The sequence below is a fragment of the Myxococcaceae bacterium JPH2 genome (assembly GCA_016458225.1).
Lineage (GTDB): Bacteria > Myxococcota > Myxococcia > Myxococcales > Myxococcaceae > Citreicoccus.
This window is the reverse complement of record JAEMGR010000009.1, coordinates 1-56932: the sequence shown is the minus strand read 5'-3', so window position 1 is coordinate 56932 and position 56932 is coordinate 1. Positions and strand designations below refer to the sequence as shown.

At 70.1% G+C, this 56932-nt stretch carries 50 protein-coding genes (1 of these 50 cut by a window edge); 34 read left to right on the top strand and 16 right to left on the bottom strand.

Translation table 11 applies throughout. The features are described 5' to 3' along the window. Positions 1–163, top strand: the 3' end of a protein-coding gene (locus JGU66_15545) for a hypothetical protein (protein MBJ6762187.1). The gene continues 671 nt to the left of window position 1, outside the view; the window shows 163 of its 834 coding nt (coding positions 672–834); the start codon falls outside the window, past its left edge; its stop codon occupies positions 161–163. 1 nt (position 164) lies between these two features. Here the strand turns inward: JGU66_15545 and JGU66_15540 are convergent, their stop codons facing one another. From JGU66_15540 to JGU66_15530, 3 genes are all read right to left on the bottom strand, one after another. After that, positions 165–1412 (bottom strand): anion transporter, encoded by a 1248-nt coding sequence (locus JGU66_15540; protein MBJ6762186.1) that lies wholly within the window; start codon positions 1410–1412, stop codon positions 165–167. Positions 1413–1453: 41 nt separating this feature from the next. After that, positions 1454–3265 (bottom strand): DUF4339 domain-containing protein, encoded by a 1812-nt coding sequence (locus JGU66_15535; GenBank protein MBJ6762185.1) that lies wholly within the window; start codon positions 3263–3265, stop codon positions 1454–1456. Between the two features lie 86 nt (positions 3266–3351). After that, complete coding sequence (locus JGU66_15530; GenBank protein ID MBJ6762184.1) at positions 3352–3795, bottom strand: nuclear transport factor 2 family protein; 444 nt, start codon at positions 3793–3795, stop codon at positions 3352–3354. 190 nt (positions 3796–3985) lie between these two features. Between JGU66_15530 and JGU66_15525 the strand changes: the two genes are divergently transcribed. After that, complete coding sequence (locus JGU66_15525; protein MBJ6762183.1) at positions 3986–6403, top strand: DEAD/DEAH box helicase; 2418 nt, start codon at positions 3986–3988, stop codon at positions 6401–6403. A gap of 15 nt (positions 6404–6418) precedes the next feature. After that, complete coding sequence (locus JGU66_15520) at positions 6419–7840, top strand: ribonuclease H-like domain-containing protein (GenBank protein ID MBJ6762182.1); 1422 nt, start codon at positions 6419–6421, stop codon at positions 7838–7840. On the opposite strand, the gene JGU66_15515 is transcribed toward JGU66_15520, so the two are convergent. From JGU66_15515 to JGU66_15505, 3 genes are all read right to left on the bottom strand, one after another. Continuing rightward, positions 7824–8606 (bottom strand): SDR family oxidoreductase, encoded by a 783-nt coding sequence (locus JGU66_15515; GenBank protein MBJ6762181.1) that lies wholly within the window; start codon positions 8604–8606, stop codon positions 7824–7826. The two genes, JGU66_15520 and JGU66_15515, sit on opposite strands and share 17 nt — an antisense overlap. 29 nt (positions 8607–8635) lie before the next feature. Continuing rightward, positions 8636–10210 carry a hypothetical protein gene (locus JGU66_15510; protein ID MBJ6762180.1) on the bottom strand — a complete coding sequence of 525 codons (1575 nt, stop codon included), beginning with the start codon at positions 10208–10210 and terminating at the stop codon, positions 8636–8638. Positions 10211–10306: 96 nt separating this feature from the next. Next, positions 10307–10990: an HlyD family efflux transporter periplasmic adaptor subunit gene (locus JGU66_15505; GenBank protein MBJ6762179.1), complete on the bottom strand. Its 684-nt coding sequence runs from the start codon at positions 10988–10990 to the stop codon at positions 10307–10309. A gap of 146 nt (positions 10991–11136) precedes the next feature. Between JGU66_15505 and JGU66_15500 the strand changes: the two genes are divergently transcribed. Then, positions 11137–12435: an OmpA family protein gene (locus JGU66_15500; GenBank protein ID MBJ6762178.1), complete on the top strand. Its 1299-nt coding sequence runs from the start codon at positions 11137–11139 to the stop codon at positions 12433–12435. Here the strand turns inward: JGU66_15500 and JGU66_15495 are convergent. Then, positions 12398–13318: a cyclic nucleotide-binding domain-containing protein gene (locus JGU66_15495; protein ID MBJ6762177.1), complete on the bottom strand. Its 921-nt coding sequence runs from the start codon at positions 13316–13318 to the stop codon at positions 12398–12400. The two genes, JGU66_15500 and JGU66_15495, sit on opposite strands and share 38 nt — an antisense overlap. A gap of 161 nt (positions 13319–13479) precedes the next feature. Between JGU66_15495 and JGU66_15490 the strand changes: the two genes are divergently transcribed. After that, positions 13480–16407, top strand: a complete 2928-nt coding sequence (locus JGU66_15490) for a PAS domain-containing protein (GenBank protein MBJ6762176.1) — start codon at positions 13480–13482, stop codon at positions 16405–16407. Here the strand turns inward: JGU66_15490 and JGU66_15485 are convergent. The 6 genes from JGU66_15485 to JGU66_15460 all read right to left on the bottom strand — a co-directional run bounded on the left by JGU66_15485 (position 16399) and on the right by JGU66_15460 (position 23058). Next, on the bottom strand, positions 16399–17862 hold the full coding sequence (locus JGU66_15485) for a hypothetical protein (protein MBJ6762175.1): 1464 nt from the start codon (positions 17860–17862) through the stop codon (positions 16399–16401). The two genes, JGU66_15490 and JGU66_15485, sit on opposite strands and share 9 nt — an antisense overlap. A 154-nt stretch (positions 17863–18016) precedes the next feature. Further along, entirely contained in the window at positions 18017–19153 is a 1137-nt protein-coding gene (locus JGU66_15480) for an ABC transporter permease (GenBank protein MBJ6762174.1), read from the bottom strand. 12 nt (positions 19154–19165) lie between these two features. Then, positions 19166–20302 (bottom strand): ABC transporter permease, encoded by a 1137-nt coding sequence (locus JGU66_15475; GenBank protein ID MBJ6762173.1) that lies wholly within the window; start codon positions 20300–20302, stop codon positions 19166–19168. Between the two features lie 4 nt (positions 20303–20306). Further along, positions 20307–21242 (bottom strand): ABC transporter ATP-binding protein, encoded by a 936-nt coding sequence (locus JGU66_15470; protein ID MBJ6762172.1) that lies wholly within the window; start codon positions 21240–21242, stop codon positions 20307–20309. Beyond that, entirely contained in the window at positions 21239–21997 is a 759-nt protein-coding gene (locus tag JGU66_15465) for an ABC transporter ATP-binding protein (GenBank protein MBJ6762171.1), read from the bottom strand. The genes JGU66_15470 and JGU66_15465 overlap by 4 nt, the downstream gene beginning before the upstream one ends. Then, complete coding sequence (locus JGU66_15460; GenBank protein MBJ6762170.1) at positions 21994–23058, bottom strand: HlyD family efflux transporter periplasmic adaptor subunit; 1065 nt, start codon at positions 23056–23058, stop codon at positions 21994–21996. Before JGU66_15460 ends, JGU66_15465 begins: the two co-directional genes overlap by 4 nt. Positions 23059–23307: 249 nt before the next feature. Between JGU66_15460 and JGU66_15455 the strand changes: the two genes are divergently transcribed. From JGU66_15455 to JGU66_15445, 3 genes are read left to right on the top strand one after another with little or no spacing between them, the layout of a single operon-like run. Beyond that, entirely contained in the window at positions 23308–23496 is a 189-nt protein-coding gene (locus tag JGU66_15455) for a hypothetical protein (protein MBJ6762169.1), read from the top strand. Between the two features lie 15 nt (positions 23497–23511). Beyond that, positions 23512–24849, top strand: a complete 1338-nt coding sequence (locus tag JGU66_15450; GenBank protein ID MBJ6762168.1) for a HAMP domain-containing histidine kinase — start codon at positions 23512–23514, stop codon at positions 24847–24849. Beyond that, positions 24842–26263: a sigma-54-dependent Fis family transcriptional regulator gene (locus JGU66_15445; GenBank protein MBJ6762167.1), complete on the top strand. Its 1422-nt coding sequence runs from the start codon at positions 24842–24844 to the stop codon at positions 26261–26263. The genes JGU66_15450 and JGU66_15445 overlap by 8 nt, the downstream gene beginning before the upstream one ends. Before the next feature lie 19 nt (positions 26264–26282). Here JGU66_15445 and JGU66_15440 read toward each other — a convergent pair whose 3' ends face one another. Continuing rightward, on the bottom strand, positions 26283–26774 hold the full coding sequence (locus JGU66_15440; GenBank protein ID MBJ6762166.1) for a peroxiredoxin: 492 nt from the start codon (positions 26772–26774) through the stop codon (positions 26283–26285). A 166-nt stretch (positions 26775–26940) separates the two neighbouring features. Here JGU66_15440 and JGU66_15435 point away from each other — a divergent pair, with 166 nt between their 5' ends. The 3 genes from JGU66_15435 to JGU66_15425 all read left to right on the top strand — a co-directional run bounded on the left by JGU66_15435 (position 26941) and on the right by JGU66_15425 (position 32858). Continuing rightward, the gene (locus JGU66_15435) at positions 26941–29682 is read left to right on the top strand and encodes an insulinase family protein (GenBank protein ID MBJ6762165.1); all 2742 of its coding nucleotides are present in this window, start codon (positions 26941–26943) and stop codon (positions 29680–29682) included. Between the two features lie 76 nt (positions 29683–29758). After that, the gene (locus tag JGU66_15430; protein ID MBJ6762164.1) at positions 29759–31702 is read left to right on the top strand and encodes a CocE/NonD family hydrolase; all 1944 of its coding nucleotides are present in this window, start codon (positions 29759–29761) and stop codon (positions 31700–31702) included. Positions 31703–31781: 79 nt separating this feature from the next. Then, positions 31782–32858: an RNA 3'-phosphate cyclase gene (locus tag JGU66_15425; protein ID MBJ6762163.1), complete on the top strand. Its 1077-nt coding sequence runs from the start codon at positions 31782–31784 to the stop codon at positions 32856–32858. 15 nt (positions 32859–32873) lie between these two features. On the opposite strand, the gene JGU66_15420 is transcribed toward JGU66_15425, so the two are convergent. After that, positions 32874–33233: a hypothetical protein gene (locus JGU66_15420; GenBank protein MBJ6762162.1), complete on the bottom strand. Its 360-nt coding sequence runs from the start codon at positions 33231–33233 to the stop codon at positions 32874–32876. Positions 33234–33312: 79 nt separating this feature from the next. Here JGU66_15420 and sppA point away from each other — a divergent pair, with 79 nt between their 5' ends. The 23 genes from sppA (at position 33313) to JGU66_15305 (ending at position 55667) form a co-directional block, all read left to right on the top strand. Beyond that, the gene (sppA, locus tag JGU66_15415) at positions 33313–35052 is read left to right on the top strand and encodes a signal peptide peptidase SppA (protein MBJ6762161.1); all 1740 of its coding nucleotides are present in this window, start codon (positions 33313–33315) and stop codon (positions 35050–35052) included. A 46-nt stretch (positions 35053–35098) separates the two neighbouring features. Continuing rightward, entirely contained in the window at positions 35099–35701 is a 603-nt protein-coding gene (locus JGU66_15410; GenBank protein ID MBJ6762160.1) for a hypothetical protein, read from the top strand. Between the two features lie 136 nt (positions 35702–35837). After that, positions 35838–36920 (top strand): iron-sulfur cluster carrier protein ApbC, encoded by a 1083-nt coding sequence (gene apbC, locus JGU66_15405; GenBank protein ID MBJ6762159.1) that lies wholly within the window; start codon positions 35838–35840, stop codon positions 36918–36920. A gap of 18 nt (positions 36921–36938) precedes the next feature. Further along, the gene (locus JGU66_15400) at positions 36939–37457 is read left to right on the top strand and encodes a hypothetical protein (protein MBJ6762158.1); all 519 of its coding nucleotides are present in this window, start codon (positions 36939–36941) and stop codon (positions 37455–37457) included. Between the two features lie 73 nt (positions 37458–37530). Further along, positions 37531–37896, top strand: a complete 366-nt coding sequence (locus tag JGU66_15395; GenBank protein MBJ6762157.1) for a hypothetical protein — start codon at positions 37531–37533, stop codon at positions 37894–37896. Between the two features lie 68 nt (positions 37897–37964). Then, positions 37965–38813, top strand: a complete 849-nt coding sequence (locus JGU66_15390; GenBank protein ID MBJ6762156.1) for a 3-hydroxybutyryl-CoA dehydrogenase — start codon at positions 37965–37967, stop codon at positions 38811–38813. 30 nt (positions 38814–38843) lie between these two features. Further along, positions 38844–39620 carry an enoyl-CoA hydratase/isomerase family protein gene (locus JGU66_15385; GenBank protein ID MBJ6762155.1) on the top strand — a complete coding sequence of 259 codons (777 nt, stop codon included), beginning with the start codon at positions 38844–38846 and terminating at the stop codon, positions 39618–39620. A 131-nt stretch (positions 39621–39751) separates the two neighbouring features. After that, positions 39752–40894: an acyl-CoA dehydrogenase gene (locus tag JGU66_15380; protein MBJ6762154.1), complete on the top strand. Its 1143-nt coding sequence runs from the start codon at positions 39752–39754 to the stop codon at positions 40892–40894. A 5-nt stretch (positions 40895–40899) separates the two neighbouring features. Continuing rightward, on the top strand, positions 40900–41343 hold the full coding sequence (locus tag JGU66_15375) for an energy transducer TonB (GenBank protein MBJ6762153.1): 444 nt from the start codon (positions 40900–40902) through the stop codon (positions 41341–41343). A 15-nt stretch (positions 41344–41358) separates the two neighbouring features. After that, positions 41359–42504, top strand: a complete 1146-nt coding sequence (locus tag JGU66_15370; protein ID MBJ6762152.1) for an acyl-CoA dehydrogenase family protein — start codon at positions 41359–41361, stop codon at positions 42502–42504. Between the two features lie 524 nt (positions 42505–43028). Continuing rightward, the gene (locus tag JGU66_15365) at positions 43029–44744 is read left to right on the top strand and encodes a 30S ribosomal protein S1 (protein MBJ6762151.1); all 1716 of its coding nucleotides are present in this window, start codon (positions 43029–43031) and stop codon (positions 44742–44744) included. 147 nt (positions 44745–44891) lie between these two features. Then, positions 44892–46073 carry an acetyl-CoA C-acetyltransferase gene (locus tag JGU66_15360; GenBank protein MBJ6762150.1) on the top strand — a complete coding sequence of 394 codons (1182 nt, stop codon included), beginning with the start codon at positions 44892–44894 and terminating at the stop codon, positions 46071–46073. Positions 46074–46151: 78 nt separating this feature from the next. Next, positions 46152–46850, top strand: coding sequence for a CoA transferase subunit A (locus tag JGU66_15355; GenBank protein MBJ6762149.1), 699 nt, complete (start codon positions 46152–46154; stop codon positions 46848–46850). 7 nt (positions 46851–46857) lie between these two features. Beyond that, the gene (locus tag JGU66_15350) at positions 46858–47514 is read left to right on the top strand and encodes a CoA transferase subunit B (GenBank protein ID MBJ6762148.1); all 657 of its coding nucleotides are present in this window, start codon (positions 46858–46860) and stop codon (positions 47512–47514) included. 53 nt (positions 47515–47567) lie between these two features. Next, the gene (locus JGU66_15345; protein MBJ6762147.1) at positions 47568–47957 is read left to right on the top strand and encodes a TIGR02266 family protein; all 390 of its coding nucleotides are present in this window, start codon (positions 47568–47570) and stop codon (positions 47955–47957) included. 37 nt (positions 47958–47994) lie between these two features. Further along, the gene (locus JGU66_15340; protein MBJ6762146.1) at positions 47995–49284 is read left to right on the top strand and encodes a class I SAM-dependent RNA methyltransferase; all 1290 of its coding nucleotides are present in this window, start codon (positions 47995–47997) and stop codon (positions 49282–49284) included. Positions 49285–49309: 25 nt separating this feature from the next. Next, positions 49310–50707: a VWA domain-containing protein gene (locus tag JGU66_15335; GenBank protein ID MBJ6762145.1), complete on the top strand. Its 1398-nt coding sequence runs from the start codon at positions 49310–49312 to the stop codon at positions 50705–50707. A 32-nt stretch (positions 50708–50739) separates the two neighbouring features. After that, positions 50740–51264, top strand: a complete 525-nt coding sequence (locus JGU66_15330) for a hypothetical protein (protein MBJ6762144.1) — start codon at positions 50740–50742, stop codon at positions 51262–51264. A gap of 88 nt (positions 51265–51352) precedes the next feature. Then, positions 51353–52738: a tRNA (N6-isopentenyl adenosine(37)-C2)-methylthiotransferase MiaB gene (miaB, locus tag JGU66_15325; protein MBJ6762143.1), complete on the top strand. Its 1386-nt coding sequence runs from the start codon at positions 51353–51355 to the stop codon at positions 52736–52738. A 39-nt stretch (positions 52739–52777) separates the two neighbouring features. Beyond that, positions 52778–53293 carry a gamma carbonic anhydrase family protein gene (locus JGU66_15320; protein ID MBJ6762142.1) on the top strand — a complete coding sequence of 172 codons (516 nt, stop codon included), beginning with the start codon at positions 52778–52780 and terminating at the stop codon, positions 53291–53293. Positions 53294–53325: 32 nt separating this feature from the next. Then, complete coding sequence (locus JGU66_15315) at positions 53326–53796, top strand: cyclic nucleotide-binding domain-containing protein (protein ID MBJ6762141.1); 471 nt, start codon at positions 53326–53328, stop codon at positions 53794–53796. 67 nt (positions 53797–53863) lie between these two features. Next, complete coding sequence (locus JGU66_15310) at positions 53864–54847, top strand: hypothetical protein (GenBank protein ID MBJ6762140.1); 984 nt, start codon at positions 53864–53866, stop codon at positions 54845–54847. Between the two features lie 16 nt (positions 54848–54863). Further along, positions 54864–55667: a DedA family protein gene (locus tag JGU66_15305; protein MBJ6762139.1), complete on the top strand. Its 804-nt coding sequence runs from the start codon at positions 54864–54866 to the stop codon at positions 55665–55667. Between the two features lie 19 nt (positions 55668–55686). Here the strand turns inward: JGU66_15305 and JGU66_15300 are convergent, their stop codons facing one another. Continuing rightward, positions 55687–56892, bottom strand: a complete 1206-nt coding sequence (locus JGU66_15300; GenBank protein MBJ6762138.1) for an alpha/beta fold hydrolase — start codon at positions 56890–56892, stop codon at positions 55687–55689. Between the last annotated feature and the right edge of the window lie 40 nt (positions 56893–56932).

The following is a 56932-nucleotide window of genomic DNA, read 5'->3' as shown; positions in this document are numbered from 1 at the left end:
GGACCTCACGCCGAAGGACCGGCACGCGAGCGCCAAGGCGCCGCCCACGCGGCTGGAAGGGAGCGGGCCGGACAGCGTGCACGTGACGGGGCGTCAGGTCGCGCCGCCCAAGCCCGCGGAGCCGGAGCTTCCCGCGGGCGAGCTGCCCGCGCCGGATCCCTGACTCAGAACAGCGCGTGCTCGGCCAGCAGCACGGCCAGACCGATGACGAAGCTGAGCAGTGTCACGGGGAGGCCCACGCGCAGGTAGCGCATGAAGCTCATGTGCACCTTGCCGCGCGCGGCCTCGAACACGATGAGGTTCGCCACGCTGCCCACCAGCGTGAGGTTGCCCGCCAGCGTGGAGCCGAGCGCGAGCACGTGCCAGCCCAGCTCGGGGTTCTGCAGGCCGGGCACCCACGAGCGCGCCAGCATCACGAAGGGCACGTTGCTGAAGATGTTGGAGCCCACCAAGGTCAATGTGGCGAAGCCGAGCGTCTCGCGCCACGGAGGCCCCGCCATCAGCGGTGAGAACAGCCCGCGAATGGCCTCCGCCCAGCCGCCCTGATTCACCCCGTACACGACGACGAACAGGCTGGCGAAGAACAGCAACAGCACCCAGTCAACGCGCTCCAGGTGATGCCTCGGCTCCAGTCCGCTGAGCGTCATCACGGCGACGCCACCGGCCAGCGCGCTCCAGCTCATGGGCAGGCCCATGAAGAACGCGATCACGACGCCGAGCAGCGAGCCCAGCGCGAGCCACATCAGCCGGCGGTTCACGTCGGTCGGGGGAGGGTGGGGATCGAAGCGGCGATCGGGCAGATCGTAGCGGAAGAGGAACACGAGCGCCGCGGCGACGAGGGCGGTCGAGAGCAGCGCGGGCAGCGCCATGTAGGCCGCGAAGCTCGCATAGGACAGCCCCGAGGCCCCCTGGATGAGCATGTTCTGCGGGTTGCCCGTGAAGGTGGCCACCGAGCCGCTGTTGCTGCCCATGCAGGTGGCGAGCAGGTACGGCGCGGGCGGCAGGTCGACCTCTTCGACCACCGCCAGCACGAGCGGGGTCAGCATCAGGCACACGGTGTCGTTGACGAGGAACGCGGAGAGGCCCGCGCTCACGAACGTCACCGCCACCAGGAGCCGGCGCGGCGTGTGCGCCACTCGGACCGCTTGGGCTCCCGCGAGCCGGAAGACGTTCGCGACCGACAGGTACTCGGCCAGCAGCATCATCCCGAGCAGCAGGAGGATGGTGTCGCCGTCGATGGCGCGCCCGCTCGGCAGCGAGCTGTGGCCCATGACCTGGGCGGGCGTGACGATGCCGAAGACGACCATGAGCAGGGCGCCCAGCAGCGCTCCACCCGCGCGGTCCAGCTTGAGCCCGGGCAGCTTCGCCCCGGCGATGAAGACATACGTGAAGAGGAAGATCGCGAGCGCCACGGTGGCGGCACACTAACCGAACCGAGGCGCTTCGCTGGTGCTCAGAACACGAACGGAAAGCGGACGGGCTCGCCCTGCTCTCGATGGGGCGTGAATGTCCACGCCCGGACCTTTCCCTCGATGCATCGAGCCATGGGCGTGCCGCGCAGCCGACCGTTCTCCAACAACACGTCCGTCACGCGACCATTGGGCAGGATGCTCCAGCGAACGATGACCCGCTTTCCCTCGTTGGAGGTCGCGCCAGGCAAGGCCGCGCAGGTCGCCAACTCCGACTGATTCGCGAGGACGACGGTGAAGATGTCCTCCTGCGCCAGCGTCGCCGGCATCGCCTTCACCGAGGGATCCGGAGGAATCCACACAGACGGCTTCGGTGGAGGGGGGCGGGCCGGCGGGTGCTCCAACTCGTGGGCGTAGGCCTCGTCTGGCCCCAGCTCCTCGCCGGGCTCCTTGGGCGGCGCCGGCGGGGGCGGAGCGGCGTCGTGGGGCGGAGGCGGGGTGACCTCGGGCTGGACTCGAGCGCGGCCGGACAGGGGCGCCACGGCCGAGGCGCGCACGTGGACCTCCGGCGCGAGCGGAGGCAGCGGCGTCCCTTCGTCCGCTTCGGTCTCCTGCGAGGCGCCCTTCCTGGACGGGGGCGGCTCGTCCTCCGAGTCGTCGTCATCGGGAGCCGCGGTCACGGGCGCTCGCAGCGCGGCGATGGGCGCGCCAGCCGTGGGCGCCGGAGTGGAAGCCACGGGTGAGGCTGCGTGCACGGCGTCGGTCGCGACGGATGGCGTGCTCGCGATGGGCGCCGTGGGGGCGGCGAGCGCCGGGTCCTGTGTCGGCGGGGGCGCGGGCGGGGGAACGGTTGTCTCAGGCAGGGGGGCCTGCGCTTGGGGCGCGGGCGCTGCTTCGTGAGTCACGAGCGGAGGGCTCGCGCCCCGGTTCCCCACGTAGACGAGAACCGCCGCCACGGCCGCGCCTCCGAGGAGGCCACCGCCCAGCAGCGGCAGGAGCCCGGAGAGCCAGCGTCGCTTTCGCGTCGCGCCCTGAGCCTCCGAAGAAGGCTCGTGGCCACTCGGCGCTGAGTCTCCGGCGAGCATGGGCACGAGGAGCGTCGGGTCTCCCGAGATGTCGCGGGGCGCTGCGACGATGTGCAGGGGCTCCGGATTCGCCTGTGGCGTGGGCCCGCTGGAATCCACGGGGGCTGCGTCCACTGTCGTCGCCCGAGCCTCGGCGCCCCACGACGTCTGCGGCGACGGTGCTGGCTGCGCGGGAGCGGTGGGCTGCGACACGGGAGCCCGGCCCGCTTGCGCCTGGGTCGCCTGCGCGGGCGCGGCCGGATGGACTGGGCCCACCTGTCCCATCGTCTGCGCTGGCTGCACCTGGCCGACCTGCGCCGGCGTTGCTCCGGGCGAGGTCGCGGCGGCGGCCGCGAGCACTTCACGAAGCTCTGTCAGTTGATGAATGGGCTGCCAGGCCGCGAGTCCTTCGCGCCAGCAGAGTGAGTCGGCGTGAAGCTCTCCCCGCTGCCAATGGCCCCGCAGGGCGGCGACGTCGTAGGGCCCGGTGATTCTTCCACCCATGACCGCGTACCACGCGTGACTCGGCGGGCTCTCTTCCTTCGGCGGCTCAGGGGGACCCTCGAGCGGGCTCGCGCGCTGCGAGTACCGCGTGCCTCGGTGCAAGCGCTCCGAGCCCACATCCCAGCGCGAGCGTGGCGCCGGCGCGCGGGGGACCACGGCGTTGCGCGCGGTGCGAAGCTGGCCGACGAACGCATCCAGCTCCGACTCCGACACCTCACCCAAGACGGAGGACCGGTCTGCCGCAGGAGTGGCCGGGGGTTTTCCACCGTCCTCAGGGTTGCTGCCCATGCTGCTGCTCCTTCATCGCTCGCCAGGGCCGGGCCAGAAGGGCCCCGGTGACTTTGGACCCTGACGCGCCGCTCCCGCGCGAGAGCCTACTCAACCTTGCTGACGTGTGACGCCACCGCAAGCCAATGTCCGTCCCGCAAGACAAAGACGTTCGTGTAGCGAAAGGTGATGGCCAGTGGGCGATCGTTCCAGAGCCCCCGAAGCTGGGCCCGGCCGGTGGTGACGGCGCTGTCGCCATACACGCGCGCCTGTCGATCATCGAGCGCGAGCGGCTCCAGGCTGCGCTCGGGCATGGCCACGGTCTGGAGGTAGCGCTCACGGCACTCGACAGACGGGTCGAGCCCGCTCAGCACGAAGTCGTCCGCCAGGAACTTCTCCAGTCGGGCCGAGTCCTTCGCGACCAGGGCCGCGTACCACGCCTGCTCGGTCTCCAGGACCGCGGCCTCCGTCACACCCGATGCCGCGCTGCCTCGCGTCGAGGCGCAGCCCATGATTCCGAGGGCGAGCAGCATGGGCGTGATGCGGCGCATGGGGGCTCCGTCAAAAGGGGGGACGCGAGGGTACCGGAAGCGCCCGACCACTGCTCCCTATTCGTGGAGCGCTCCCTCGTCCGCTGTCTCAGTAGGACTCCCCGTTATCCTTGATGAGCACTTGGAGGCTGTGCGAACGCCGAGTTCGCGCGTTGTCTCGCTCGGTGCACGTCTGTACAGTGCCCGGCCCATGAAGTCCGTGAAGGAACCCGAGGCGTTCTCCGGGGCTCGCCGCACGCCGTGGTCGGGTCCTCGCGGGCTCGACGCCGTCCTCCAGGGGTGGCAGCGCGATCGCCAGCTCTGGTCCAACTTTGCCCTCGACGAGGTGACTCCCGCGCGGACCGGCTCCTTCGCGCCCGTGCCCGAGGATGTCGCGCCCCAGGTCCGCGAAGCGCTCCGGCGCCGAGGCGTCGAGCAGCTCTTCTCGCATCAGGCCGAGGCATACCAGCGCGCACGCGAGGGCCAGGATCTGGTCATCGCCACCCCCACGGCCTCCGGCAAGAGCCTTTGTTACAACCTGCCGTTGCTCGACCGCTTCGCGCGCGAACCCCAGGCGCGAGCGCTCTATCTGTTTCCCACCAAGGCCCTGTCGCGCGATCAGGAAGAGTCGCTGCGCGCGTTCATGCGCGAGGCGGGGCTGGAGCACGGCGCCATCACCTTCGACGGCGATACGCCCGGAGACGCGCGGCGCGTGGCCCGTGAGCGCAGCGGTGTGGTGCTCACCAACCCGGACATGCTCCACACGGGGATTCTTCCGCACCACGCGGGCTGGGCTCGGCTGTTCGCGAACCTGCGCTACGTCGTCATCGACGAGCTGCACACGTACCGTGGCGTGTTCGGCTCGCATCTGGCCAACGTGCTCCGGCGGCTCCAGCGCGTCGCGCGGTTCCATGGCTCATCGCCCACGTTCATCCTGGCCTCGGCCACCATCGGCAATCCGAAGGCGCACGCGGAGCGGATGCTCGGGCGGAAGGTGGCGCTGGTGTCGGAGAGCGGGGCGCCCTCGGGCGAGCGCCGCGTGCTCGTCTACAACCCACCGGTGGTGAACGCCGAGCTGGGCATCCGCGCCAGCTACCTCAAGAGCGCGGTGCGGCTCACGGCGGACCTGGTGCGCTCGGGCGTGTCCACGCTGTTGTTCGGCCAGTCTCGCAACAACATCGAGGTGATGCTCAAGTACCTGCGCGATCGCTTCGTCGAGGAGAAGCTGGACCCTTCGCTCATCCAGGGCTATCGCGGCGGCTACCTGCCTGGGACGCGACGCTCCACCGAAGCGGCCATGCGCGCGGGCGAGGTGCGCTGCGTGGTGGCCACGAACGCGCTGGAGCTGGGCATCGACATCGGCTCGTTGGACGCGGTGGTGTGCGCGGGCTATCCCGGCTCGGTGGCCGCGCTATGGCAGCGCTTCGGTCGAGCCGGGCGCCGAGGCGCGGGCAGCCTCGCGTTGCTCGTCACCTCCAGCGCGCCGTTGGATCAATACCTCGCGGGAGATCCTCGCGCGCTCACGGGCGCTCCTGTTGAGCACGCGCGCATCGATCCCGACAACGTCGAGATCCTCGTCCAGCATCTCAAGTGCGCCGCGTTCGAGCTGCCCTTCGAGGAGGGCGACTCCTTTGGCGACGTGCCGGTGGAGAATACCACCGAGGCGCTCGGGTTCCTGGCGCAGCATCAGGTGGTGCATCCCTCGGCGGGCGAGGGCGGACGGCGGGTGTTCCACTGGTCGTCGGATGCGTACCCGGCCAACCATGTGTCGCTGCGCAGCGTGGGCTGGGACAACGTGGTCATCATCGAGCTGGGCTCGGATCGCACGCTCGCGGAGATGGACTTCCGCTCGGCGCACACGATGCTGCACGAGCAGGCCATCTATCAGCACGAGGGCGAGCAGTATCAGGTCGAGCGCCTGGACCTGGAGAACCACAAGGCCTTCGTGCGCAAGGTGGCGCCGGACTACTTCACCGACGCGATGACCTACGTCCGCGTGAACGTCATCCAGGAGGACCAGGGCGCGCCGCTCGGGCCCGCGCTCCAGGTGGGAATGGGCGAGGTGTCCGTCATCGAGAAGGTGGTGGGCTACAAGAAGATCAAGTTCCACACGCACGAGAACGTGGGCTACGGCGACGTGCGCCTCCCTGAGATGCAGATGCACACCACGGCGCTGTGGCTGACGGTGCCGGAGTCGGTGGTGCGCTCGCTCGATGCGCCCCGGCCCGCGGTCATCGACTCGCTGCGAGGGCTGGCGACCGCGCTGCGCACCGTGGCGTGCGTGGGGCTGATGATCGACCCACGCGATCTGGGCAAGACGCTGGGCAATCGCGACGAGGCGGACGGTCCGCCGCGCAAGGACGGGAGCGTGGGCTTCGACCCCACCATCTTCCTCTACGACAACATCCCCGGTGGCGTGGGGTTGGCGGCGCGGTTGTTTGATCAGCGTGACGAGCTGCTGCTTCGCGCGCGCAAGTTGCTGGAGACGTGCGCGTGTGAAGAGGGCTGCCCCGCGTGCATCGGTCCGGCGGCGGGGAACATGCCGGGTGTGGCGCCGGTGGATCCGCATCCGCGCAAGCGCCTGGGGCTCGATGTGCTGGCGGCGCTGGGCATCGCGGGCGTGCAGTAGTCGGGGGGCGCGGGCATGGACCTGAAGCGCAAGCTGTCGCGGCTCACCAGTGCGGGGCCAGGAGGCCGGCCCATCGCCAAGGCCGCGGAGCCTCCTGTTGCGCTGGAGCCCTCCGCTCCGGAGTCAGTGCCTTCCGCCGCGGAGCCCGTGGCCGAACCGTCCGTGCCGCAGTCCACGGATCCGCGCGTGGAGTCCCTGCGGCGCTTGCTGACAGGGTGGGCCGAGCGACAGGGGACCGCTTCGGCCCGTCGAGCCGTGGGGCCTGTGCTGCCTCCGACTCCGCTGCCCGTGGAGGCTCGCGAGACCCCTCATGGCACGGTGCACGTGCATGAGCGGCTGCACCCTCCTGGGCACCGGCACGGCAGTGCCCCGCTGGACGGCGCGCTGGACGCGGACGCCGCGCTGGTGGCCAGCCTCGCGCTGCACCCCGAGCTGGCTGGCGTGGATCTCCAGCGCATGCTGCTGCTCGACACCGAGACCACGGGGCTCGCGGGCGGAACGGGCACCGTGCCGTTCCTCGTGGGCATGGCGTGGTTCGAGGGCCGGGCGCTGCGCGTGCAACAGCTCTTCCTGCGTCGCCTGGGCGAAGAAGGCCCGATGCTGCGCATGCTCGCCGAGCGCATGGCGGAGTCGTCGTGCCTGGTGACGTACAACGGCAAGAGCTTCGACTGGCCGTTGCTGCGCACGCGCTTCGTGCTGAACCGCGTGCCCACGCCACCTGTGCCGCTGCATCTGGACCTGCTGCACTGCGCGCGGCGCGTGTTCAAGCATCGCGGTGGTGGCGCGCGGCTGGTGCACCTGGAGGAACAGTGGCTCGGCCACCGGCGGGTGGGGGACGTGGATGGCTCGCTGATCCCCGAGCTGTACTTCCGCTTCCTGCGCGGCACGGATGGGTCGGAGCTCACGGGCGTGCTGGAGCACAACGTGAACGACTTGCTCCTCCTGGCCGCGCTGCTGGGGGAGATGGTCCGGCGCTTCCGTGGCGTCGGAGGCGCGGGGGAGGACCCAAGAGACCTCCTGGGCTTCGCGGGCGTGGCCGAGCGCGCGGGGGACGCCGAGCGTGCCCGGGCCTTCGCGCAAGCCGCTGCCGACGGCGGCCGAGGCGATGTCGGCATGGAGGCCCTGGTGCTGGCGTCACGCGTGTCGCGCCGCGCGGGGGACAACGAGGCCGCGGTGACCTATCTCCACCGAGCCCTGGCCACCGCGCGAGGCTCGCAGGCGGCCGAGCTGCACCTGTCCCTGTCCAAGCTGTATGAGCACGCGCTCAAGCGACTGCCGCGTGCACTGGAACATGCGCGGCTCGCGGGGGCAGCGGAGGTGCCCGAGGCGCATCGGAGCCGCGTCGAGCGGTTGGAGCGCAGGGTGTCTCGCGGAGCGCGAGAGCTGTCTCTCGCGCTCGAGGTCGAGCCCCGCGGGAGCGTCAGGACTTCTGGTTGAGCCCCGCGGCGATGGAACGCACCAGCGCGCGCGGGCTGAAGCGCACCATCTCCATGCCGAACCAGTTGGCCAGGCCGTGCACGGACAGCACCCGGCCCTTCATCATCGCCCGGTATGCATCCGAGGCGACGTCCGAGGCCTGGGCGACGCCGGGCCGCTGGAACAGGCGGGACTTCTCCGTGCCTGCCCGCGACGCGAACTCGGTGCGCGTCGCACCCGGGCATGCGCACGTCACCGTCACGGCGGAGTCCTTCAGCTCGTACGCCAGCGCCTCCGAGAACGACACCACGAAGGCCTTGGTCGCGTAGTACGTGGCCATGTACGGACCCGGCTGGAAGCCCGCGGTGGACGCGATGTTCAGCACGCGCCCGCTGCCTCGCTCGCGCATGGGGCGAACGAAGAGGTGCGTGAGCTTGAGGAGCGCCGTGCAGTTGACCTCCACCATCTCCGCCTCCCGAGCCAGGTCCAACTCGAGGAAGGCACCCGCGGAGCCGAAGCCCGCGTTGTTGACGAGGAACTCCACCTCCAGGCCTCGGGCATTCACGTCCTCGAAGAGGCGCTCGGGGGTCTCGGGCTGAGTGAGGTCCGCGGGCAGCACGTGCGCGCGGATGCCGTGATCCTTCTCCAGCCGCGTGGCGAGCGTCTGGAGGCGCTCGGCGCTCCTCGCCACGAGGATGACGTCATGCCCATCCCGCGCGAAGCACTCCGCGAACTGCTCGCCCAGACCCATGGATGCGCCCGTGATGAGGGCCACTTTGCGCGACATATCGTGTCTCCGATTGGAGTGCCCCGAGGTCAGGGCACGGATTCCGTCAGCTGAGGGGCGGGGCCCATCACCCGGTAGTGCCAGAAGGCGAACCCCGAGCTGCGCAGCAGCGGAGCGTCGTCTCGCGCGATCTGGACTCCATGCTGCACCTGCAGCTTGGGGGGCTCGCGGTCCTCCGCCTCGGCCTGGACCCAGACGACCGAGGAAGCCGTCTGCACCGCGGGGATGAGAAAGGGCGTCCGCTGATAGTCCCCCGAGCGGGGGAGTGGCCGTGCCGCGCGGTCGTCCGGAGGCTGCAACGCGGCGATGAGATAGACGCGCCAGTAGTCTCCGAGCAGGAGCGTGCTCGGAGCTGTCTCGGACAGGGCGCGGGCCGCCGCCCGGGCTTCGGCGTAATGGGGGTTCTCCGGTGGCGGCTGACGAATCATGAAGCTCGCCAGGAGCAGCGCACCCGCCACGAGGATCCCCGCGGCGAATCGCAGGCTCGCCGGGACGCGCGCGGCGAGCGCGGAGAGGATGACAGCTCCCAGGCCCATCTGCGCGAACAGCAGCGTGAGGCAGAAGTAGCGCGGGTTGAAGTCGTTCAGGCGCACGTGCTGGATGAGCACCAAGGCGGGAATCTGCGACAGGGCCACGAGCGCGCAGCCGGCTGCGAACCAGACCGTGGGAGAGGGAAGGTGGGCCTGTCGTCGTGCCGCCACCCAGCTCCAGAGCCCCGCTGCCACCAGGGCCGCGAGTACTGCCAGCGAGGGAACGGGGCCGTCCATCAGCTGACCCAGCACCTGCCGCGCGTTCTCAAGCAGGTAGCCTCGGTCCAGCTTGAGCTGGGTGCGGTAGACATGCCCGAACGCTTGCTTCGCGAAGCGGTGGTAGAGGACTTGGAGTTCGCGCTCCACGAGGAACGCACCCAACAAGGGCACGAGCGGCGCCAGTCGCCATGCGCGCGCCCGGCCGGTGCCCTCCACGCGGGCCTTGGCGACCTCGAGGCCCGCGAGCACGAGGAGCGACGGCAGGCTCGAGGAGGACATCCACATCGCGAGCGTCGCCGCGAGGAACGCGAGGGCGCCGTGGACCATGACTCCGCTGCGTTCACGGGCCTGCGCCTGGGCCCGCAGGGCAAGCCAGCTCCATGCCAGTGCGGCGATCTGCCAGCCGTAGGGCTGCGAGAGGTCGAGCGCGTAGCGCGCCTGCCCGGGCGAGAGCGCCAAGACGAGCGGAACGAGGAGCCACAGGCCCCGCCGCAGGGGGCCCGCGGGGACCAGCCCACCCAGCACGAGCGCCGTGGGCCATAGCGCCACGAACATCACGCGCTGGAGTCCCTCGGCCGTCCAGTCCGTTCCTCCCAGCGCGCGAGCCAGGAGGAAGGGCCACATGCCGAAGCGGTCCTGTCCGAAATAGAAGATGTGAAAGAGGTCCAGCGTGCGCGCCCGCGTCACCAGGACCGGGATGCCACTGTCGGACGAGAACTCGACGAGCCACGGGGACGAGGGCGGGATGAGCCGCACGACCAGCAGCAGCGTGAGTGCCCAGGCCAGCCCAGCGACGAGGGTCGCGAAGACCGCCCGCCCGTGGGTCACGGCTTTCCATCGCTGCAACAGGTTCACGCGCGCTCGCCGGGTTCGCGCCGCGGATCCACTTCACGCCGCGGGCAGGGCGCGACTCTAGGCACAGCCTGGGGGGCTCACCCAAGGTGAAACGCGCTAGCGTCGAGGCACCGTCGCCTTGCCCATCATCCCGTCCATGTACACATGCGAGCGCCCATCGATGAGGTACGTGCGCGAGGGCACGTGGGCCCGCACCAGGACGGCCGCCTCGCCCGGGGCCATGCCCGGCCACGGCTGCCCCTGGCTGACCGCGCGGGCGGCCTCGGGCGGCTCCACGGACTCGATGGTCGTCTCGATGACGGAGGGGATGCCGGGGATCCGGTAGCGCAGCGTCATGCCGGGCGCGAGGTCTCCGCGATAGCGCTCCGGGAACAGCGCGACGAGGGAGGGCAAGGCGTTCGGTGCCACCAGCCACAACAGCAGCTGCCCTGGCCGCACCGCATCGCCGGGGTTCGCGCGCACGTCGCCCACCACGCCAGTCCGAGGCGCCTTGAGCGCCACCGGGCCTCCCTGTGTCGCGAGGCGCGCGAGCACCTGTCCTTCCTCCACCGGCTGCCCCGGCCCCACGAGGAGCTCCTGGAGCTGCCCCTCGGCGCCCGCCTCGAAGGGAACTCGCTCGCCCATCTGCACGAGCACGCCCCCCTGGATGTCCCCAGGGGAGCGCGCCCACAGCCCCACGCCGACGAGCAGCGCGACGAGGGGCAGCGCGATCCAGGCCCAGCGCCCGCGGCGTGGGGATGTCGAATGATCCTGCGACGGACTCGATGGGGCAGGGGGCACGGGTTCCTCCGCGCGCAGGATGGGGCAGTCCGGTGGGGCCTTCCAGCACGGAGGCGAGGCCCGCGGTCGCGTTTGCGCCCCCTGGAGCGCCGGGGTTGCGGGGCTGTCCGGGCACAGGTGGGCCGGGATGCGACTCCGAGGCATGTATGCCTGCATCCTCCCGACGCCCTGATGTGCCATGCTGTCAGGCCGTCGTGATCCTGTCCTCCTTCAAAGCCCTCCTGGTCCTCCTGCTGGGCCTGCTGGCCAGCGTGGCGCGCGCCGCCGAGCCGACGCGCGAGGACGCAGTGCGCGAAGAGCTGGAGCGCCAGCTTCGCGAGATGGTCCCCGAGTCCCCCACCGAGGTGGTCCTCTCGTTCGAGGGCTTCGCTCCCGAGGAGGGCTACAAGGTCGTCGAGACCGACTTCGTCCTCGACGGCAAGCCGCTGGCGGTGCCCTCGGTGGAGGAGCTGAACGCGGCGGGTCCGCATCGGCTCGCGGTGGTGAAGGTGGAGCCGGGCGAGCACACCCTGGTGTCGCGCGTGAGCCTCGCGAACGACTCATGGAGTCTGTTCAGCGCGACCAACGGCTTCTTGTGGAAGCTCACCGCCTCGGTCGGCTTCCAGTCGCAGCGGGGGCTGCGCGTGCTGGTGAAGGTCGTCCCCGCCGTGGTCCCCAACGCGCCGGATCCGCGCCTCAAGCTCAAGCTCGGGCACCAGGTGACGGCGGAGATGATGAAGCCCGTCCAGGAGGTCTCGCAGGCGGAGCTTCATCCAGATGCGGGCACGCCAACGCCGCGCGTCCAGGCCCCGGCGTCTCCTCCGACGCCCACCGCGCGACCCGGGCGGCTGGTGCTGAAGGTGACCGCCAAGAAGAAGCCCGTGGCCGCCACCGTCTTCGTGCGAGGTGCCGCGGCGCCCACGAAGGTGTCGGTGGACGCCAAGGCCCGCAAGCCCGCGGACGTCGCGGTCACGGCGGGCACCTACAACGTCGACGTGGTGGCGCAGGGCTTCCTCGCCCAGACGCGCCGCGTGCAGCTCGCCGCGGGCGCGGAGTCCGCGCTGGCGTTCGCGCTGGTGCCCCAGCCCAAGCCCGCCCAGCGCGCGACGGTGAAGGGCAACCACGTGGAGCTGCCCACCCCCCTGGGCTTCCCCGAGCAGAAGCCCGCTCCCGACAAGGCGTCCCTGGCGACCGTGGACCTGGTGGTCGACGTGCTGGTGCGCGAGTCGGGAACGCGCCTGCGCATCGAGGGGCACACGGACGGTCAGGAGGTGCCGGCCGCCGCGCGCAAGGGCCTGTCCGAGGCGCGGGCCAAGGCGGTCGCCGAGCTGCTGACGCGGGCGGGCGTGGATCCGGCTCGGGTGGAGACCGCGGGCCTGGGCGACAGCCGGCCCAAGGCCCCCAACCTCATTCCCCGCGGTCGGCAGCTCAACCGCCGCGTGGAGTTGGTGCTCCTGCGCCCGTAGGCACCTCGGCGTCCAGGCCCATCACCTCCATGGTGTGCTTCAGGCGCTGGAGCCCCATGCGCACGAGCGCGCCGCGCAGCTCGGGTTGGCTGAGGAAGAACTTCTCGAAGACGTCGCGGTCCAGCCGCAACAGCGTGCACGGCGTGAGGGTCCGCACCGTGGCCGTGGCCAGGCGGCTGCGCAGCAGGGAGATCTCCCCGAAGAGCGCCCCCTCCACCAGCTCCGGGTAGGACGTCACCCGGCCATCCTCGTAGGTATGGAAGACCTCGCAGCGCCCGCGCAGGAGCAGGTACAGCGCGTTGCCCGGCTTGCCGCGCGTCAGGAGGGACGTACCGGCGTCCAGGGTGCAGGGCACGAACGCGCTGCCCAGTTGGCAGCGCAGCTCGGTGGAGAGTCCCGCGAGCAGGGGGCTGCTGCGCAGCGCGTCCGCGAGCAGCCGGGCGCGGCAGGCCTCGACGATGGCCTCGCCCTTCACGCCGTAGCGCTCCTCGGCTTCCTTCACGCCCGCCTCGGTGATCTCCAAGAGCTCGGTGCTCTCCAGGGCCACCACGCTGGCGGTGCGCGGCGTCCCGGTGAGCATCGCCAGCTCGCCGAAGAACTCACCGGCGCCCAGCTGCCCCACCTCGTCGCGCGCGCCATCCCGCGCTTCGCGCACCACGGACACGCGCCCGCCCAGGACGACGAACATGGAGCGGCCGGCCTCTCCCTCGCGGACCACCACCTGGCCCGCGGGATAGAAGCGCGTCCACATGGGAGGGGCCGCCCAGGCCGTGTGCACGTCGCCCAGGCGCGAGTCGCTCGCCTGCGCGTCGCCCGCGGGCGCCTGTGCGCCGCGTTGCTTGGGCGCGAAGAGGGACAGGATGCGTGCACTCAGCAAGGACATGGGCCCTCCATGACGCCGGGGTGAGAACCCGGGGTGGCGTGGGGCGCACCATACCTTTGCCCGGCATCCAAGCAGTAGAGCGCTTCGCGTGGCCGGGCGCCGGGCCCTCGAATAGGGGCGGGGGGCGCGGGGTTCTCGCACCAGGTACAGGGGGGGTTCGCATGGTCTCGCGACCGCCGCCGGGGCTTGTGCGGCCGACGGTGGCTCCACCGGCGTCATCCCAGGACGACATCCTCCGGTACATCTCGGAGAGCAGCGATGACCTCATCGCCGCCCTGGATACCGGCTTTCGCTTCGTCGCCTTCAATCCCGCCTACGCTCGGACCTTCGAGCAGCTCTTCGGCGTCGCCATCGCGGTGGGCATGGACCTGCGCGCGGCGATCCAGCACCCGGCGGATCGGGCCAACGCCGAGGCCGCCTGGGCTCGCGCGCTCCAGGGCGAGGCCTACACCCTCGTCTCCGATTTCGGGGAGCTGCGCCGCCTGCGCCGCACCTATGAAATCGTGTTCCGGCCGCTCTGTGATGCCGCCGGCACGCGGCAGGGGGCCTTCCACATCGCCCGGGACGTGACCGAGCGAGAACAGGCTCAGGCGGAGGTCCGGCAGCTCACCGCGAAGCTGGAGCGCCGCGTCCGGGAGCGCACGTCGCGCTGGAAGTCCACGTCCCGCGAACTCGCGCGGGAGCGCTCCCTGATGATCCAGACGCTGGACCGCGTCACCGATGCGTTCTTCGCGGTCGATCGGGACTGGCGCCTGACGTACATGAACCAGCACGCGGAGCGCCTCATGCGCCGAAGCCGCGAGACGCTGCTGGGCCGCGAGCTGTGGACAGCGTTCCCGGAGCTGGTGGGCGGCGCGTTCGAGCGCAGCTACCGGCGCGCCCTGGCCGAGCAGCGCACCCTCGTGTTCGAGGAGTTCTATCCCTCGCTCGACTCGTGGTTCGAGGTGCGGGCGTACCCCTCCGATGAGGGCCTGTCCGTCTTCTTCCGCGACATCGGCGAGCGCAAGCGCGCCGAGCTGCACCTGCGAGACTCGGAGCGCTTCATGCGCTCGGTGCTGGGCGCGCTCTCCTCGGACCACGAGGACGCGCGCGTGCGCCGCGCCGCGATGGAGGCCCAGCGACTGCTCGCGCGCGAGGAGGCGGCCCGCAAGGAGGCGGAGGCCTCGCGCGAGGCCATGGTCGCGGCGCTCGAGCGCATCGAGGACGGCTTCGTCGCGTGCGACCTCTCCTGGCGCTTCACCTACGTGAACCAGCACGCCGAGGCCCACATCGGGCGCCCTCGCGGCTCACTCCTGGGGCGCTACGTCTGGGAGGCGTTCCCGGCGGCGGTGGGCTCGCCGTTGGACCACCTGCTGCGTCGGGCGGCGCAGACCCAGCGGGTCCAGGAAGAGGAGCTGCCCTCGTCCATCTCCGACCGGTGGCTGCGCGTCGTGGTCCACCCGTCGCCCGAGGGACTGTCGTTCTACTTCCGCGATGTCACCGCGCGTCGCGTGGCACAGCAGGAACTGCGGCGCTCCGAGGCGAAGCTGTCCGGCATCATCGCCATGGCCCTGGATGCCATCATCGTGGTGGACGCAAGCCAGCGCATCCAGCTCTTCAACGAGGGCGCGCGCCGCATCTTCGGCTATGCCCCCGAGGAGGTCCTCGGACAGCCGCTGGATGTCCTGCTTCCGGAGGCGTCGCGCACGCGCCACCGCGAGTTCGTGCAGCGCTTCAGCGAGCAGTCAGGCGCGCCCTCACGGGGCATGGGCGAGCGGGCGGGAATCCTCGGCCGGCGCAAGAACGGCGAGGTGTTTCCCGCCGAGGCATCCATCTCCCGGCTGGACCTGGATGACGGACGGGTGATGGTCGCCATGCTTCGCGACGTCACCGCCCGGCGCAACGCGGAGCGACGGCAGCACTTCCTCGCGGAGGCCGGAGCCGCCATCACCCACACGCTGGATTGGGAGGACACCGCGCGGGCCATCGCGAGGCTCGCCGTGCCGCTGCTGGCGGATGGCTGCGCGGTGGTGGCGCGCGACACCGAGGGCAAGGTCGAGCCTTGCACCGAGGTGGCGGCGAGGAGCCCGGCGCTCAGCGCGCTCTTGCGTGCGGCCGTGGCGCGGCCTCCTCGGGGCGCGCTGGGCGGAGTGGTGGAGCACGCGCTGTCGACGGGCGAGGCCGTGCGGTGGGACGCGCCCGCGGGCGATGCCTCGGGGGTGGTGTCGGTGCTGGCCGCGCCGCTCGTGGCGCACGAGCGCACGGTGGGCGTGCTGCTGGCCGCGGTGGGGCCGGGCCGGCGCTATGACGCGGACGACCTCGCGCTCGCGCGGGAGTTCGCCCGCCGTGCCGCGCTGGCCATGGAGAACGCGCGCCTGTACCGCGCCTCGCGCGAGGCCATCAGCGTGCGGGACGAGATGCTCGGCATCGTGTCACACGACCTGCGCTCGCCCCTGGGCGCCATCTCGCTCCTGTGTCGCGTGACGGCGCGGCACCTGCCACCGGGTGAGCCCGGCGAGCGCGGACGCGAGGGGCTGGAGAAGATCCGCCGCGTGACGGTGGGGATGAACCGGCTCATCGAGGACTTGCTGGAGGTGGCTCGGCTGGAGTCGGGACACTCGCCCTTGGATGCCGAGCGCCTGGAGGTCCCGGGGCTCCTGGCCCAGGTGGTGGAACTCAACGAGCCCCTCGCCACCAGCCAGGGCCTGACGTTGCGCGTGTCGATGGAGGGCAAGGACTCCGCGGTCTGGGCGGATCGCGGGCGCGTCCTGCGCGTGTTCCAGAACCTCTTGGACAACGCCATCAAGTTCACCCCGCGCGGCGGCAGCCTGCTGCTGCGCGCCGAGCCGTGGGGGGACTTCATGCGCTTCTCCGTGTCGGACACGGGGCCGGGCATCGAGCCGGCGGCGCTGCCGCACGTGTTCGATCGCTTCTGGCAGGCCCGCCACGCGCGCAAGGCGGGGGCGGGGCTGGGCCTGGCCATCGTCAAGAGCGTGGTGGAGGCCCACGGCGGGCTCGTCAAGGTCGAGAGCCCGCCGGGGCAGGGCGCCACGTTCGCGTTCACCCTGCCGCTCGCGACGCCCCAGCCTCCGGCTCAAGCCTCAGTGTGACGCCACCGGCTGCGCGATGCTCTCGGAGGTCGAGCGGCGCAGCACCGGCGCCGAGGCGCTCAGCGTGCCCACGTACAGCCGGCCATGGAAGCCCTTGTCGTTCGTCTCCGAGAAGAGGCGCACGCCGCGCGGGGTGTCCATGCCCTGGCGTGCCTCGGCGTTGGGGCTGAGCGCGAAGGTGTCACACGCCACCTTCTCCCAGACGTTGAAGCGGCACGCGAACTGGGTGCCGCGCTGGAAGCCCACGTCGAGCGCCTTCACGCTGTCGGCCCCGAGCTGGTGCGAGAGCCGCGCGCCGAGCGGCTCGAACTTGCGATCCCACCGCACGCTGACGGTGCGCACGTGCACGTCACCCGCCAGCACCAGCGTCCAGGCGTCCGGGTTCTTCGCGCGGTGAGCCATCAGGTGCTGCTCCATCTCCGCCTCGCGCGCATTGCCCGACGCCGCGTCCGAGTCGAAGGCAATCACGGACACCGTGCGCCCCGAGGCCCGCAGGCGCCGTGCCTGCTCCACCAGCCGGAGCATCGCGCTGCTGCTGCGGCCATCCTGGTACGCGCGGCGCCAGAACGCGCTGTCGCGCAGCAGGCGCTCCAGGTCCGCCGGGCGGCCCTCGCTCGTCATGTACGCGTCCAGGATGCGCTGCTCGGACGCGGGGAGGGACAGGGCCAGGGACACGGGCACGTCGCGCGCGGTCGCGTCGCACAGCAGCCGCGTGGCGGCCTCGGGCAGCTCGCGCGTGCCGAGCGGATCCGCCAGCATCAGCACGTGGCCCTTCTGGATGAGCGCCTCGTCGCCCGGAAGGGGCGCGCCGCAGTCGGCGGGCTCGCGCTCGGCGGTCTCTGTTTCCGAGCTGTCCTCCGACACCATCGAGAGCATCGGCACCGAGGCGTTGCCGCCCACCAGCTCCAGCGAGGGGACCATCTCCAGCCGGGCGAGGAGTCGGCGCTCGATCTCCAGGTCGCGCGTGCCGCGCACCAGCTTGAAGCCCTCCATGGCCGGAACGCCCTCGAAGGTGTCGTGGATGAAGGTCTTGCGCGACAGGTACTTCTCTTCCTCCGCGAGACGGTCGCCGATGAACTTCGGCTTCTCGTCGATCTTCATCTCGTTCTCGCTGTAGCGGAGCCGGAAGACGCGCACCACCGACTGCCGCGGCGCCACCTGCACCCCGCGAACGAAGTAGCGCTCCCAGGAGCGATTGCCCGGGAGGTTGAGCCCCGGCTCGTGCGCGGACGTGTACAGCTCATGCGTCCCGGCACGCTCGAAGACGTCGTACTTCATGTCCTCGAAGACGTGTCGCGTCATCATCAACGCTTCGTCGAGCGGCACCAGGTACACGGTCTCCTGGGTCGGGACGGCGTCCTCGTCCTCTGCTCGCGTCTCCGCGGACTGCCCCCGCGAGCCCGACACGCTCGCGCAGCCCATGCACAACAGTCCCAGCATCCAGTGCCACCGCATCGCATCGCTCCCGTCAGTCCAGGTCTGGCCGAGGCCCTCAGCACGGAGGGCTTGCTCACACGCCCGTCAACGTCCACGACGCCTCTGACATATCGTCGGGAAGGCAAGTGGCGGAAGGGGGCTCGGGGTCTGGCCATCGTCGGGGGTTGGATGGCTACGCGGCGGTCTTGTGGAATCGACGGGTCGCAATGCCCAGCATCAGCACTCCAAAACCTGAGAGCAGGAGGAACTGTGGCCACAGGTCGGAGAGGCCCGCTCCCTTGAGGAGCACACCGCGCAACACTTCGGCGTAGTGGCGCACCGGATTGAGCCAGGTGATCCACACGAGCCAGTCCGGCATCGCGCGCAGCGACGTCATCACGCCGGACAACAGCACCGCCGGGAGCATGAAGAGGAAGCCGCCGACGAAGGCCTGCTGCTGCGTGCGGCTGGCCGTCGCGATGAGCAGCCCCACACCCAAGGTGGACATCAGGTAGAGCAGGGTGGCCAGCGCCACCAGCAACAGGCTTCCGCGCAGCGGCACGCCGAACACCCACGTGCCCACGCACAGCGCCAGCCCCACATCCACGAGCCCCACGAGCAGGAACGGCGTCACCTTGCCCAGCATCAACACGCTGGAGCGCAGGGGCGTCACCTGGAGCTGCTCCAGCGTGCCCGTCTCGCGCTCACGCGCCAGTCCCATGGACATGATGATGGTGGTGACGATGAGCAGCAGCATCGCGGCGATGCCGGGCACCACGTACACCGCGGTCTCCAGGGCCGGGTTGTAGAGGACGCGCGACTCCAGCGTGACCGTGGGATGGGGAGGTTCGCTGCCGAAGCGCCGTGCCCGCTCCTGGCCCAGGGTCGCGGCCCGCGCGGCGGCGTGCCGAGCCACCGCGTCCACGGCCACGCTCGAACGCACCGGATCCGAGCCATCCACCAGGGCTTGCACCCAGGCGCCATCGCCGCGCAGCAGGTCCTTCTCGAAGGACGGCGGGAAGACGAGCGCCACCGAGGCCGCGCCATCCTCCAGGAGTGTCGCGGCGGCCCGCTCATCGTGTGGCTCCGCTGTCAGTTGCAGGGTGTCTCCCGCCAGCAGGGTGCGGGCGTGCTCGCGGCTCTCCACGGTCTGACTGCGATCGACCACGGCGGTGGGAACGCGCCGCACGTCGAAGTTGACGGCGAACCCCAGCACGAAGAGCTGCATCAGCGGTGCGATGGTCAGCAGCGCCATGACGCGCCGGTCGCGCACCGTCTGCCGGACCTCCTTCACCACCACCGCGCGGTACTGCACGAGGAGCGGATGCATGTGTCCGGCCTTTCAGTCGAGCCGGCGCTGGAAGCGCGCCATGGCCACGGTGAGGATGAGCAGCGCGAAGAGGGCGAGCGCCCCGAGCTGGGGCCACAACACCTCCAGCCCGTTGCCGCGCAGCAGCACGCCGCGCAGCACGCTGACGAAGTAGCGCGCGGGGATGAGCGTGCTCAGTGCCCGCAGCGGTGCGGGCAGGTTGGAGATGGGGAAGATGAAGCCCGACAGGAGCATCGAGGGCAGCATGGACGTCAGCGTCGCCACCTGGGTCGCCACCACCTGATTGCGCGTCACCACCGAGATGAGCAACCCCTGGCCCAGCATTCCGATGAGGAACAACAGCGCCCCCAAGCCGAGCACGGGCAGGCTGCCTCGAATGGGAACGCTGAACACCCACGCGCCCGCGGTGAGCACCAGCAGCACCTGCGCGAGCCCGATGCACAGGTACGGCAGCAGCTTGCCCACGACGATCTCCATCCGTCCCACGGGCGTGGCGAAGAGCTGCTCCATCGAGCCGCGCTCCCACTCCCGCGCCACCGTGAGCGCCGTCATGAGCACCGCGACGATGGCCAGGAGATACGCCGCCAGCCCCGGCACGACGAACAGCGCCGAGCGTCCCGCCGGATTGAACAGCGTGCGGATCCGCACCTCCACCGGAGGGGCGGGGATGGGCGCGCCCGCGCCAGCCAGTCGGGTGCTCGCGACCTGGACGAGCGCCTGTGCCTTGGCGAGCACCTGCGTGGCGGTGTTGCCGTCCGCGCCGTCCACCAGGAGCTGCACCTGGGCGCCTCCTGAGGACACGTCCCGCGCGAAGCCCTTGGGCAGAACCAGCACCGCGACAGCGCGGCCTCGCCGAGCGTCACGCAGCGCCTGCTCCGTTGACGGGCTCTCGGTGCCGACCACGAACTCCTCGGAGGCGGTGAACTGGCGCACCAGCTCGCGCGAGGCCCACGTCCGGTCCTGGTCCACCACCGCCAGGTCCAGGTGGTCCACGTCGAAGCTGATGCCGTACCCGAACAGCACCAGCATCACCACGGGCATGGCCAGCGCGAGGTAGAGCGTGCGGGGGTCGCGGCGGATGTGCAGCACCTCCTTGCCCGCGATGGCGAGGATGCGACCCATCGAGCGACGGACAGTCGAAGCACCCATGGCGCTAGTCCTCTCCTCGCTGCGCGGAGGCCGTCAGGGCCAGGAACACGTCATCCAGCGTGGGCGCGGACTCCTCCAGCTCCAGCGGATCCACGCCCCGGGCGCGCAACCACTGCTCCAAGCCGTGCGCCTCCATTCGCGTTGGATCCACGCGCACCGTGGCCCCTGAGCCGAAGCGGCTCACGTCCAGCACGCCGGGCTCGCCGCGCAGTCCCTCGAGCGCCTGGGCCAGCCCGGGGCCGCGGACCTCCAGCACTCGGCCTGGGGCGTGGTCGCGCTTGAGCGCCTCGGGCGTGTCGAGCGCGACCAGTCGCCCGTCCACCATGATGCCGATGCGCGCGCAGTTCTCCGCTTCGTCCATGTAGTGCGTCGTGACGAAGACCGTGGTGCCTTGCGCGGCCAGATCGCGGATGAGCTGCCAGAAGGAGCGACGCTGGAGCGGATCCACGCCCGCCGTGGGCTCATCCAGGAAGACGATGCGCGGCCGGTGCATCACCGCGCTCGCCAGGGCCACGCGCTGCTGGAGACCGCCCGGCAGCGAGCCCGTCACCTCATTGCGCACGGCGGTCAGTTGCATGCGCTCCAGCATCGCGTCGATGGCGGTGCGCAGCGCGGCGCCGTGCCCACCATACGCGGCGGCGAAGAACTCCAGGTTCGCGCGCACCGTGAGGTCCAGGTAGAGCGAGAAGCGCTGGGACATGTAGCCGATGCCCGCCTTCACGCGCTCGGGGTCGCTCGCCACGTCGTGGCCCGCCACGCGCGCATGTCCCCCCGAGGGTTGGAGCAGGCCGCACAACATGCGGATGGTGGTGGACTTGCCCGCGCCGTTGGCGCCCAGGTAGCCAAAGATTTCTCCGGCCCCCACGGTGAAGCTCACGTCATCCACGGCCTTGAAGTCGCCGAAGCGTCGCGACAGGTGCTCCACCTCGATGACGTTCACGCGGCCCTCCCGTCGCGGCGGGCGATGAGCGCCAGGAACACCGACTCGAAGCTGGATGGAGACACGCCATGCTCGCGCGCGAGGGCGCGGGGATCTCCCTCCGCGATGAGCTGTCCCTCGTACAGCAGGCCCACGCGGTGACACCTCGCGGCCTCGTCCATGTACGGCGTGGACACCACCAGGGTCATCCCCTCGTGCACCAGTCCGTAGAGCAGCTCCCACAGCTCACGGCGGCTCACTGGATCCACTCCGTTCGTGGGCTCATCGAGCAGCAACACGCGAGGCCGGTGGAGCAGGGCGCACGCGAGCGCGAGCTTCTTGTACATGCCTCCGGACAGCGCATCCGCGCGCCGCTCCGTGAAGCGCCCCAGGCGGGTGATGTGCAGCAGCCGCTCCCGCCGCGATTCGAAATCGGGTCGAGTGAGGCCAAACAGGTGCGCGAAGAAGCGCAGGTTCTCGGCCACGCTCAGGTCCCCGTAGAGCGTGTTGCGTTGTGGCACGAGGCCCAGTCGCTCGCGTGCCTCGCCGCGCGGATGGGCGGGGTCCACGCCCAGCACCGTCGCGGAGCCCGCATGGGGCTGCAGGAGTCCGGAGAGGATGCGGATGGCGGTCGTCTTCCCCGCGCCATCGGGCCCCACGAGTCCGTACACCTCACCCTGGCGCACGGCGAGCGACACGCCTCGCAGCGCCTGGGTGGCACCGAAGCTCCGCCGCACGTCGCGCAGCTCCAGGTCCCACGACTCGGTGGCGCTCATGGGCGCTGCTCCGCCACCGAGGCATCGGGCGTGGGCCCCAGGAGGATGTCCACCGGCATGCCCGGCAGCAGCGCCCCGTCCGGCGCGTCGATGTGAACCTCCACCGGGTAGACGAGCCGATCGCGATCGCTGCGCGTCTGCACGTTGCGCGGCGTGAAGGCCGCTTCGCGCGACACCGTCACCACGCGCGCCGAGAAGGAGCGATCCGGGTACGCATCTGCGTGGACCGTGGCGGACTGCCCCGGGCGCGCGGCGGCCAGCTCCGCGTTGGGCAGGTAGAACGTCGCCTTCGGGTGGCGCGTGTCCACCAGTCGCGCCAGCACCGTGCCCGGCATCGCCAGGTCTCCGGGCTCCAGCGGCAGCGTCTCCACCGTGGCGCTGAGCGGGGCGCGCAGCTCACACTCGTTCACGGCGACGCGGGCCCGCCGCAGCGCTGCCTCCGCGGCCTGGACCGCTTGGAGCGCGGCTTCAGCTTGCTGCTGACTGGCGCGCTCCTGCTCGGTGGCCGCGCGGGCCTGTCGCGACGCCGCGGTGCTCGCGTGGCGCGAGGCGATGAGCTGGCGGCTCAGGGCATCCGCCTGGGCGCGGGCCTGATCTCGCGTGGACTCGGCCGCCGCTTCGCCCAGCTTGTCGATGCGCTCGGCGTTGCGTTGCGCGAGGCCGAGCTGATCCGCCAGCGACTCCTGCTGCGCCGCGGTCCCTTCCGCCTGCGCGGCGACGGCCTCGCTGCTGCGGCCGGCCGCCACGGCCGATGTCCGCGCCGCATCCGCCTGGGCCCGAGTCTGCGCGAGCCGCGCCTCTGCCTCGGCGAGCCCTGCCTCGGGCTCATTGCAGTCGAGCGTGGCCAGGAGCGCCCCCTTCTCCACGGAGGCGCCTTCCTCCACATGGAAGGCGACGATGCGCGCGTTGAGGCGCGAGCGCACGTCCACCACCGTGCCCTCCACCACGCCCGAGCCACCCGGCGGCCCTTGCGCCGCGCGGCGCTCCCGCAGCAGGCGCGCGCCCAGCAGCGCAGCGAGAACTCCAATCAAAGCGACGAACAGCAGGACGGCGCGGCGCATGACCCCTCCCGGCCCACGAGTCACCGTGGTGCCACCGGCGGCCCGCTCGCAAGGCCCGTGCCGGTGATGCCTCACGCTGGAGGAGCCGAGGCACCCGTCGGAAGCCCGGCCGACCGGACTGCCGGAAACCCGACACCTGTCGGATTCCAGGCAGGGGCGAGGACCGCGCCTCCCTCGGGACAGAGCGTGGCATCGCCATTGCTCAGGGGAGGCCGGGACCACTCGCCACACTTGGAGGGCCGCTCTCCCATGCTCGACATGTTCTTGTTCTACGGCCTCGCGCTTCCCTGGAGCGTCAAGGCGCTCGCGCGCCCTGCGCCGCGCCCCATTCCCGCGCGCCGTCCGGTGCGCGCGAAGCCGCGTCGGGCGCAGGCTCCGAAGGCCCCCGCGCGCTCCACACGACGGCGTACCATGCGCACGCGGACGAAGACGAAGTGACGTTCCGAGGTGGCCATGGACACGGCGAGGCAGCGCGACTTCAACGAGATCCAGCTCCGACACTTCAGCCGCGTGTTCGGCCGGATGGTGCGCGTGCGGTTGCACATCGGAAAGCTGCTGCTGACCGCGACCGCGATGGCGGCGGTGTTGGATCCAGCCCTGTGGCGGCGCGTGGCCGTGGGCATGCTGGTGGCGGGCGCGGTGGGCCTGTCGGTCTTCGAGTTGTGGCGTTTCGGCCGACGGGGCCTCACGGCCTCCAGCATGCCGTCCAACCTCTGGGGCAGCCTGGTGTTCCAGGTCGGGTTCATCGTGTGCACGGGAGGCATCGCCAGTCCGCTGCTGCCCGCGCTGCTGCCGCTGTCCTTCGTGAGCGGCATCGTGCTGAAGGACGACGCCCGGCGGATGATCCTCGCGGCGAACACCTTCGCGTTGTCGGCGCTGGCGTGGCTGCAGCTCTCCGGAGTCTTGCCCGGCCTGCCCTTGAGCTTCCTGGGCTCGGCGCCGCCTGCGTTCCTCCTCGTGGGGGTCATCGTCGTGGCGGTCCTCGGAGTCATCGCCAACCGCGCTGGCGCGCTCATCCGCGTCGCCTTCGACAACATGCTGGAGGATGCGCTCGACCATCGCGATGAGCTGCTGGCCGTCCACCGCAACCACGCCCGCGAGCTGGAGGCGCTGTCGGGGGAGATCGCCCACGAGCTGAAGAACCCGCTGGCGACGGTGAAGGGACTCACGCAGCTCATGGCTCGCGAGCCCGGACGGCCGCAGCCCAGCGAGCGCCTCCGCGTCCTGTCGTCGGAGGTGGCGCGCATGCAAGGCATCCTCGACGAATTCCTCAACTTCTCCCGGCCGCTGGTGCCGCTGTCCGTCAGCGCCATCGACCTCGCGGAGCTGTGTGACGAAGCGCTCGTCCTGCATGAGGGGCTCGCGTCGGAGCACGCGGTGCGCCTGCTCCGCGAGGGTTCGGGGCCGGTGCTGGCGCGGTGTGATTCGCGCAAGGTGAAGCAAGTGATGATGAACCTGCTGCACAACGCCATCGAGGCCAGTCCACCCGGGGCGCACGTGGTGATGCGCGTGGGCACGACGGACACAGGGGACGCGCGGGTCGCGGTGGTGGACGAAGGCTCGGGGATCGCGCCCGAGCTGGGCGAGCGGGTCTTCGAGGCAGGCGTCACGTCGAAGGCACGAGGCTCTGGGTTGGGATTGACGGTGGCGCGCGCGCTGGCGCGCCAGCACGGCGGGGAGCTGCGTCTGGAGAACGGGCGGCCGAGCGGCTGTGTGGCGGAGCTGGTGCTCCCACGAGAGCTGCCCGAGGGCGCATTGGGCACAGGTGGGGAGGCGAGGGCGCATGTCTAGGGATTCGGCTGTGCCCGGAGGCCCGCGGGTCCTGGTGGTGGATGACGACGCGGGCGTTCGCTTCACCTTGCGAGAGACGCTGACCAGCACCGCCCAGTTGGAAGTGGACGAGGCCGTGGATGGCGAGGCCGCGCTTCAGGCCATGGCCGAGCGCGCCTACGGATTGGTCATCACGGACCTGCGGATGCCGCGCATGGATGGCATGCAGTTGGTGCGGCGCATCCACGCGATGCCGCATGCACCTCGAGTCATCGTCATCACGGCGCATGGCTCGGAGCGCTTCGCGGTGGAGGCCATCAAGGCCGGGGCCTACGACTACTTCCGCAAGCCCTTCGATGTGGACGAGCTGTTGTCCGTGGTGTCGCGCGCGCTGGAGGCAGTGCGCCTGCGAATGGACAACGAGCGGCTGGCCGGAGAGCTGAACCTCTCGCGCTCCATGGTGTTCGCCTCCGAGTCGATGAGCCGGCTGGCGCAGCTCGTCCAGCGCGCGGGGCCGCGAGACGTCACGGTGCTGGTGACGGGAGAGAGTGGCACCGGCAAGGAGCGCGTGGCCGAAGCGCTGGTGCGCGCCTCCCCACGCGCGGACAAGCCCTACCTGTGCTTCAACTGCGCCTCGCTCACGGAGGACCTCGCGGAGGCTGAGTTGTTCGGCCACACGAAGGGCGCCTTCACGGGAGCGCACCGTGAGCGCGCGGGTCTGTTCCGCGAGGCGGACGGGGGCACGCTGTTGCTCGACGAAGTGGGGGAGCTGGCGCCCACGCTCCAGGCCCGCTTGCTGCGTGTCCTGCAAGAGGGCGAGGTGCGGCCGGTGGGGACGGATCGCCCGGTGAAGGTCGACGTGAGGATCCTGGCCGCCACGCACCGTGATTTGCGCAAGCTCGTGGCGGAGGGGCGCTTTCGCGAGGACCTCTTCTACCGGCTCAACGTGGTGCATCTGCGCGTGCCGGCGCTGCGCGAGCGGCCCGAGGACATCCCGGTCCTCGCGAGGATGTTCCTGGAGCGCTTCCGAGACCGCTTCCACGCCGGGCCTCTGAAGGTGCCCTCGGGCTTCATCGAGCGACTGACGGCCATGCCGTGGCCCGGCAACGTCCGCGAGTTGGAGAACACGCTGGAGAGCATGGTGGCGCTCTCCAGCGACGGCGAGCTGGATGTGGCCTTGCTCCAGCGAGCGGATGCGACGTCGACCACGGCCGCACGCGGCACCGCCTCAGGCGCTGGAGAGGCTGTCGCGGGCGCGGGGCTCAAGGAGCGCGTGGAAGCCTATGAGCGAGGGCTCGTGCTGGACGCGATGGCATTGGCCGGAGGCAACCGCAGCGAGGCGGCGCGGCGTCTGGGAATCGGCCGCGCGACGCTGCACGACAAGCTGCGCAAGTATGGGTTGGACGGGACGGAGGAGGGCGGGGCACCGGTGTGATCCGCCCTCCGCGAGTCTGTCAGCGCGCGACGGGCGCCTTGGATGCGCTGAGCGAGCGCACCACTTCGAGCGCCTGCCGCACGTGCTCCCCCACGCGAATCTGTGAATCGAACGCGTGGCGGACGATGCCCGAGCGGTCGACAATGAATGTCACACGGCCGGGGATGAGGCCGAGGGTGGAGCGAATGCCGAAGGCGGCACGCGCCTGGCCTTCGGGGTCGCTCAGGAGCTTGAAAGGCAGACGGTACTTGGCGGCGAAACCCTCGTGGGACGCGACCGAGTCGCTGCTGATGCCCACCACCTCCGCACCCGCCGCGGTGAAGTCCTCGTACTGATCGCGAAAGCTGCAGGACTGCACGGTGCATCCCGGAGAGTCGTCCCGCGGGTAGAAGTAGACGACCAGGACCTTGTCTCCGAGCAGATCCTTCAGGCGAACCGGCTTGTCGCCCGGGCCCATCAGCGTGACGTCTGGAATGGCTTCGCCCTCTTGCAGCGTCTTCGCTCTGGCCATGGCTCGCTTTCAGGACGGGCGAGGCAAACCCTGCCCGTCGGTGAACTCGGGCCATTCTATACGGAGAAATCCCGCTCACAGTGTCAGGTGTTCCGAAAGCGGAACCGCTATCTTCCCGCGCCGTCGTCGCAGCACCTTCACTCTTCTCCGGAACTCCATGAACCCAATGTCTCGCGTTCGTCCCCTCGGACGGCGCTCTCTGTTTGCCCTACCGGGCGTGTTGTCCATGCTCGCACTGGCCCTGGGCGGGTGCGCCACCGTGCCGCCCCGTGGCCAACTCGTCATGCGCGATACGGCCTTCCCGCTCCGCGACTTCCGCTTGGGCTCGGGCCTGCGCGTCGTCGTCGAGCAGGACTCGCGTGCGCCCGTGGTCGCGGTCGCGGCGCTGGTGGGCGTGGGCAGCTCCAGCGATCCCCAGGGCAAGGAGGGACTGGCGCACCTCGTCGAGCACCTCGCGTTCCGCGCGCGGCATGGCGGCACGGCCTCGGTCTGGACGCGGTTGGAGCAGAGCGGCGCGGGACGGTTCAACGCCTTCACCGGCATGGATCACACCGTCTACGAGACCATGGGGCCCCGTGAGTCCCTCCCGGCCCTGCTCACGCTCGAAGGGCAGCGGCTGGCCGCGCCGCTCGATGGCGTGACGCCGGACGTGTTCACCGTGGAGCGCGAGGTCGTGCGCAACGAGCTGCGCCAGCGCAACGAGTCGGGCTACGTGGGCAAGGTGACGAGCTGGGCCTTCGAGAACGCGTTCCCCGCGGGCCACCCGTACGCGCGCCCCGGCATCGGGACGCATGAGAGCCTGACCGCCACCACGCTCGCGGACGCGCAGCGCTTCGCGCGGCTGAACTACCGGCCCGAGAACGTGACCATCGTCATCTCCGGTGACGTGGAGCTGACGACGGTGGACGCCCTCCTCAACAAGGCCCTGCCGCCCTCGTGGGTGGGCTCGGGGCCGCCGCTGGCGCTGGAGCAGCGCCTTCCGCGAGATACTGTCGAGCCGCCCGTCGCGCCCGCGTCCAAGGAGCTGGTGACGCACGAGGCCGCGGTGACGTCGCCCGAGCTGTACGTGTCGTGGGTGCTGCCGCGCGGCTTCGACGAGGCCAGCGCCGTGCAGGAGTTCGTGGCGTCCTCGCTGGACTCCAGCCTGATGCGCGCGGCCTGGAACGATGGAGACATCTCGTACATCGACACCGGCCTCATCCGCGGCACGCGCGCGTCGCTGTTGCTGGTGCGCGTGGTGCTCAACAAGGGAGATCATCCCAAGCGCTCGCTGGAGAAGGTGCTCGACGAGGTGCACCATTCCTGGTCCGACACCAACGATGCCGCAGGTGTTGCTCAGCGCGAGCAGAGCATCATCGAGATGCGACGCCATGTGGCCGCCGGAATGCTGCTGGACTCCGAGGACCTCCAGGCGCGCGCGGTGCGCCGGGCCGAGCTGACGCACTTCATGACGGACGCGCGCGCCTTCAGCCGCGCGCAGGGAGCGCTGCTGTCCCTCAGTGGTAGCAAGGTGACGGGCTTCGCGTATCAGTGGCTGCAGCGCTCGCGCGCCCGCGCGTTCTTCGTGCGCCCGGGTGCCACCGGGGTCGGGGCGCTCAAGGCTCCGTCGCTCCTGATTCCGGACGAGACGGTGGCGAGCACGCGGCCCGTGACGCCGTCACTGGCCGCGTTCTCCGCTCCGGTGAAGACCGTGCGGCTCGACAATGGGGTGGAGGTGGTGATGGTGCCGCGGCCGGGCCTCCCGCTGGTTCGCGTGGGCGTGGCGCTGCGGGGTGGCGAGGTGAGTGGCCCCAGCGCGGTGGCCACCATCGGGGACATCGGCGCCTCGGCCGAGACGAGCTTCGAGGGCAGTCCCGGAGACTGGGGGCTCCACACCCGCAAGTCGCTGCGCAGCGACCAGGTCCGCTACGAGGTCGCGGGCCCCGCTGGCAACGTTGGCAACATGCTGGCCATCACGGCGGAGAAGCTCTCCACCATGCGCATCACCGAGCCGGTCGTGAAGTTCATTCACGACGAGGTCCTGCCCTGGACCGCGGCCGTGGATGCGCGCCCCGACGTCGTCGCGAGCCGTCAGCTCATGCAGGCGCTCTATGGGAAGCACCTCTATGCGCAGCCCGCGACCTATCAGACGATGTCCGCGGTGGATTGGGAGTCCGCGCGGAACTGGGTGAAGGAGAACTACACGCCCGCCAACGCGGTGGTGGTGATCGCCGGCGAGTTCGACATCGCGCAGGTGGAGCCGCTGGCCCGAAAGTACCTCGGGGGCTGGGGTGGCAAGGGGCCCGCCGTCGCGCCTCCGGCTCCTCCCGCGCCGCCCGCGGCCACGCCTCCGACGCTGTACATCACGCCGGTCACGGGAGCCTCCCAGGCCGCGCTGAGCGTCGCCTGTCGGCTGCCGGCCGCGACGCCCGAGGCCGAGGCTCGCTACGCGGTCATGGCCGAGCTGGCGCGGGCGCGCCTGTGGACGCAGGTGCGTGAGCAGCGCGGCGCCAGCTATGGCTTCGACACCCAGGTGTCGGTGGCCCGCGGCGGCGCGGCGCACCTCCAGGTGGAGGGCGTGGTGGACTCGCCGCAGCTGGGCATGGCGCTGGGCGTGGCGCGTCGGATGTTCGCGAGCTTCGCCAAGGACGGCGTGCCGCCAGCCGAGCTGGAGCGGGCCCGCACGCGCCTCATGACACAGGCCGTGGTGGACTTCAGCAGCACCGAGGCGTGGGTGGATGCGCTCCTCGACGCGCGCGTGCGCGACTTCGCGGCCGAGTCCGTGGCGCAGCGCCCCACGCTGATCCAAGGCGTCACGTCCTCGGACCTCAAGTCCGAGTTCGCTCGCTGCGCGGAGCACCTGGTCATGGGCGTCCAGGGCGATGAGGCCCAGGCGAAGGCCGCCGCGAAGGAGTCGTCGCAGCTCTAGCGGGCAGGGGACACACGGTGGTGGAAGGAGGGACGCGTATCCCTCACAATGTCGCGCATCCCTTCCAGGAGCGTGCATGCCCCGTGTGTCCCGTTGTCTCGCGGCATTGACCCTGTTCATCGCGTCAAGCGCCGCCTGGGCACAAACCCAGTCGGCGCCCCCGCCGAAACCGCAGCGCTATGGCTTCTCCGAGGAGCGGACCGAGTACATCCGCTCGCACTACACGAAGTTCGAGTACCGCATCCCCATGCGGGACGGGACGCACCTCTTCACCTCCGTCTACACGCCCAACGACGCGAGCCCGACCCGCCGCTATCCCATCCTGCTGACGCGCACGCCGTACTCGGTGGCCCCATATGGGGCGGACCGGTACAAGTCCGCGCTGGGCACCTCCGCCGCGGATGAGAAGGAAGGCTTCATCTTCGTCTTCCAGGACGTGCGCGGACGGATGATGTCCGAGGGCACCTTCGTCAATGTCCGCCCCCAGGTGGCGGGCAAGCGCGGCGCGCAGGACATCGACGAGAGCACCGACACCTACGACACCATCGACTGGATGGTGAAGCGCCTGCCGAACAACAACGGGCGCGTGGGCATGTACGGCGTCTCGTATCCGGGGTTCTACACGGCGGCGGGCGCCATCGACTCGCACCCGGCGCTCAAGGCCGTGTCGCCCCAGGCGCCCATCGCGGACTGGTTCTGGGATGACATGCACCGGCACGGCGCCTTCAACCTGGTGCTGGCCTTCGACTTCTTCTCGGCGTTCGGGCGCCCCCGGCCCACGCCCGTCGCGAGCGAGGAGTGGACGCCGTTCGATCACGGCACGCCGGACTCGTATGAGTTCTTCCTCGACCTGGGCTCGCTGGCGAACGCGGACGCGCGCCACTTCAAGGGCGACGTCGCGTTCTGGAAGGACATCACCGCGCACCCGAACTACGACGCGTTCTGGCAGTCCCGGAACCTGCTGCCGCACCTGAAGAACATCAAGGCCGCGGTGCTCGTGGTGGGCGGCTGGTTCGACACCGAAGACCTGTACGGGCCGCTGCACACGTACGCCGCCATCGAGAAGCAGAACCCCGGCATCGCCAACTCGCTGGTGATGGGGCCGTGGCGGCATGGCGGCTGGGTCAGCACGGAGGGCGCGTCGCTCGGGGATGCGGACTTCGGGTTCGCCACGAGCGTCGCGTTCCAGGAGATGGAGCTGGGCTTCTTCAAGCACCACCTGAAGGGCGCGCCCAAGCCGGAGATTCCCGAGGCCCTCGTGTTCGAGACGGGCGCCAACCGTTGGCGAAAGCTGGAGTCCTGGCCACCCAAGGAGGCGCGTGAGACGCGGCTGTACTTCCAGCCCAAGGGCACGCTGTCGTTCCAGCCCCCTCGGGAAGCCACCGAGTCCTTCGACGAGTACGTGAGCGACCCGGCCAAGCCCGTGCCGTACACCAAGGAACTCACCGCGGGCTGGGCCAAGAACTACATGGCGGAGGATCAGCGCTTCGCGGCGACGCGGCCGGACGTCCTCGTGTACGAGACGGAGCCCCTGACGGAGGACCTCACGCTGGCGGGCCCGCTGGACGCGGAGCTGTGGGTCTCCACCACGGCCACGGACGCGGACTGGGTGGTGAAGCTGGTGGATGTGAACCCGGGCAAGCTGCCGGGCTGGACTCGCGAGGACGAGCACTCCGGCGCGCTGAACCGGGGCAGCCAGCAGACGCTGGTGCGCGGCGAGCCGTTCCGCGGCCGGTTCCGCGACAGCTACAGCGAGCCTCGGCCGTTCACGCCCAATGAGCCCACGAAGGTTCGCTTCACCATCAACGATGTGTTCCACACCTTCCGTCGGGGCCACCGGGTGATGATCCAGGTGCAGTCGAGCTGGTTCCCGTTCATCGACCGCAACCCGCAGACCTTCGTGCCCAACATCTTCGAGGCGAAGGAGTCGGACTTCGTGCGCGCCTTCCACCGCGTGTACCGGTCCGCCGCGCATCCCAGCGCGGTGACGGTCCGCGTGTTGCCGTCGCTCGACGGGTAACGCGGCATCTCACGCGGGCGCGTCGTCGATTCTGCTAGGCTGCGCGCCCGCACGCGCAGGCATCTGGATGGGGAGGGTCATGACCGGCACCGACCGGCCCGGCACCGAGCCGGTGCTGCTCGACGGGAGCGAGTCCGCGGGAGAGACGCAGTCCCTCCGCACGGCTCTGTCCTTGTCGCTCATCACGGGCCGACCGTTTCGCTTCACGCACCTGCTCGCGCGTGGCGAGCCCCCGGGCCTCCGGCCGCAGCATCTGGCGGAGATTCGGGGCGCCGAGGCGCTGGGCAGCGGGCTCAGCGAGGGCGCGGTCGTGGGCTCCACGGAGCTGTCGTTCACACCCGGCACCGTGCGCCCCAGCGACTACGTGGTGGAGCTGGGGCCAACGGGCAGCGCGCCGGAGCTGTTCCTGTGTCTGTTCTATCCGCTCGCGCTGGCGGGAGGAGGGCGGCTCACGCTGCGCGGCAGCACGCATCTGCCTTCGGGCGCCAGCTATCCGTACCTGGTGGGCGCGTGGCAGCCGCTGGCCCAGGCCTATGGGTTGCCCGTGCAGTTCTCGCTGCAGCACGCCGGCTTCTATCCGGATGGCGGCGGCGACTTCTCCGCCGAGGTGCACGCGCCCCAGGCGCCCCCGTTCCGGGTGGAGCTGCCCGCGCGGGGCATGCTCCGCGAGGTGCGCGTGGCGGCGTGCGTGGGAGGACTCCCGTTCGCGCTCGCGGAGCGTCAGTCGCGCGCGGCGGTGGCCCTGCTGCGCGAGCGCGGCATCCATGCGGAGGCGGAGAATCGCCCGGTGTCCGTCACGCGCTCGGCCGGGATGGCGACCTTCGTGCTGGCGCAGTTCGAGTTCACCCTCGCGGGCTTCCTCGCGCTGGGGGACCGAGGGCGGTCACCCGAGGACGTGGGACGCGAGGCCGCCGGGGCGCTGGCGGACTTCATGGAGGCGGGCGGCGCGCTCGACGCGCTCCTGGCTCAGCAGATACTCCTGCCGGCGGCGCTGCTGGCCTCGGGTCGGCTGGGGCCGGTGACGCCGGGCACCACGCGCTTCAAGGTCGCGGGAGACCGTGAACCGCTCGAGGCGCATGCGCGCATCATCGAGCGGTTCCTGGCGGTGAAGGTGACGGCAGGGCCGGACGACATGGTGGAAGTCAGTCCGGTGTGAGGCGGAGGGCTGCCTTCAGGCGGCCTCGTCCTCTTCGCTGTCCTCGTGCCGGTCACCGAACGCCTTGTGGCTGTCGATCTCTTTCGCGGTGCCGCGGTAGGCGCGGATGGCGAAGGGCGTGGCGACGGTGAGGACGATGATGGCCAGGCCCACGGCCATCCACGGGATGGTGGGCTCCTTGGGCACGATGTCGCGACCGTAGGAGTTGATGTTGCCGCCCATGGCGCGTTGCTTGGCGGCCTCTCGCTCCTCGGCGGACTGGGCCTGGGGAGCTTGGAAGTCCTGGGGGTGGCGGCGCGCCGGTTGGGCCAACGCGGCGCCGCCCCAGACGAGCGTGGTGACGAGCAGAAGCCGGGAGAGGGAGACAGAGCGCATGGCGCTCGACGCTACCATGAGCCAACATCCGCGCAGAACAAGCCTTGCGCGGCCCCGGGCGCTCCCGTAGCTGCCCCCCATGCTGCGACTCCCGTTCGTCGCCCTCGCCAACCTGCTTCTCCTGGTGCGCGTCCTGCTGGGGCTCCCCTGGCGCCTGCTGGCCCGGAGGCACCGGCCCGCCTGGGTGCGCTTCCGGCTGACGGGGGCGCCTGCGTACCGGGAGCCTCGGCGTCGCTGGGCCTGGCTGGGCGGCGCCCGACCCGAGCCCGCCACGGTGACGTCGCTCGCGGCGTTCCGAGAGGCCCTCCAGGTGCTGGCGGCGGATCCGCGTGTGCGAGGCGTCCTCGTGGAGGTGGAGGCGCTGTCCGTGTCGCTGGCCCGGCGGGAGGCGCTCATTCGTTCGCTGGAGGACTTTCGGGCCCAGGGCAAGCGCGTGGTGGCGTGGGCGGTGGCGGTGGACACGGACTCCTATCCGGTGCTGTGCGCGGCGGACGAGGTGCTCCTGGCGCCCATGGGCCGCGTGGAGCTGGTGGGCTACGCGGCCGAGGCCACCGTGATTGGCGAGGCCCTGAAGCGCTTCGGCGTCCAGGCGCAGTTCGTGCGCCGGGGCGACTACAAGACGGCGCCGGAGCTGTTCACCCACGCCGCGGTGTCGGACATCCAGCGACAGACCATCGAGGCCCTGCTCGACGAGCGCTACGCGGTGCTGGTGGACGCCGTGGCGCGGGGCCGGCGGCGCACGCCCGAGGAGGCACGGGCGCTCATCGACGCCGGGCCCTACAGCGCGCGCCGGGCGTTGGCAGCGGGGCTGGTGGACGCGCTGGTGAGCGAGGCGGATCTCCCCGCGCGGCTGGGCCTGCCGCCCACGGAGCCTGGTGAGGACGCCGCGCCGCTGGAGCCCTTCGCGGCCTATCTGGACACGCGGGTGTTCCCCCCGGTGCGGTGGCGCCCGGTGCGTCGACCGCCTCGGCTTGGGCTGGTGCCGGTGTCCGGGGTGATTGTCGGCGGAGGCGCGGGGCGGGGTCGCTTCGCGGCGGCGGAGGCGGTGGTGAAGTCGCTGCGGCGCGCGGGGAGAGATCCCCGCGTGCGGGCCGTGCTGCTGCATGTGAGCAGCCCGGGAGGCGGAGCGCTCCCGTCGGAGCAGATCCTCGAGGCCGTGCGGCGCGTGGCGGCCGCCAAGCCCGTGGTGGCCTACATGGACTCGGTCTGCGCCAGCGGCGGGTACATGGCGGCGCTCGGCGCTCGGGAACTCTGGTCCGCGCCCTACGCCGTGGTGGGCTCCATCGGCGTGTTCATCGGCAAGTTCGAGTTCTCCGAGTTGCTGGAGTGGTTCGGCGTGCGGCGTACCGTCATCACCCGGGGCCAGAACGCCGGCTTCGCCTCCGCGGCGCGCGGCTTCACGCCCCATGAGCGGGCCACGCTCGAAGCGGAGGTGGAGGAGTCCTACCAGTCCTTCCTGGAGACCGTCGCCCAGGCGCGAGGCCGGACGACGGAGGAGATCCACGCGCGAGCCGAGGGGCGGGTCTACTCGGGCCTGCGGGCCCGGGACGCGGGGCTGGTGGACCGGATCGGTGGCTTCGAGGAGGCCTGCCGGCGCGCCCTGGAGCTGGCGGGGCAGGGCACCGAGCACTTCGAGCTGGTGCGCTACGGGGCCGCCGAGCGGCGCCTGTCCCTGCTGCGCCTGCTGTCGAGCGTGGCGCACGCGCGGACCTATGCCCTGTGTCCCGTTGCGGTCGGCCTGGAGTCCTGGGACGAGGAGGAGCCCGAAGGCGCACTGCCTCCGTGGCTCCATCACCTCTGGCGAGCCACGCGCCCGTGACGGGGATTGCCGCTCCGTCCATGCCGGGTCTACCCTGCCGCGCCCCATGAGAACGCCCACCGTGCTGCTGAGCCTGCCCCTGCTCGCCGCCTGCGCCACCGCGCCGCGCGAGCCCGGAGCCGTGGCCGAGGCCTATGCGAAGGCGCTCGAGGAGAACCGGCTGCCGGCGGCGTACGCGCTCACCCAAGGCGCCCCCGACGGAGAGGTGGCCTTCCTGGAGCAGTACGCGGATGAGAAGGTCCGCCGGGAGCGGGCCGCCGCGGTACGGGCTGGGAGCGCCGAGCTGGAGGCGCGCTCGCCCTCGCTGACCCTCGCGCGAGGTCCGGAGGGCTGGAAGGTGGTGGAGGCCCGCCCCGCCGACGCCCCCCGCGCCGCGCTGACGCGCTTCTTGGACGCGGCCGAGGCCCGGGACTGGAAGACCACCTGGGGGCTGCTCGCCGCGCCGTTGCGCGCCCGCTACACCCCGGAGCGGCTGCGCGAGGACTTCGAGCGAGAGCCCCTGGCGAAGGAGCGCCTGAGACGCGCCCGGCTCGCCCTGCATGCGCCCATCCGAGTGGCCGCGGGGGCGGCGGTGCTGCCCGTGGGCGAGGAGCGAGCGGTGCGGCTCGTCCTGGAGGATGGCGAGTACCGGGTGGCGGCGCTCGAATGAACAGGCGTCCTTCCGCTCCCGTGCGGCAGTCGTGCCGGCGCGTTAATCGACGTTGACAGCCCTCGGGGGGCTGGCAATCTCCGCGCCCCGTTCAGGCGTGCAAACGCCCGTATTCCAAAAGGTTTCAGGTGTCCTGATGAGCGTTTCCGAGTCCGACATCCTCACGGCGATGTCGAAGGTGATGGATCCCGAGCTGCACGTGGACCTGGTGAAGGCCGGGATGGTGAAGGATGTCCGCGTCGCCGGTGACTCGGTGAAACTCAAGATTGAGCTGACCACGCCCGCCTGTCCCATGAAGGGGAAGATCCAGGCGGACGCCGAGGCGGCGCTCAAGGCGGTGCCCGGACTGAAGAAGTTCGACATCGAGTGGGGCGCCCAGGTGCGCTCGGTGGCGGGCGGCTCGGGCAACGCGATGCTGCCCAAGGTGAAGAACATCATCCTCGTGGGCGCCGGCAAGGGCGGCGTGGGCAAGAGCACCGTGGCGGTGAACCTGGCCACCGCGCTGGCCCAGCACGGGGCCAAGGTGGGCCTGCTGGACGCGGACTTCTACGGCCCCTCCGTGCCGCTCATGACGGGCCTGTCCGACAAGCGTCCCGTGAGCCCGGATGGCAAGTCGCTGGAGCCGCTCACCGCGCACGGCCTCAAGGTCATGTCCATCGGCTTCCTGGTGGAGGCGGATCAGGCGCTCATCTGGCGCGGCCCCATGCTGCACGGCGCGCTGATGCAGCTGGTGCGAGACGTGAACTGGGGCGAGCTGGACTACCTGGTGCTGGACCTGCCGCCGGGCACGGGCGACGTGGCGCTCAGCCTGTCGCAGTCGGTGCGCGCGGCCGGCGCGGTGCTGGTGACGACGCCGCAGGACGTGGCGCTGGCGGACGTGGTGCGCGCCAAGCAGATGTTCGACAAGGTTCACATCCCCGTGCTGGGCATCGTGGAGAACATGAGCCAGTTCGTGTGCCCGCACTGCTCGCACACCACGGCCATCTTCAACCACGGCGGTGGGCGCAAGGCCGCCGAGATGTTCGGCATCCCGTTCCTGGGGGAGATTCCCCTGGACCTCAAGGTGCGCGAGTCCGGAGACTCCGGCACGCCCGTGGTGGTGTCCGCCAAGGACAGCCCGGAGGCCAAGGCCTTCCAGGACGTGGCGCGCAACATCGCGGGGCGCGTGTCCGCGCAGACGATGAAGGGCATTCCGCTGCCCGTAGTCCAGGCCCGCTGAACAACCCGAGGAGACCGCATGGCCGGCAACGATGACTTCCCGCCTGATCCGCTGCTCGACGATGACGAGCAGCACCCCGGCCGTGACGGGCGCCCGGGTGTGGGCGGCTTCGTTCCCGAGTTCGTGCGGCGCATGGCGGTCGCGGGTCTGGGCGCCATCTTCATGACGGAGGAGGGCATCCGCTCGCTGGCGGGTCAGCTCAAGCTCCCGAAGGAGGCGCTGGGCTTCATCCTCTCCCAGGCGGAGAAGACGAAGGACGACCTCACCCGGGTCGTCTCCGAGGAGCTCCGGCGCTTCCTCCAGTCGGAGAAGCTGCGCGACGAGTTCCTCAAGCTCCTGTCCGGCATGACCGTGGAAGTGAAGGCGCAGATCCGCCTGGTGCCGCACGAGAAGGACGAACCGGCGCGCGAGCCGGAGCCCCAGGAAGAGCCGGAGCCGCGCAAGAAGGCCGCCGAGGCGCCCGTGCAGCACTCGGCCCGCGTGGTCATCTCCGAGCTGAATGCCCGTCGCCCCTCGCGGCGGACCAAGAAGGAGTAACGGGGTGGCGGAAGCACCCGAGTCTTCCTCCTCCCCGCGGCCTGGGTCTCGCGCGGGGTGGCGCTCCCACCCGTTGGCCAAGCGGCTCCCGGTGCTCCTCCTGGCGGCGCTGGGCCTGTGGCTGTGGCGCTCCACGTCCATCCCGGAGCGCGAGCTGGTGTTCGAGCTGGAGGGCCCAGGCTGGGCCTCGGCGCGCGCGTTGGACATCCAGGTGGTGGGCGAGGACGGCCACATCGAGAAGCGCGAGGAGCGCTTCTTTCCCTCCGGGCCGCCGCCCCGGGTGGAGGTCCAGGCGGCCCTGCCCGAGGGCACCTTCCGCGCGCTGCTGTTCGTGAAGCGGGAAGGGCAGGAGGCCCGGCTGCGCGTGGAGGACACGCTCTCCGTGGGAGAGGATGCGCGCATCGTTCGCCAGCTCCGCCTGCCAGACGCCAGTCGTTGACCGCCCCCAGGGCGTGCGTTATGGCCGCCCGCACGTTTTCCCAAATGACCGAGGGGTCCACGAACGCCATGGCAACGGAGCACGTCGTCGTCGTCGGTGCAGGGCAGATGGGCGCGGGCATCGCGCAGGTGGCGCTGGTCGCGGGCCTGCGCGTCACGCTGGTGGATGTGTCCAAGGAAGGGCTCGCCAAGGGCGCCGAGCGCATCCGCGGCGGCCTGAAGAAGCTGGTGGAGAAGGGCAAGCTGGACGAGGCGAAGCAGAAGGCCGCCGAGGCCAACCTCGCCACGCTGACCCAGGCCACGGACGCCAAGGACGTGGACTTCGCCATCGAGGCCGTCACCGAGAACGAGGACCTCAAGCGCCGCATCTTCCTGGAGCTGGACGCGGTGGTGCGGCCCGGCGGCATCCTGGCCACCAACACGTCCTCCATCCCCATCACCCGCATCGCCGCGTCCACGAAGCGCCCCGAGTCCGTCATCGGGATGCACTTCATGAACCCGGTGCCGGTGATGCAGCTGGTGGAGCTGATCCGCGGCGCGGCCACCTCCGAGGAGACCTACAACACCACGCGCGCGCTGGCCGAGCGCATGGGCAAGACGACGGTGGTGTCCAAGGACTTCCCGGGCTTCATCGTCAACCGCATCCTCATCCCCATGCTGAACGAGGCCTGCTACGCGCTGATGGAGGGCCTGGGCACCGCGGAGGACATCGACACCGCGATGAAGCTGGGCACCAACCAGCCCATGGGCCCGCTGCAGCTCGCGGACTTCATCGGCCTGGACACCGTGCTCTTCATCGCCGAGGTGCTGCACAAGGGCTTGGGCGACCCGAAGTACCGCCCGTGCCCGCTGCTGCGTCAGTACGTGGACGCCGGCTGGTTCGGCAAGAAGAGCGGCCGCGGCTTCTACAAGTACTAGTTCCCCCGAGCACGGACAGGAGCCCGCACCATGGCCTACGAGAACATCCGGCTGGAGAAGGACGGCGGCATCGCGGTCCTCACGATTGACCGGCCCAAGGCGCTCAACGCCCTCAACAGCAAGACCTTCCACGAGATGGACGCCGCCCTGAAGTCCTTGGGCGACGACACCCGCGCGCTCATCGTCACCGGCGGCGGCGACAAGGCCTTCGTGGCGGGCGCGGACATCGCGGAGATGGTCACCATCACCGCGGCCCAGGCGCGCGAGTTCTCCGCGCTGGGGCACCACGTCTTCCAGACGCTGGAGTCGCTGCCCATCGTCACCATCGCGGCCGTGAACGGCTTCGCGCTGGGCGGCGGCTGCGAGCTGGCCATGGCGTGCGACCTCATCTACGCCTCGGAGAAGGCGAAGCTGGGGCTGCCCGAGGTCACCCTGGGCGTCATCCCGGGCTTCGGCGGCACCCAGCGGCTCACGCGCCTGGTGGGTCGCTCGCGGGCCAAGGAGCTGCTCTTCACCGCGGACCGCATCGACGCGGCCCGGGCCAAGGAGATCGGCCTGGTGCTGGACGTGCTGCCGGCGGACAAGCTCATGGAGCACTGCCGCGCCGTGGCCGGGAAGATTCTCAAGAACGGCCCCCTGGCCGTGTCCCAGGCCAAGCGGGTGGTGGAGTTCGGCGCGGACCAGGACCTGCGCGCGGCGAACGAGCTGGAGCGCCAGGGGTTCGCGGTGCTCTTCGGCTCGGAAGACCAGCGCGAGGGCATGAAGGCCTTCCTGGAGAAGCGCCCGGCCCAGTTCACCGGGAAGTGAGCGAGGGGCCGCCGGCTAATCCCGGCGGCAACCCGCGCTTGTCCCGAGGCCCCGCGTCTTCGCTGTTCCCGGACGCGGGTCCGCATACTATGTAGGCTCGACTTTTTACCTCCCGCCGTCCGAGAAGCCTCATGAACTTCGAGCTGACCGACATCCAGCGCGAGATCCAGCGTCTGTGCCGCGAGTTCGCCGCCAAGGAACTCATCCCCAACGCTCGCAAGTGGGACGAGCAGCACGCGTGGCCCACGGACGCGGTGAAGAAGCTGGCCGAGCTGTCGCTGTTGGGCGTCGCGGTCCCCGAGAAGCACGGCGGCGCGGGCCTGGACAACGTCTGCTACGCCATCGCCATGGAGGAGATCAGCCGCGGCTGCGCCTCCACCGGCGTCATCATGAGCGTGAACAACTCGCTCTACTGCGATCCGGTGAGCAAGTTCGGCACCGAGGAGCAGAAGGAGCAGTTCCTCAAGCCCTTCGCCAGCGGCGAGAAGCTGGGCTGCTTCGGCCTCACGGAGCCCGAGGCGGGCAGCGACGCGGCGGCCCAGAAGACGGTGGCGGTGCGCCGGGGTGACGAGTACGTCATCAACGGCTCGAAGAACTGGATCACCAACGGCCCGAAGGCGGACGCCATCGTCCTCTTCACCATGACGAACAAGGAGGCGGGCAACAAGGGCATCACCGCGTTCCTCGTCCCCACCAACACGCCGGGCTTCATCCGCGCCGAGCCCGACAAGAAGATGGGCATCAGCGCCGCGTGGTCCTGCTCCATGTTCTTCGAGGACATGCGCGTGCCAGCCAAGAACATCCTGGGCAAGGAGGGCGAGGGCTTCAAGGTCGCCATGTCCACCCTGGACGGTGGCCGCATCGGCATCGCGTCCCAGGCGCTGGGCATCGCGCGCGCGGCGCTGGAGGAGGCGGTCCGCTACTCGGGGGAGCGCAAGTCCTTCGGCAAGCCCATCCGCGAGCACCAGGCCATCCAGTTCATGATCGCCGACATGGCCACGGAGATCGACGCGGCCCGCCTGCTGGTGTGGAACGCGGCGCTCCTCAAGGACAAGGGCGTGCGCCACAGCCAGGAGAGCGCCATGGCCAAGCTGTACGCCAGCGAGATGGCCAGCCGCGTGGCGAACAAGGCCCTCCAGGTGCACGGCGGCATGGGCTACAGCAAGGAGATGGACGCCGAGCGCCACGTGCGCGACGCGCGCATCACCGAGATCTACGAGGGCACGAGCGAGATCCAGCGCATCGTCATCTCGGCCAACCTCCTCAAGGACTAGTCGCCATGACGCGCTCGCTCGCCCTCGCGATGGCGGTGTTCCTGAGCCCGGCGCTGGCGCTGGGGCAGGGTGCGCCCGCGAAGCACAAGACGGCCCAGAAGGCTCCGGCCAACAAGCAGCCGGAGGCGCTGGATGTCAGCGCGCTGCCCTTCACGCCGGACTCCATCCAGCAGGTCATGCTCCACCACAAGGTCCGCATCCAGGAGTGCTACGAGGACCACCTGGTGGAGAAGGGCAAGAAGGTGGAGGGCAAGCTGATGACGTCCTTCACCATCACGCCCGAGGGGCTGGTGAAGGACGCCAAGGTCGTGAAGAAGGCGAGCACGCTGAAGGACGCGGGGCTCAACGACTGCGTGGTGGCGGTGCTGATGTCCATGAGCTTCCCCAAGCCCACGGACGGACGCGATCACCCCATCGAGTACCCGTTCAACCTCAAGGCCATCGAGTAGGACAGGACGCCCGCCGTGAACCTCGAGCTGACCGAGACGCAGACCCTCATTCGTGACACCGCCCGCAAGTTCGCGCGGGAGCGGGTGGCTCCGCAGGCGCGCGCGATGGACCGCGAGGAGCGCTTCCCCACGGAGATTTTCCGCGAGCTGGCCGAGCTGGGCCTCCTGGGCGTGAACCTCCCGTCGAAGTACGGCGGCGCGGAGGCGGGCGTGGTCGCCTACGCCCTGGCGATGATGGAGATGGCGGCGGCGGATGCCTCCGTGTCCGTGGCCATGGCGGTGACCAACATGTGCGCGGAGCTGATCCACGCCTTCGGCACCGACGCGCAGCGCGAGACGTACGTCACCCGGCTCACGTCGGGCGAGGCGGTGGTGGGCTCGTTCGCGCTCTCCGAGCCGCACGCGGGCTCGGATCCGGGCGCGCTGCTCACCAGCGCCGTCAAGCGCGGCGACCGCTACGTCCTCAACGGCAGCAAGCAGTGGATCACCTCCGGCGCGCACGCCGGGGTGATGGTGGTGTGGGCGCGCACGTCCGGCGTGGGCAACAAGGGCCTGTCCTGCTTCATCGTCGAGGGCGGCACGAAGGGTCTGCACATCGGCCGGCACGAGGACAAGATGGGCCTGCGCGCCTCCAACACGGTGGCGCTCACCTTCGAGGACTGCGAGATCCCCGCCGAGAACCTCCTGGGCAAGGAGGGCGACGGCTTCAAGCTGGCGATGACCGCGCTGGACGGCGGGCGCATTGGCATCGCGGCGCAGGCGTGCGGCGTGGCCCGCGCGGCGATGGAGGCCACCGTCTCGTACACGAAGGACCGCAAGGCGTTCGGCGAGGCCGTGGCGGAGTTCCAGGGACCTCGCTTCATGATGGCGGACATGAAGACGCAGCTGTCCGCGGCGGAGCTGCTGACCCTGCGCGCCGCGTACCTGAAGGAGCAGAAGCAGCCCTTCACCCGCGAGGCGTCCATGGCCAAGCTGTTCGCCAGCGAGACGAGCAACCGCGTGTGCGACAAGGCGGTCCAGCTCCACGGCGGCTACGGCTACATCGACGAGTTCCCGGTGGAGCGCTACTTCCGCGACGCGCGCGTGCAGACCATCTACGAGGGCACCAGCGAGGTGCAGCGCCTGGTGATCGCCCGCGAGACGTTCCGCCTCATCAGCTAGGAGGCAAGCGGTAGACGGGCGGGGCCGAATCCGCCGGCACGCGGGAACAAGTCCACCCCCCCGGGCGCACCTCCCCGTGTTTCGTGCCGGACGCGGAACTTCTCGGCCCCCGCCCACCGGGAAGACGAACCCCGGCGCGAAATGTCGCACCTGTTTCGAGCGCACCCGTCGCTCGTTCCTGTCCAGGCAGTCCCACCGGGCGGGCAGGGCAGGGGCGCTCCCCTCGGCGGCGAGCAGGTGCGGCGCGCAGCGAGCATCCCTACATCAAGGGTCCCGCCCTCACGCGGAGCGGGCGTCGGACACCCCACCCGGGGCAGACAGGGCCAGGGGGAGTTTCTCCCGAGTCCTCACATGAGGCACGCGCCTGCTTGACTACCGGAATAAGCGGTGTCTAGGGTGCGCGGCCTCAACATGCATCATGTCCCTATTGGAGGGACGCCCGCAGCGACCGGTTGCTCCCCGCAGGCGCTGCGATTCATTCTCAAACAGGGGGCAGTTGTACCGTTTCCAAGGACTTTCATTTCATGCAGCAGAACGTGAACCAGCAGGTCGGGATGGACGCCGGTGGTGACGAGGATTTCGCGGCACTGTTCGAGGCCTCGCTCAAGGAGCGTGGCGGTGACGGCATCCTCAAGGAAGGGGAGATCGTCAAGGGAACCGTGGTCCAGGTGACGAAGGACTTCGCGATCGTCGACATCGGCTACAAGTCCGAGGGTCAGGTCCCGATCGCCGAGTTCACCAATCCTCGGGGCGAGGTCTCCGTCAAGGCGGGTGACCCGGTCGAGGTCCTCCTGGAGAGCCGCGAGAACGACACCGGCATGGTCGTCCTCTCCAAGGAGAAGGCCGACAAGATGCGCATCTGGGACGAGATCAGCGCCGCCTGCGAGCGCGATGAGATCGTCAAGGGCACCATCGTCGGCCGCGTGAAGGGTGGCCTGTCCGTCGACATCGGCGTGAAGGCGTTCCTCCCGGGCAGCCAGGTGGACATCCGCCCGGTTCGAAACCTTGACCAGTACATTGGCAAGGAGTTCGAGTTCAAGGTCATCAAGTTCAACAAGAAGCGCGGCAACATCGTCCTGTCCCGCCGCGTCCTCCTCGAGAAGCAGCGCGAGGAGATGAAGAAGGAGACCCTCAAGAACCTCAAGGAGGGTGCGGTCCTCAAGGGCGTGGTCAAGAACCTCACCGACTACGGCGCCTTCATCGACCTGGGCGGCATCGACGGCCTCCTTCACATCACCGACATGTCCTGGGGCCGCATCGGTCACCCCAGCGAGATGTTCAACGTGGGCGACGAAGTCCGCGTGGTGGTCCTCAAGTTCGACCCGACGCAGGAGCGCGTCAGCCTGGGCCTCAAGCAGATCCAGGAGGACCCGTGGCACCGCGCCGACGAGAAGTACCCGGTCGGCACCCGCGTCAAGGGCAAGGTCGTGTCCATCACGGACTACGGCGCGTTCATCGAGATCGAGCAGGGCGTCGAGGGTCTCGTGCACGTCTCCGAGATGTCCTGGACCAAGCGCCTCAAGCACCCGTCCAAGATCCTGGAGGTCGGCCAGGAGGTGGAGGCCGTCGTCCTGGACATCGATCCGAAGGCCAAGCGCATCGCGCTCGGCATGAAGCAGATCGAGCAGAACCCCTGGACGCTCCTCGAGGACAAGTACCCGATCGGCTCCGTCATCAAGGGCCAGATCCGCAACGTCACCGACTTCGGCATCTTCGTCGGTGTCGAGGAGGGCGTGGACGGCCTGGTGCACGTGTCCGATATCTCCTGGACGCAGCGCATCAAGCACCCGGGCGAGATGTTCAAGAAGGGCGACGAAGTCGAGGCGGTCGTCCTCAACATCGACGTCGAGAACGAGCGGTTCAGCCTGGGCATCAAGCAGCTGGCCGCGGACCCCTGGGACACCCTGTCCGAGCGCCTGCCCGTGGGCAGCCGCGTGAAGGGCAAGGTCACCAAGGTCACCGACTTCGGCGCGTTCGTGGAGATCGAGCCGGGCATCGAGGGCCTCGTCCACGTCTCCGAGCTGAAGGAGGAGCGTGTCGAGAACCCGCGTGACGTGGTGAACGAGGGCCAGGAGGTTGAGGTCAAGATCATCGACATCAACACCCCGGACCGGAAGGTGGCGCTGTCCATGAAGGCGCTCATCGGCGAGGGCGACGACTACCGCGAGTACCTCCGCAAGCAGGCGGAAGGCTCCAAGGCGCGCCTGGGCGACGTGATGGCGAGCAAGCTGAAGAAGTAGTCGCTTCGCGTCATGTCGGCGACGGCCGGGTTCCCGAGCGGGGGCCCGGCCGTTTCCTTTTTGGGCACGACGCTTGACCCCTCCGAAACGCCCAGTGATAAGGGCCCCCGCCGCTGTTAACGAACGTCATCTCAGGAGGCAGTTGTCATGGCTCGTGAAGTCGTCATCGTGGGCGCAGCCCGCACCCCCATCGGGGCCTTCCAGGGTGCCCTCTCCAAGCTCACGGCGCCGCAACTGGGTGCCATCGCCATCAAGGCGGCGCTGGAGCGCGCGGGCGTGAAGCCGGAGACGGTCCAGGAGGCCATCATGGGCTGCGTGCTCCAGGCGGGCGTGGGCCAGGCGCCCGCTCGTCAGGCCGCCATCTTCGCGGGCCTCCCGGACAGCGTTCCCGCCGTCACGCTCAACAAGGTGTGCGGCTCCGGCCTCAAGGCCGTCATCTCCGCCGCGCAGGCCATCGCGCTGGGCGACGCGGACATCATCGTCGCGGGCGGCATGGAGTCCATGAGCAACGCGCCCTACCTGAGCCACACCATGCGCGGCGGCGCCCGCATGGGGAACGTGGAGTTCAAGGACGCGATGATCCACGACGGACTCTGGGACGTGTACGGCAACGTCCACATGGGTCTGTGCGCCGAGGACTGCGCCACGACCCAGGGCATCAGCCGCGCGCAGCAGGATGAGTTCGCGCTCGAGTCCACCCAGCGCGCCATCAAGGCCCAGAAGGACGGCCTGTTCGCCGCGGAGATCGTCCCGGTCCAGATTCCCGGCAAGAAGCCCGAGGACGTCGTCACCGTCACGGACGACGAGGGTCCTCGCAACGCGAAGCCGGAGAAGATTGCCGGCCTGAAGCCGGTCTTCAAGAAGGACGGCACGGTGACGGCGGCCAACGCGTCCTCCATCAACGACGGCGCCGCGGCGCTGGTGTTGATGAGCGAGGAGCGCGCCAAGGCCGAGGGCCGCACCATCCTGGGCCGCATCAAGGGCCACGCGCAGGCCGCTCGCAAGCCGGTGGAGTTCACCATCGCGCCGGCGGACTCCATCAACACGCTCTTGAAGAAGACGTCCCTGACGGCCAAGGACGTGGACCTCTGGGAGATCAACGAGGCGTTCGCGGTGGTGGCCATCGCGAACAACCGGCTGCTCGGTCTGGACCCGTCCAAGGTGAACGTGCGCGGCGGCGCGGTGTGCCTGGGTCACCCCATCGGGGCGTCGGGCGCGCGCGTGCTGGTGACGCTGCTGCAGACGATGAAGGACCTGGACAAGAAGCGCGGCGTGGCGTCGCTGTGCATCGGTGGTGGCGAGGGCATCGCGCTGATGGTGGAGCGCTGAGGCTCAGCACGTAGGCATCTTGCGCGGGATGGGGGCCGGAGCAGGGCCTCCATCCCGTTTCCACATGCGGGAGGACGGATGAACAAGGTCTACGCGAGCGCGGATGAGGCGGTCGCCGACATCCCCGACGACATCACCCTGATGAGTGGTGGCTTCGGGCTGTGCGGCAACCCGGAGAACCTCATCGAGGCGATCCACCGGAAGAACGTGAAGCGCATCACCATCATCTCCAACAACTGCGGCACCACGGAGTTGGGGCTCGGCATCCTGCTTCAGAACAAGCAGGTGAAGAAGATGGTGGCCAGCTACGTGGGGGAGAACAAGGAGTTCGAGCGGCAGTTCCTCTCCGGTGAGCTGGAGGTGGAGCTGAACCCGCAGGGCACCTTGGCCGAGCGCATCCGCGCGGGTGGCTGCGGCATCGGTGGCTTCTTCACCCCCACGGGCGCCGGGACGCAGGTGGCCGAGGGCAAGGAGTCGCGGATGATCGACGGTCGGCTCCACGTGCTGGAGACGCCGCTCAAGGCCGACTTCGCCATCATCCACGCGTGGAAGGCGGACACGTGGGGCAACCTGGTGTTCCGCAAGACGGCGCGCAACTTCTCCCCGATGATGTGCATGGCGGCGAAGGTGACCATCGTCGAGGCCGAGCACATCGTGCAGCCGGGTGAACTCGACCCGGACCTCGTGCACGTGCCCAGCATCTTCGTGCACCGGATCATCCAGGCGAAGAACCTCCAGAAGTGGATCGAGCGGCGGACCGTCCGCAAGCAGGCGTGAGGAGCCCATGCCACTCTCTCGTGAACAGATCGCGCAGCGCATCGCCCAGGAGCTTCGGGACGGCTTCTACGTCAACCTGGGCATCGGCATCCCCACGCTGGTTCCCAACTACCTCCCCGCGGGCGTGGAGGTGGTGCTCCAGTCGGAGAACGGACTGCTCGGCATCGGGCCGTACCCCGTGGCGGGCGACGAGGATCCGGACCTCATCAACGCGGGCAAGGAGACGGTGACGGTCGTCAAGGGCTCGGCCTTCTTCGACTCGGCGCTGTCCTTCGGGATGATCCGCGGCGGCCACATCGACATGGCCGTGCTGGGCGCCATGGAAGTCAGCGAGCAGGGCGACCTGGCCAACTGGATGATCCCCGGGAAGATGGTGAAGGGGATGGGCGGCGCCATGGACCTGGCGGTGGGCGCCAAGCGCATCTACGTGGCCATGGAGCACGCGAACAAGGAGGGGCAGCCGAAGATCCTCAAGAAGTGCTCGCTGCCGCTCACGGGCCTCAAGTGCGTGCACCACATCGTCACGGACCACGCGTTCCTGGACGTGACGCCCGAGGGCCTGGTGCTGCGCGAGGTGGCGCCCGGCGTGACGGTGGAGTTGGTGAAGAAGCTCACCGAGCCGACGCTGAAGGTGGCGCCGGACCTGCGCGAGATGAAGCTCTGAGCTAAGGTCCTCCGCCGCGCGCCGGACCTTCTGGCGCCGCGGCGGAGCCCACCATGGCCGATTCCCTGGAGAAGACATCCCCCGGTCACCGCGCGCCTCGCGTGGAGCACGAGCTGCCGGTGGCGTATCGCACGGTGGCGGGCTTCGTCTCGGACTGGGCGGTGAACCTGTCTCGCGGCGGGCTGTACATCAACACGTCCCAGCCGTTGGACGTGGGGACGCTGGTGCGGGTGCTGGTGTCGCTGCCGGGGGCGGACTTCCCGGTGGACCTGACGGGCCGGGTGACGCGCTCGAACACCCCAGGCGTGTCCGCGCCGGAATCGCCGGGGATGGCCGTGGAGTTCGTGGACGTTGATGACGACAAGCGGTCCCGCATCGAGCGGTTCGTGGAGCGCCTGCGTGCGGCGCTGCCTCCGGACGAGCGCGACGCGAGCCGCAAGTAGGGGTGGCCGCCCTGGGCGCCACCCGCCGAGCGCCTGAATGCTGCCGTTGCCTGAACAATCCATCGAGTTGACCATCGAGCGCCTGGGGCAGCTCGGCGAAGGCGTGGCCTCCTGGCAGGGGCGCACCGTCTTCATCCCCGGCGCCTTTCCCGGCGACACCGTGCGCGTCCACCTGGAGCATCAGGGACGGGTGCTGCGAGGGCTCCTGCGCCAGGTGGTGGACGCGGGGCCTGCCCGGCGCCCGGCTCGCTGCCCGGTGGCGGGTGAGTGTGGCGGCTGCGACTGGCTGGAGCTGGACGAGGCCGCGCAGCGCACCGCGAAGCAGGAGATCGTCCTCTCCACGCTGGAGCACCTGGGGCATTTGTCTCGGGAGTCCTTCACCGTGCGGCCGCTGCTGGTGGCCCCGCGTGACTGGGGCTACCGGCGGCGCGCGGTGCTGCACTTCGCGGGCAAGAGCGCGCTGGGTTACTTCGGCCGGCGCAGCCACGAGCGCATCCCCGTGTCCGAGTGTGGCGCGCTGACGCCCGTCTTGGCTTCGCTCCCCGGGAAGCTGGCGCCCCTGCTCAAGCCCTTGGCGAAGGATGCGGAGGAGGTGCTGCTGCTGGCCGAGGGAGACGCCGCTGCGTTCGCGGTGAACCTCACGGGCCCGGTGACGGCGCGACACCTCGAAGCGGCCGAGGGCGCGGTGCGTGCGCTGCGGCTGGAGGGCGCGGTGCTGGTGCCGAAGGAGGGCTCGCCTCGCGTGGTGGGGCGCCCGTCGCTGCGGTCCTTCTCACCGCTGCGGCCCGAGGTGCCGATGTTCCTGCGCCCGGATGCGTTCGCGCAGGCGCACGCGGAGGCCAACGTGGGGCTCGTCACGTCCGCGGTGCAGGAGCTGGCCGTGCGCGAGGGCGACCACGTGCTGGAGCTGTACTCGGGCAACGGCAACTTCACCTTCCCCGTGGCGGGGATTGCCGCGTCGGTGCTGGGCGTGGAGACGTCGCCCGTGGGCGTGGAGGCCGCGCAGCGCAGCGCCCGCGAGGGTGGGGTGACGAACGTGCGCTTCGTCCAGGGCGATGCGCGCAAGGTGTGCGACGGTCTGGTGTCCGAGGGCCGGCGGTTCGACGTGTGCCTGGCGGATCCGCCGCGCACCGGTGCGCCGGGGCTCGCGGGGTGGATGACGGCGTTGGGGGTGCGGCGCGTGGTGTACGTCGCGTGCGATCCCGCCTCGCTCGCGCGGGACGCGGCGGGGTTGGTGGCGGCGGGCTACCGGCCCGTGGCGCTGCAGGTGGTGGACATGTTCCCGCAGACGCATCACGTCGAAGCCGTCATGTCGTTCGAGCGCTGACGCGAGCAGAGAGGACCCGAGGCGCATGGAAGCCCGCATCGTCGAGTTCGCCGAAGTGCTCCGCCAGAACGGCGTGCGCGTCAGCACGTCCGAGGTCCAGGACGCCCTGCGCGCCACCGCCGAGGTGGGCTTGAAGAGTCGGAGCCTGTTCCGCTCCGTGCTGCGCACCACGCTCGTGAAGCGCGAGCTGGACGTGGACACGTTCAACCGCGCGTTTGACTTCTTCTTCTCCGGCGCCGCGAGCACCTTCGAGGCCATCGACAAGTCCCTGGCCAAGCAGCTGGAGGAAGAGGGCTACCTGGAGGGTGACCTGCTGAAGATGGTCATCTACCAGATGAACCTGCTCCTCCCTGAGATGTCGCCCCTGGCGCAGGCCATCCTCTCGGGGGACCGGGCCCGGCTGGCGCAGATCTTCCGGCAGGCGTCGCTTCAGTTGGACCTGTCGCAGCTGGAGAGCCCGATGCAGGCGGGCTTCTTCTCGCGGCGGATGCTGGCGGCGGCGGGCATGGAGCGCGCGCGCTCGGACGTGAAGTCGCTGGAGGACGAGCTGCGGGCGCGCGGCGTGAACCCCGAGGGCGTGGAGATCGTCTCGCGGCACGTGGCTGGCGCCATGCGGAAGATTGAAGAGGCCGCGCGCCAGGAAGTGAAGCGACAGGCGGAGGCCCGCATCCGGCGCCGCACGGACAGCGTGCAGGAGAAGCCGCTGCACCTGCTCACCCAGGCGGAAGTGGACCAGATGGAGGCCTCGGTGCGCCTGCTGTCGGCCAAGCTGCGCAGCCGGCTCATCCGCAAGCAGCGCTCGCATCGCAAGGGCGCGCTCAACGTGCGCCGCACGCTCCGGCGCAACATGCCGTGGGGTGGGGTGCCCATGGTGCCCCAGTTCCGCAAGCGCCGTCCGGAGCGCCCCGAGCTGGTGGTGCTGTGCGACGTGTCGGACTCGGTCCGCAATGCGTCGCGGATGATGTTGCTGTTCATGCACACGCTGCAGTCGATGTTCGTGCGCGTGCGCTCGTTCGTGTTCGTGTCCGACGTGGGCGAGGTGACCCAGTACTTCAAGGACCTGGACGTGGACGAGGCCATCGACATGGCCACCGCGGGGCGCACCGTGTCGCTCAGCGCCAACTCCAACTACGGGCGCGCGCTGGCGGACTTCACGCGTGACCACCTGGGCAGCATCACCCGGCGCACCACCGTGATGGTCATTGGCGACGGCCGCAACAACTACAACCCCAACAACGCGTGGGCGCTCAAGGACCTGCGGCGCAAGGCCAAGCGGCTGCTGTGGATCTGCCCCGAGGAGCGGGGCAACTGGGGCATCGGCGACAGCGAGATGCTCACCTACGAGAAGCACTGTCACCAGGCGGTGGTGGTGGCCTCCGTCACCGACCTCGCCCGCATCGCGGACCAGCTCGTCCCCGCCTGACTTCCATCCCCCTTTCGAATCGGGAACCCTCCATGGCCCCCTCCATCTTCGACGACCTCTCGTATCAGGACGTGCGCAACCGGGAGTCGTCCGGCACGGACCTCTTGGCGGCGGATGATCGCACGCTGCGCATGGCGGCCCTGCCGATGGATGAGGCGATGCTTGAGGCCCTGATCCGCTTCCAGGAGACCTTCCTGGAGAACGTGGGCCTGCTGAGTGACGCCGAGGCCATGGCTCGCGCCCACACCGAGGGCGTGCGCGTCAGCGGCCTGACGCCCCAGGTGGTGGAGTCCGGCATGGCCCTCTTGCGCGCCTTCTGCGGCCGGCGCTGGTCGGTGGCGCAGCTCCGGGAGCGGCTGGCCCGGATGCAGTCCCTGGACACCCCGGACGCCCCCGAGCTGCGCGCGCGGCTCCAGCAGGAGGTGGCCAAGCAGGAGCACGCCACCGACAACCTGGCCCGGCGCTACGGTGAGACCCCCATGGCGCTCCTGCGCCAGCGCGAGGCCCAGCTCCTGGCCCTCCACATCCGGCTGACGCAACTGCTCAGCCGGGGATGAAGCCCTCCGCCCGTCGGGTTGCAATCCCGCCCCGGCCATCGCATAAGGGCCCGATTTGACAGGGCCCGTCCAGACCCAGAGCCACCCCATGAAGCGCTACTTCATCCACACCTTCGGCTGCCAGATGAACGTCAATGACTCGCTCCGCATGAGCGAGGCGCTGGCGAAGATGTCCTACGAGCCGACCCCGGTGCCGGACAACGCGGACCTCATCATCCTCAACACCTGCGCCATCCGTGAGAAGGCCGAGGACAAGATGCTGTCCGCGCTGGGGCGCTACCGCACGGTCAAGGCCAGCCGCAAGGCGCTCATCGGCGTGGGCGGGTGCGTGGCCCAGCAGGAGAAGGACAAGCTGCTGAAGAAGGTGCCGTACCTCGACTTCGTCTTCGGCCCGGACAACATCGCGAAGCTGCCGGAGATCATCGGCCGCGTGGAGAACGAGCGCGAGCGCGTGGTGGAGACGGCCTTCGTGGACTCCGAGGAGTACGTCTTCCCTCGCGCGGACGCGGAGACGTCCCGCGGCAAGGTCACCGAGTTCGTCACGGTGATGAAGGGCTGCGACAACGTCTGCTCGTTCTGCGTGGTGCCGCACACGCGCGGCCGCGAGGTGAGCCGAGGCTTCACCGACGTGCTGCTGGAGGTCGCGGACCTGGCGCGCGTGGGCGTGCGCGAGGTGACGCTCATCGGGCAGAACGTGAACTCGTACCAGGGCGGCATTAGCTTCGCGCAGTTGCTGCTGCGCACCGCCGAGGTGCCGGGCATCGAGCGCGTGCGCTTCACCACCAGCCACCCGCACGACCTGTCCGACGAGCTCATCGAGGCGTTCCGCACGCAGCCGAAGATCTGCCCGCACTTCCACCTGCCCGTGCAGTGCGGGAGCGATCGCATCCTGAAGATGATGCGGCGCGACTACACCGTGGTGCAGTACCTGGAGCGGCTGGCGAAGCTGCGCGAGGCGCGCCCCGGCATCGCCGTCACCACCGACATCATCGTGGGCTTCCCCGGAGAGACCGAGGAAGAGTTCGAGATGACGATGCAGCTCACCGAGCAGGTGCGCTACGACAACCAGTTCTCCTTCGTCTTCAGCCCGCGCCCCAAGACGGGCGCCGCGCTGCGTGAGAACGACTGGGGTCCGGTGTCGCACGAGGTGAAGGTGGCTCGGCTGGAGCGGCTGCAGAAGGTGCAGCGGCGCATCAGCGGCGAGTACACCGCGGCGCTGGTGGGCTCGGAGGTCGAGGTGCTGGTGGAGGGCCATTCCAAGTACGACGCCACCAAGCGCTTCGGCCGCACGCCGGAGAACCGCACCGTGAACTTCGAGGGCGACGCGCTGGCCGGCGCCATCGTGAAGGTGCTGGTGGAGCGCTCCACGCCCAACCAGCTCGCCGGCAAGCAGGTGGCGGTGCTCCAGGGCCCCACCGTGGCGCCCGTCGAGGACCCCGTCGAGCCGCAGACCTGCGTGGTCGCCGAGGCCTGAAGCCCGTCGTCCGCTGTCCCAGTTCCAGGAGGTGTCTCCATGGCGTTGAGGCCGTTTCGCGGGATGCTCCCGCGCGTCCACCCGAGCTGCTTCGTCGAGGACTCGGCGCAGGTGATTGGTGATGTGGAGCTGGGCGAGGACTCCTCGGTCTGGTTCAACGCCGTCATGCGCGGGGACGTGAATCCCATCCGCATTGGCAAGCGCACCAACATCCAGGACCTCACCATGGTCCACGTCACCGCGGACTCCTACGCCACCCAGGTGGGGGATGACGTGACGGTGGGCCACCGCGTGATCCTCCACGGCTGCATCATCGGCAACCGCGTGCTGGTGGGCATGGGCGCCATCGTCATGGACGGCGTCGAGATTGGCGATGAGTGCATCATCGGCGCGGGGACGCTGCTGACGCCCGGCACGAAGGTGCCCCCGGGCTCGTTGGTGGTGGGCTCACCCGGCAAGGTCAAGCGCCCGCTGACGGAGGCAGAGCGGGAGTTCCTCGTCTTGTCCTCGCACCACTACGTGCACACTGCCGCCGAGCACCGTGCCAGTCGCTGACGCGACCGTTGGTGCGTGTTAGGAACACTCCCATGCCTCTCGTTCCCGAGACGACCCTCAAGGCGTGCCCGCTCTTCAAGGGCTTCACCGATACCGGCATCCAGATCTTCGCGGGGGTGGCGGTGACTCGGGCGTTTCCCAAGGGCACGGTCTTGTTTACCGAGGGCAAGCCGGGCGAGTCGTTGCTGATTGTCGGTGAGGGCGCGGTCCGGCTGAGCGCCAAGAGCGTGTCGGGCGACGACGTGTCACTGGGCGAGGTGGGGGCAGGGGAGCCGCTCGGGGAGCTCGCGCTCGTGCAGAAGGGCGAGCGGCTGTGCTCGGCCACGGCCGTGTCCGATGTGTCGGCCCTGGAGATCCGCTACGCGGACTTCCAGAAGCTGCTCGTCTCCAAGCCCCAGGCCTGCATCAAGTTGCTGATGGGAATCGTCAGCCACTTCGGGACGAAGGCGCGCGACAACCGCGACATGCTCCGCACGCTCATCACCAAGGCCCCCGCGGCTTGAAGCCTTCGCGCGGCGCGCGTTTCGCCAGCCTGCCTGTACGCTTGCCGTGTTAGCGTGTGCTCCGCTCATGCGTCTGCGTGTCTTGGTGTCCTCCGTCCTGCTCGTGGCCCTAGGGCCCGGCAGCGCGCGTGCGACGGGCACGGACTCGGACTGGTTCGCCAGCGTCTGGTCTCCCGGTGGCATCGAAATCCGCTCGGACGACCGCGTGTTCTCCCTGTTCGCGCTGCTCAATCGCGCGGGCTACGACGACGCGCCGGTGCTTCGCGACCATCCCGTCCGCGCGCATGACTTCGGGCCTGCTCGGAGCGCCGTTCGCGAGGCCCTCCGCGCCGCTCCCCCGGCCGCCTTGGCGCAGGCCGAGGCCCTTTTCGACGCACACCCCCGGCGCTTAAGGGATTACGTGGGGCATGTGCTGGGTGACACGGAGTCCTCCGACCTGGCAGGTCTCGACGACGTGTTGATTCGGGCGGAGGCGGAGTGGCCCCTTCGGGCGCTCCGCGAGCAGACCTTCGAGGCGCATCGGGCCGCTCAGCGTCAGTGGCTGCCCGTGGTGGATGCGCCGCTCCAGCGGGCCGCACGCCTGCTCGCCCTTCCCGAGGGCAAGCCCCCGGTTCAGCTTGTGGTTACTCTGTTGGGTGCCAAAGGTGAGTGCTGGGGGGCCAAAGTAGGGGCAGGGTGGCGGATCGTGGTGGGGCCTGGGGAGCCACCGAGCGCCGAGTGCCTGGTGCGTGCCTGGGCCGCACAGGTGCTGGCGGAGCGGGTAGGCAGGCAGTTAGAGGCACGGTGGACAGCGGGCGCGGCGGTGCTGCGGGAGGCTCGGGCGCAGGGGGCTCGCGAGGAGACGGTGGGAGAATTCGGTGTAGCGCTGCTCAGCCGCGCCCTGGCGCTGTCAGCCACGGGAGCGCCGGAAGCGGCCTACGTGGCGGCCGGGCGGGAGGGGTACTTCGGTCTGAAGGCCCTGGCTCGGAGTTTTGAGGACTCGCGCCCGGTTGAGGCTTGGGCGCTGGAGGGGCTGGCTCGGGTGGTTTCCGCGCGCCCCCTCCGGAAGTGAACGGACGGAACGACGCGTGGAGAATCTGCTCACCCAGCTGCTGGGAAACTCACAGGGGTTCATCGCCTACGCCACGGTGTTCGGCATCCTGGTGGCGTGCGGCCTGGGGGTTCCTCTTCCGGAAGACATCTCGCTCATCCTGGGAGGCTTCCTCGCGCACAAGGGCGCCGCCAGCCTGCCCATCATGATGGCGGTGGGCTTCCTCGGCATCCTCGCGGGCGACAGCCTCATCTACCTGGCGGGGCGGCGGTTGGGCTCGCGCATCGGGCGGGATGGGAAGGGCGGCGCGGGCGGCTTCTTCGCGCGCATCGTCACCCCGGAGAAGCGCGCGAAGGTGGAGTCGCTGTTCACCGCGCATGGCCAGAAGATCGTCATGATTGCCCGCTTCATGCCGGGCGTGCGCGCGGTGACGTACTTCACCGCGGGCTCGGTGGGCATGCCGTACTGGCGCTTCATCTTCTGGGATGGGCTGGCCGCGCTCCTGTCCGCGCCTGTCTTCGTCTGGCTGGGCTTCCACTTCGGCAGCGAGCTGGACATGGTCATCTCGAAGATGAAGGAGGGGCAGGTCGCGGTCCTCGGGACGTTGGCGGTCCTGGCCGTGGGCTACTTCCTGTGGCGCCGGCGGCGCGCCGCCATCCAGCGCGCCGAGGCCGCGAAGGCCACGCCCGTGTCGACTCCTCCCGAGATGGCGTCCTCGACGAAGGTCGAGCCCAGCGGGCCGAACACGGTGGCGTCCTCGCGCGCGCCCAGCAGCAGCTCCTTCTTCGATGTCTCCTCGGAGCGGACCTCGGCGGATCCGCTCCGAGAGCTTCAGAAGTAGTCCCGCGCTCGCGTGGGCGTCAGCGTGACGCCCCGAGCGCTTCCCTGAGCCTCCGTGCCAGCTCCTCGACCGCGGGGGCCTTCAGCAGGCTGTAGTGGTCGCCTGGCACGGTGTGCACCTCCAACTCGGCGCCCACGAGCGCGGACCAGCCTCCATCCTGGGGCAGGTCCGTTGGCGTCTCCGTGGCCTTGAGCAGCATCACGGGCCCCGAGCTGGCGCGAGCGATGTAGCTCCGTCCGGCGCGCAGGTGCGCCTCGAACACGCGATAGAGCGCGCGCAGCGAGTCCGCTCCCATGCCGGGCGGGAGCGCGCCGGACTTCGCGGCCTCCTCCAGCATGACCTTCATGAGGGCCTCAGGCTCCAGGTCCGCGCGCAGCGCGGCGCCCAGGTCCAGGTTCGCCAGGGACAGGCCCATCAAGTCTCTCGCGAACATGGCGAGCCGCTGGAGCGAATCCGGTTCCGGATCCGTCGCGTGGGGCGGCGTGGGCGCGTAGGCGTCGATGAGGACCACGCGGGCCACCTGCTCGCCTTGCGCTCGGAGCTGGCGCGCCATCTCGTAGGCGATGACGCCTCCGAGTGACCACCCGCCCAAGGTGTAGGGACCGTGGGGCTGAACCTCCTGGATGGCCTTCACGTAGGCCGTCGCGAGCGACTCGATGCTCTCACGGGGGGCGCTGGTGCCGTCGAGCCCGCGCGCCTGGAGTCCGTAGAACGGCTGATCCGGGCCCAGCAGTCGTGCCAGCTCCGCGTAGCAGAGGACGCCGCCACCCACGGGGTGGATGAAGAAGAGCGGCGGTCGCGCTCCCGTCGTTGTGCCACCGAAGGGCACGAGCGAGGTGTGGACCTCGGCGTGGGCGTCTCGCATCAGCGCGGCGAGTGCTTCGATCGTCGGCGCGCGGAACAGCGCCGCCAAGGGCAGACGGCGTCCCATGGCCTCGCGGATGCGCGCCATCACCGTCACCGCGAGCAGGGAGTGCCCTCCCAGGTCGAAGAAGTTGTCGCGCACGTCGAGCGCGCTCGCGCCGAGTATTTCCTCCCAGATTCGCGCGAGCTGTTGCTCCACGGTGTCGCGAGGCGCGAGTCGCTCTCGTGTGATGCGCTCCTCGGCCCGAGGCGCGGGGAGCGCGCGGCGGTCGACCTTGCCGTTGGGAGAGAGGGGGAGCGAGTCGAGGAAGACGAAGCCGGAGGGCACCATGTACTCGGGCAGCTGGAGTCTCAGGTGCACACGCAGGGCGTCGAGAGTCGGAGGCGTGCCGGAGGGAACG

What these genes read in the sequence shown, in the direction of transcription:
- JGU66_15535 (MBJ6762185.1), bottom strand. Translation starts at nt 3,265, where the DNA reads ATGGGCAGCAACCCTGAGGACGGTGGAAAACCCCCGGCCACTCCTGCG.
- JGU66_15530 (MBJ6762184.1), bottom strand. Translation starts at nt 3,795, where the DNA reads ATGCGCCGCATCACGCCCATGCTGCTCGCCCTCGGAATCATGGGCTGC.
- JGU66_15525 (MBJ6762183.1), top strand. Translation starts at nt 3,986, where the DNA reads ATGAAGTCCGTGAAGGAACCCGAGGCGTTCTCCGGGGCTCGCCGCACG.
- JGU66_15520 (MBJ6762182.1), top strand. Translation starts at nt 6,419, where the DNA reads ATGGACCTGAAGCGCAAGCTGTCGCGGCTCACCAGTGCGGGGCCAGGA.
- JGU66_15515 (MBJ6762181.1), bottom strand. Translation starts at nt 8,606, where the DNA reads ATGTCGCGCAAAGTGGCCCTCATCACGGGCGCATCCATGGGTCTGGGC.
- JGU66_15500 (MBJ6762178.1), top strand. Translation starts at nt 11,137, where the DNA reads ATGCCTGCATCCTCCCGACGCCCTGATGTGCCATGCTGTCAGGCCGTC.
- JGU66_15495 (MBJ6762177.1), bottom strand. Translation starts at nt 13,318, where the DNA reads ATGTCCTTGCTGAGTGCACGCATCCTGTCCCTCTTCGCGCCCAAGCAA.
- JGU66_15490 (MBJ6762176.1), top strand. Translation starts at nt 13,480, where the DNA reads ATGGTCTCGCGACCGCCGCCGGGGCTTGTGCGGCCGACGGTGGCTCCA.
- JGU66_15485 (MBJ6762175.1), bottom strand. Translation starts at nt 17,862, where the DNA reads ATGCGGTGGCACTGGATGCTGGGACTGTTGTGCATGGGCTGCGCGAGC.
- JGU66_15480 (MBJ6762174.1), bottom strand. Translation starts at nt 19,153, where the DNA reads ATGCATCCGCTCCTCGTGCAGTACCGCGCGGTGGTGGTGAAGGAGGTC.
- JGU66_15475 (MBJ6762173.1), bottom strand. Translation starts at nt 20,302, where the DNA reads ATGGGTGCTTCGACTGTCCGTCGCTCGATGGGTCGCATCCTCGCCATC.
- JGU66_15465 (MBJ6762171.1), bottom strand. Translation starts at nt 21,997, where the DNA reads ATGAGCGCCACCGAGTCGTGGGACCTGGAGCTGCGCGACGTGCGGCGG.
- JGU66_15460 (MBJ6762170.1), bottom strand. Translation starts at nt 23,058, where the DNA reads ATGCGCCGCGCCGTCCTGCTGTTCGTCGCTTTGATTGGAGTTCTCGCT.
- JGU66_15455 (MBJ6762169.1), top strand. Translation starts at nt 23,308, where the DNA reads ATGCTCGACATGTTCTTGTTCTACGGCCTCGCGCTTCCCTGGAGCGTC.
- JGU66_15450 (MBJ6762168.1), top strand. Translation starts at nt 23,512, where the DNA reads ATGGACACGGCGAGGCAGCGCGACTTCAACGAGATCCAGCTCCGACAC.
- JGU66_15445 (MBJ6762167.1), top strand. Translation starts at nt 24,842, where the DNA reads ATGTCTAGGGATTCGGCTGTGCCCGGAGGCCCGCGGGTCCTGGTGGTG.
- JGU66_15440 (MBJ6762166.1), bottom strand. Translation starts at nt 26,774, where the DNA reads ATGGCCAGAGCGAAGACGCTGCAAGAGGGCGAAGCCATTCCAGACGTC.
- JGU66_15435 (MBJ6762165.1), top strand. Translation starts at nt 26,941, where the DNA reads ATGTCTCGCGTTCGTCCCCTCGGACGGCGCTCTCTGTTTGCCCTACCG.
- JGU66_15430 (MBJ6762164.1), top strand. Translation starts at nt 29,759, where the DNA reads ATGCCCCGTGTGTCCCGTTGTCTCGCGGCATTGACCCTGTTCATCGCG.
- JGU66_15425 (MBJ6762163.1), top strand. Translation starts at nt 31,782, where the DNA reads ATGACCGGCACCGACCGGCCCGGCACCGAGCCGGTGCTGCTCGACGGG.
- JGU66_15420 (MBJ6762162.1), bottom strand. Translation starts at nt 33,233, where the DNA reads ATGCGCTCTGTCTCCCTCTCCCGGCTTCTGCTCGTCACCACGCTCGTC.
- sppA (MBJ6762161.1), top strand. Translation starts at nt 33,313, where the DNA reads ATGCTGCGACTCCCGTTCGTCGCCCTCGCCAACCTGCTTCTCCTGGTG.
- JGU66_15410 (MBJ6762160.1), top strand. Translation starts at nt 35,099, where the DNA reads ATGAGAACGCCCACCGTGCTGCTGAGCCTGCCCCTGCTCGCCGCCTGC.
- apbC (MBJ6762159.1), top strand. Translation starts at nt 35,838, where the DNA reads ATGAGCGTTTCCGAGTCCGACATCCTCACGGCGATGTCGAAGGTGATG.
- JGU66_15400 (MBJ6762158.1), top strand. Translation starts at nt 36,939, where the DNA reads ATGGCCGGCAACGATGACTTCCCGCCTGATCCGCTGCTCGACGATGAC.
- JGU66_15390 (MBJ6762156.1), top strand. Translation starts at nt 37,965, where the DNA reads ATGGCAACGGAGCACGTCGTCGTCGTCGGTGCAGGGCAGATGGGCGCG.
- JGU66_15385 (MBJ6762155.1), top strand. Translation starts at nt 38,844, where the DNA reads ATGGCCTACGAGAACATCCGGCTGGAGAAGGACGGCGGCATCGCGGTC.
- JGU66_15380 (MBJ6762154.1), top strand. Translation starts at nt 39,752, where the DNA reads ATGAACTTCGAGCTGACCGACATCCAGCGCGAGATCCAGCGTCTGTGC.
- JGU66_15375 (MBJ6762153.1), top strand. Translation starts at nt 40,900, where the DNA reads ATGACGCGCTCGCTCGCCCTCGCGATGGCGGTGTTCCTGAGCCCGGCG.
- JGU66_15365 (MBJ6762151.1), top strand. Translation starts at nt 43,029, where the DNA reads ATGCAGCAGAACGTGAACCAGCAGGTCGGGATGGACGCCGGTGGTGAC.
- JGU66_15360 (MBJ6762150.1), top strand. Translation starts at nt 44,892, where the DNA reads ATGGCTCGTGAAGTCGTCATCGTGGGCGCAGCCCGCACCCCCATCGGG.
- JGU66_15355 (MBJ6762149.1), top strand. Translation starts at nt 46,152, where the DNA reads ATGAACAAGGTCTACGCGAGCGCGGATGAGGCGGTCGCCGACATCCCC.
- JGU66_15350 (MBJ6762148.1), top strand. Translation starts at nt 46,858, where the DNA reads ATGCCACTCTCTCGTGAACAGATCGCGCAGCGCATCGCCCAGGAGCTT.
- JGU66_15345 (MBJ6762147.1), top strand. Translation starts at nt 47,568, where the DNA reads ATGGCCGATTCCCTGGAGAAGACATCCCCCGGTCACCGCGCGCCTCGC.
- JGU66_15340 (MBJ6762146.1), top strand. Translation starts at nt 47,995, where the DNA reads ATGCTGCCGTTGCCTGAACAATCCATCGAGTTGACCATCGAGCGCCTG.
- JGU66_15335 (MBJ6762145.1), top strand. Translation starts at nt 49,310, where the DNA reads ATGGAAGCCCGCATCGTCGAGTTCGCCGAAGTGCTCCGCCAGAACGGC.
- JGU66_15330 (MBJ6762144.1), top strand. Translation starts at nt 50,740, where the DNA reads ATGGCCCCCTCCATCTTCGACGACCTCTCGTATCAGGACGTGCGCAAC.
- miaB (MBJ6762143.1), top strand. Translation starts at nt 51,353, where the DNA reads ATGAAGCGCTACTTCATCCACACCTTCGGCTGCCAGATGAACGTCAAT.
- JGU66_15320 (MBJ6762142.1), top strand. Translation starts at nt 52,778, where the DNA reads ATGGCGTTGAGGCCGTTTCGCGGGATGCTCCCGCGCGTCCACCCGAGC.
- JGU66_15315 (MBJ6762141.1), top strand. Translation starts at nt 53,326, where the DNA reads ATGCCTCTCGTTCCCGAGACGACCCTCAAGGCGTGCCCGCTCTTCAAG.
- JGU66_15310 (MBJ6762140.1), top strand. Translation starts at nt 53,864, where the DNA reads ATGCGTCTGCGTGTCTTGGTGTCCTCCGTCCTGCTCGTGGCCCTAGGG.